Source organism: Micromonospora sp. SL4-19 (assembly GCF_047921475.1).
In the GTDB taxonomy this organism is placed as follows: Bacteria; Actinomycetota; Actinomycetes; order Mycobacteriales; family Micromonosporaceae; genus Micromonospora.
In genome coordinates, this window is sequence record NZ_JBLROB010000004.1 from 114,580 (window position 1) to 168,904 (window position 54,325).

57 protein-coding genes (2 of these 57 running past the window's edge) are annotated in these 54,325 nt (G+C 72.4%); 30 read left to right on the top strand and 27 right to left on the bottom strand.

What is annotated here, in order from left to right; translation table 11 throughout:
* Window positions 1–192, bottom strand: partial view of a VOC family protein gene (locus ACNAVT_RS08265; RefSeq protein ID WP_416294360.1) — the 5' portion only. The gene continues 195 nt to the left of window position 1, outside the view; the window shows 192 of its 387 coding nt (coding positions 1–192); its start codon is at window positions 190–192; its stop codon lies beyond the left edge, outside the window.
* Between the two features lie 284 nt (window positions 193–476).
* Between ACNAVT_RS08265 and ACNAVT_RS08270 the strand changes: the two genes are divergently transcribed.
* Window positions 477–797 (top strand): hypothetical protein, encoded by a 321-nt coding sequence (locus tag ACNAVT_RS08270; protein WP_416294362.1) that lies wholly within the window; start codon window positions 477–479, stop codon window positions 795–797.
* Window positions 798–1,553: 756 nt separating this feature from the next.
* Window positions 1,554–2,213 carry a hypothetical protein gene (locus ACNAVT_RS08275; protein ID WP_416294364.1) on the top strand — a complete coding sequence of 220 codons (660 nt, stop codon included), beginning with the start codon at window positions 1,554–1,556 and terminating at the stop codon, window positions 2,211–2,213.
* A gap of 50 nt (window positions 2,214–2,263) precedes the next feature.
* On the opposite strand, the gene ACNAVT_RS08280 is transcribed toward ACNAVT_RS08275, so the two are convergent.
* Genes ACNAVT_RS08280 through ACNAVT_RS08290 form a run of 3 tightly spaced genes read right to left on the bottom strand, consistent with a single transcriptional unit; the run spans window position 2,264 to window position 3,779 of the window.
* Window positions 2,264–2,680 (bottom strand): arsenate reductase ArsC, encoded by a 417-nt coding sequence (locus ACNAVT_RS08280; protein ID WP_416294365.1) that lies wholly within the window; start codon window positions 2,678–2,680, stop codon window positions 2,264–2,266.
* Entirely contained in the window at window positions 2,677–3,408 is a 732-nt protein-coding gene (locus ACNAVT_RS08285) for an aquaporin (RefSeq protein WP_416294367.1), read from the bottom strand. Before ACNAVT_RS08285 ends, ACNAVT_RS08280 begins: the two co-directional genes overlap by 4 nt.
* Window positions 3,405–3,779: an ArsR/SmtB family transcription factor gene (locus tag ACNAVT_RS08290; RefSeq protein WP_416294369.1), complete on the bottom strand. Its 375-nt coding sequence runs from the start codon at window positions 3,777–3,779 to the stop codon at window positions 3,405–3,407. The genes ACNAVT_RS08285 and ACNAVT_RS08290 overlap by 4 nt, the downstream gene beginning before the upstream one ends.
* A gap of 79 nt (window positions 3,780–3,858) precedes the next feature.
* Between ACNAVT_RS08290 and ACNAVT_RS08295 the strand changes: the two genes are divergently transcribed.
* The gene (locus tag ACNAVT_RS08295) at window positions 3,859–4,326 is read left to right on the top strand and encodes an ArsI/CadI family heavy metal resistance metalloenzyme (protein ID WP_416294371.1); all 468 of its coding nucleotides are present in this window, start codon (window positions 3,859–3,861) and stop codon (window positions 4,324–4,326) included.
* A 107-nt stretch (window positions 4,327–4,433) separates the two neighbouring features.
* Here ACNAVT_RS08295 and ACNAVT_RS08300 read toward each other — a convergent pair whose 3' ends face one another.
* The 3 genes from ACNAVT_RS08300 to ACNAVT_RS08310 form a co-directional block, all read right to left on the bottom strand.
* Entirely contained in the window at window positions 4,434–5,393 is a 960-nt protein-coding gene (locus ACNAVT_RS08300) for an acetyltransferase (protein WP_416294372.1), read from the bottom strand.
* A 198-nt stretch (window positions 5,394–5,591) separates the two neighbouring features.
* Complete coding sequence (locus tag ACNAVT_RS08305) at window positions 5,592–6,017, bottom strand: hypothetical protein (RefSeq protein ID WP_416294374.1); 426 nt, start codon at window positions 6,015–6,017, stop codon at window positions 5,592–5,594.
* Window positions 6,018–6,193: 176 nt separating this feature from the next.
* Window positions 6,194–6,604 carry a GntR family transcriptional regulator gene (locus tag ACNAVT_RS08310; RefSeq protein ID WP_416294376.1) on the bottom strand — a complete coding sequence of 137 codons (411 nt, stop codon included), beginning with the start codon at window positions 6,602–6,604 and terminating at the stop codon, window positions 6,194–6,196.
* Between the two features lie 236 nt (window positions 6,605–6,840).
* On the opposite strand from ACNAVT_RS08310, the gene ACNAVT_RS08315 reads away from it, so the two are divergent.
* The gene (locus ACNAVT_RS08315; protein ID WP_416294378.1) at window positions 6,841–7,152 is read left to right on the top strand and encodes a DivIVA domain-containing protein; all 312 of its coding nucleotides are present in this window, start codon (window positions 6,841–6,843) and stop codon (window positions 7,150–7,152) included.
* Entirely contained in the window at window positions 7,152–7,409 is a 258-nt protein-coding gene (locus ACNAVT_RS08320) for a hypothetical protein (RefSeq protein ID WP_416294380.1), read from the top strand. The genes ACNAVT_RS08315 and ACNAVT_RS08320 overlap by 1 nt, the downstream gene beginning before the upstream one ends.
* Window positions 7,410–7,415: 6 nt before the next feature.
* On the opposite strand, the gene ACNAVT_RS08325 is transcribed toward ACNAVT_RS08320, so the two are convergent.
* Entirely contained in the window at window positions 7,416–8,114 is a 699-nt protein-coding gene (locus ACNAVT_RS08325; protein ID WP_416294381.1) for a SanA/YdcF family protein, read from the bottom strand.
* Between the two features lie 117 nt (window positions 8,115–8,231).
* On the opposite strand from ACNAVT_RS08325, the gene ACNAVT_RS08330 reads away from it, so the two are divergent.
* Both ACNAVT_RS08330 and ACNAVT_RS08335 read left to right on the top strand, forming a co-directional pair.
* Window positions 8,232–8,687 (top strand): hypothetical protein, encoded by a 456-nt coding sequence (locus ACNAVT_RS08330; RefSeq protein ID WP_416294383.1) that lies wholly within the window; start codon window positions 8,232–8,234, stop codon window positions 8,685–8,687.
* A gap of 89 nt (window positions 8,688–8,776) precedes the next feature.
* On the top strand, window positions 8,777–9,232 hold the full coding sequence (locus ACNAVT_RS08335; protein ID WP_416294384.1) for a hypothetical protein: 456 nt from the start codon (window positions 8,777–8,779) through the stop codon (window positions 9,230–9,232).
* 2 nt (window positions 9,233–9,234) lie between these two features.
* Here ACNAVT_RS08335 and ACNAVT_RS08340 read toward each other — a convergent pair whose 3' ends face one another.
* From ACNAVT_RS08340 to ACNAVT_RS08355, 4 genes are read right to left on the bottom strand one after another with little or no spacing between them, the layout of a single operon-like run.
* Window positions 9,235–9,966 (bottom strand): class I SAM-dependent methyltransferase, encoded by a 732-nt coding sequence (locus ACNAVT_RS08340; RefSeq protein WP_416294385.1) that lies wholly within the window; start codon window positions 9,964–9,966, stop codon window positions 9,235–9,237.
* Window positions 9,963–10,340, bottom strand: coding sequence for a DUF1801 domain-containing protein (locus ACNAVT_RS08345; protein WP_416294386.1), 378 nt, complete (start codon window positions 10,338–10,340; stop codon window positions 9,963–9,965). The genes ACNAVT_RS08340 and ACNAVT_RS08345 overlap by 4 nt, the downstream gene beginning before the upstream one ends.
* Window positions 10,341–10,358: 18 nt before the next feature.
* Window positions 10,359–10,721 (bottom strand): PH domain-containing protein, encoded by a 363-nt coding sequence (locus ACNAVT_RS08350; protein ID WP_416294388.1) that lies wholly within the window; start codon window positions 10,719–10,721, stop codon window positions 10,359–10,361.
* Window positions 10,722–10,762: 41 nt separating this feature from the next.
* A complete protein-coding gene (locus ACNAVT_RS08355; protein WP_416294390.1) occupies window positions 10,763–11,071 on the bottom strand; it encodes a 4a-hydroxytetrahydrobiopterin dehydratase in 309 nt (102 codons plus the stop codon).
* A 184-nt stretch (window positions 11,072–11,255) separates the two neighbouring features.
* Between ACNAVT_RS08355 and ACNAVT_RS08360 the strand changes: the two genes are divergently transcribed.
* On the top strand, window positions 11,256–11,696 hold the full coding sequence (locus ACNAVT_RS08360; protein WP_416294392.1) for a (deoxy)nucleoside triphosphate pyrophosphohydrolase: 441 nt from the start codon (window positions 11,256–11,258) through the stop codon (window positions 11,694–11,696).
* Window positions 11,697–11,778: 82 nt separating this feature from the next.
* Here ACNAVT_RS08360 and ACNAVT_RS08365 read toward each other — a convergent pair whose 3' ends face one another.
* The 5 genes from ACNAVT_RS08365 to ACNAVT_RS08385 form a co-directional block, all read right to left on the bottom strand.
* Window positions 11,779–12,840 carry a succinate dehydrogenase/fumarate reductase iron-sulfur subunit gene (locus ACNAVT_RS08365; protein ID WP_416294394.1) on the bottom strand — a complete coding sequence of 354 codons (1,062 nt, stop codon included), beginning with the start codon at window positions 12,838–12,840 and terminating at the stop codon, window positions 11,779–11,781.
* Window positions 12,840–14,753 carry a fumarate reductase/succinate dehydrogenase flavoprotein subunit gene (locus ACNAVT_RS08370; protein ID WP_416294396.1) on the bottom strand — a complete coding sequence of 638 codons (1,914 nt, stop codon included), beginning with the start codon at window positions 14,751–14,753 and terminating at the stop codon, window positions 12,840–12,842. The genes ACNAVT_RS08365 and ACNAVT_RS08370 overlap by 1 nt, the downstream gene beginning before the upstream one ends.
* Window positions 14,754–14,764: 11 nt before the next feature.
* Complete coding sequence (locus ACNAVT_RS08375; RefSeq protein ID WP_416294398.1) at window positions 14,765–15,571, bottom strand: hypothetical protein; 807 nt, start codon at window positions 15,569–15,571, stop codon at window positions 14,765–14,767.
* Window positions 15,572–15,963: 392 nt separating this feature from the next.
* Window positions 15,964–17,415 carry a TldD/PmbA family protein gene (locus tag ACNAVT_RS08380; RefSeq protein WP_416294400.1) on the bottom strand — a complete coding sequence of 484 codons (1,452 nt, stop codon included), beginning with the start codon at window positions 17,413–17,415 and terminating at the stop codon, window positions 15,964–15,966.
* On the bottom strand, window positions 17,412–18,842 hold the full coding sequence (locus ACNAVT_RS08385) for a TldD/PmbA family protein (RefSeq protein WP_416294401.1): 1,431 nt from the start codon (window positions 18,840–18,842) through the stop codon (window positions 17,412–17,414). Before ACNAVT_RS08385 ends, ACNAVT_RS08380 begins: the two co-directional genes overlap by 4 nt.
* A 232-nt stretch (window positions 18,843–19,074) precedes the next feature.
* Between ACNAVT_RS08385 and ACNAVT_RS08390 the strand changes: the two genes are divergently transcribed.
* The 5 genes from ACNAVT_RS08390 (at window position 19,075) to ACNAVT_RS08410 (ending at window position 25,089) form a co-directional block, all read left to right on the top strand.
* Window positions 19,075–20,178 carry an ABC transporter ATP-binding protein gene (locus ACNAVT_RS08390; protein ID WP_416294403.1) on the top strand — a complete coding sequence of 368 codons (1,104 nt, stop codon included), beginning with the start codon at window positions 19,075–19,077 and terminating at the stop codon, window positions 20,176–20,178.
* Window positions 20,175–21,236: an ABC transporter ATP-binding protein gene (locus tag ACNAVT_RS08395; RefSeq protein ID WP_416294404.1), complete on the top strand. Its 1,062-nt coding sequence runs from the start codon at window positions 20,175–20,177 to the stop codon at window positions 21,234–21,236. The genes ACNAVT_RS08390 and ACNAVT_RS08395 overlap by 4 nt, the downstream gene beginning before the upstream one ends.
* Window positions 21,233–22,237, top strand: a complete 1,005-nt coding sequence (locus ACNAVT_RS08400) for an ABC transporter permease (RefSeq protein ID WP_416294406.1) — start codon at window positions 21,233–21,235, stop codon at window positions 22,235–22,237. The genes ACNAVT_RS08395 and ACNAVT_RS08400 overlap by 4 nt, the downstream gene beginning before the upstream one ends.
* Before the next feature lie 12 nt (window positions 22,238–22,249).
* A complete protein-coding gene (locus ACNAVT_RS08405; protein WP_416294407.1) occupies window positions 22,250–23,236 on the top strand; it encodes an ABC transporter permease in 987 nt (328 codons plus the stop codon).
* Window positions 23,237–23,343: 107 nt separating this feature from the next.
* A complete protein-coding gene (locus tag ACNAVT_RS08410; protein WP_416294408.1) occupies window positions 23,344–25,089 on the top strand; it encodes an ABC transporter substrate-binding protein in 1,746 nt (581 codons plus the stop codon).
* A 53-nt stretch (window positions 25,090–25,142) separates the two neighbouring features.
* Here ACNAVT_RS08410 and ACNAVT_RS08415 read toward each other — a convergent pair whose 3' ends face one another.
* Complete coding sequence (locus tag ACNAVT_RS08415) at window positions 25,143–27,287, bottom strand: prolyl oligopeptidase family serine peptidase (RefSeq protein ID WP_416294410.1); 2,145 nt, start codon at window positions 27,285–27,287, stop codon at window positions 25,143–25,145.
* Window positions 27,288–27,373: 86 nt separating this feature from the next.
* On the opposite strand from ACNAVT_RS08415, the gene mshB reads away from it, so the two are divergent.
* The 3 genes from mshB (at window position 27,374) to ACNAVT_RS08430 (ending at window position 29,338) form a co-directional block, all read left to right on the top strand.
* A complete protein-coding gene (mshB, locus tag ACNAVT_RS08420) occupies window positions 27,374–28,297 on the top strand; it encodes an N-acetyl-1-D-myo-inositol-2-amino-2-deoxy-alpha-D-glucopyranoside deacetylase (RefSeq protein ID WP_416294411.1) in 924 nt (307 codons plus the stop codon).
* Window positions 28,298–28,314: 17 nt separating this feature from the next.
* Window positions 28,315–28,785, top strand: coding sequence for a hypothetical protein (locus tag ACNAVT_RS08425; protein ID WP_416294413.1), 471 nt, complete (start codon window positions 28,315–28,317; stop codon window positions 28,783–28,785).
* Between the two features lie 88 nt (window positions 28,786–28,873).
* On the top strand, window positions 28,874–29,338 hold the full coding sequence (locus ACNAVT_RS08430) for a hypothetical protein (protein WP_416294415.1): 465 nt from the start codon (window positions 28,874–28,876) through the stop codon (window positions 29,336–29,338).
* A gap of 8 nt (window positions 29,339–29,346) precedes the next feature.
* Here the strand turns inward: ACNAVT_RS08430 and ACNAVT_RS08435 are convergent, their stop codons facing one another.
* The gene (locus ACNAVT_RS08435) at window positions 29,347–30,306 is read right to left on the bottom strand and encodes a GNAT family N-acetyltransferase (RefSeq protein ID WP_416294417.1); all 960 of its coding nucleotides are present in this window, start codon (window positions 30,304–30,306) and stop codon (window positions 29,347–29,349) included.
* 79 nt (window positions 30,307–30,385) lie between these two features.
* Here ACNAVT_RS08435 and fdxA point away from each other — a divergent pair, with 79 nt between their 5' ends.
* Window positions 30,386–30,712, top strand: coding sequence for a ferredoxin (gene fdxA, locus ACNAVT_RS08440; RefSeq protein ID WP_007464872.1), 327 nt, complete (start codon window positions 30,386–30,388; stop codon window positions 30,710–30,712).
* Window positions 30,709–31,818: a succinyldiaminopimelate transaminase gene (dapC, locus tag ACNAVT_RS08445; protein WP_416294697.1), complete on the top strand. Its 1,110-nt coding sequence runs from the start codon at window positions 30,709–30,711 to the stop codon at window positions 31,816–31,818. Before fdxA ends, dapC begins: the two co-directional genes overlap by 4 nt.
* 97 nt (window positions 31,819–31,915) lie before the next feature.
* Here dapC and ACNAVT_RS08450 read toward each other — a convergent pair whose 3' ends face one another.
* The gene (locus ACNAVT_RS08450) at window positions 31,916–33,757 is read right to left on the bottom strand and encodes a M48 family metalloprotease (protein WP_416294419.1); all 1,842 of its coding nucleotides are present in this window, start codon (window positions 33,755–33,757) and stop codon (window positions 31,916–31,918) included.
* A 194-nt stretch (window positions 33,758–33,951) separates the two neighbouring features.
* Here ACNAVT_RS08450 and ACNAVT_RS08455 point away from each other — a divergent pair, with 194 nt between their 5' ends.
* From ACNAVT_RS08455 to ACNAVT_RS08465, 3 genes are read left to right on the top strand one after another with little or no spacing between them, the layout of a single operon-like run.
* Complete coding sequence (locus tag ACNAVT_RS08455) at window positions 33,952–34,977, top strand: prephenate dehydrogenase (protein WP_416294421.1); 1,026 nt, start codon at window positions 33,952–33,954, stop codon at window positions 34,975–34,977.
* 5 nt (window positions 34,978–34,982) lie between these two features.
* On the top strand, window positions 34,983–35,123 hold the full coding sequence (locus ACNAVT_RS08460) for a hypothetical protein (protein WP_416294423.1): 141 nt from the start codon (window positions 34,983–34,985) through the stop codon (window positions 35,121–35,123).
* Window positions 35,123–35,770, top strand: coding sequence for a nucleoside/nucleotide kinase family protein (locus ACNAVT_RS08465; RefSeq protein ID WP_416294424.1), 648 nt, complete (start codon window positions 35,123–35,125; stop codon window positions 35,768–35,770). The genes ACNAVT_RS08460 and ACNAVT_RS08465 overlap by 1 nt, the downstream gene beginning before the upstream one ends.
* Before the next feature lie 48 nt (window positions 35,771–35,818).
* Here ACNAVT_RS08465 and ACNAVT_RS08470 read toward each other — a convergent pair whose 3' ends face one another.
* Together ACNAVT_RS08470 and dapD are read right to left on the bottom strand one after the other, a co-directional pair.
* Window positions 35,819–36,385 (bottom strand): sugar O-acetyltransferase, encoded by a 567-nt coding sequence (locus ACNAVT_RS08470; RefSeq protein WP_416294425.1) that lies wholly within the window; start codon window positions 36,383–36,385, stop codon window positions 35,819–35,821.
* Between the two features lie 62 nt (window positions 36,386–36,447).
* On the bottom strand, window positions 36,448–37,404 hold the full coding sequence (gene dapD / locus ACNAVT_RS08475; RefSeq protein WP_416294427.1) for a 2,3,4,5-tetrahydropyridine-2,6-dicarboxylate N-succinyltransferase: 957 nt from the start codon (window positions 37,402–37,404) through the stop codon (window positions 36,448–36,450).
* Between the two features lie 102 nt (window positions 37,405–37,506).
* Here dapD and dapE point away from each other — a divergent pair, with 102 nt between their 5' ends.
* Window positions 37,507–38,580, top strand: a complete 1,074-nt coding sequence (gene dapE / locus ACNAVT_RS08480; protein ID WP_416294429.1) for a succinyl-diaminopimelate desuccinylase — start codon at window positions 37,507–37,509, stop codon at window positions 38,578–38,580.
* Window positions 38,581–38,647: 67 nt separating this feature from the next.
* Here the strand turns inward: dapE and ACNAVT_RS08485 are convergent, their stop codons facing one another.
* Window positions 38,648–38,809 carry a hypothetical protein gene (locus ACNAVT_RS08485; RefSeq protein ID WP_416294430.1) on the bottom strand — a complete coding sequence of 54 codons (162 nt, stop codon included), beginning with the start codon at window positions 38,807–38,809 and terminating at the stop codon, window positions 38,648–38,650.
* 155 nt (window positions 38,810–38,964) lie between these two features.
* Here ACNAVT_RS08485 and ACNAVT_RS08490 point away from each other — a divergent pair, with 155 nt between their 5' ends.
* The 7 genes from ACNAVT_RS08490 to ACNAVT_RS08520 all read left to right on the top strand — a co-directional run bounded on the left by ACNAVT_RS08490 (window position 38,965) and on the right by ACNAVT_RS08520 (window position 49,952).
* A complete protein-coding gene (locus tag ACNAVT_RS08490; protein WP_416294431.1) occupies window positions 38,965–39,855 on the top strand; it encodes a TIGR00730 family Rossman fold protein in 891 nt (296 codons plus the stop codon).
* Window position 39,856: 1 nt separating this feature from the next.
* Window positions 39,857–40,402 (top strand): TIGR00730 family Rossman fold protein, encoded by a 546-nt coding sequence (locus ACNAVT_RS08495; RefSeq protein ID WP_416294432.1) that lies wholly within the window; start codon window positions 39,857–39,859, stop codon window positions 40,400–40,402.
* A gap of 326 nt (window positions 40,403–40,728) precedes the next feature.
* A complete protein-coding gene (locus tag ACNAVT_RS08500; protein WP_416294699.1) occupies window positions 40,729–44,118 on the top strand; it encodes an ATP-dependent helicase in 3,390 nt (1,129 codons plus the stop codon).
* A complete protein-coding gene (locus tag ACNAVT_RS08505; protein WP_416294434.1) occupies window positions 44,115–47,618 on the top strand; it encodes an ATP-dependent helicase in 3,504 nt (1,167 codons plus the stop codon). Before ACNAVT_RS08500 ends, ACNAVT_RS08505 begins: the two co-directional genes overlap by 4 nt.
* 207 nt (window positions 47,619–47,825) lie before the next feature.
* On the top strand, window positions 47,826–48,029 hold the full coding sequence (locus ACNAVT_RS08510; protein WP_007464836.1) for a cold-shock protein: 204 nt from the start codon (window positions 47,826–47,828) through the stop codon (window positions 48,027–48,029).
* A 209-nt stretch (window positions 48,030–48,238) separates the two neighbouring features.
* Entirely contained in the window at window positions 48,239–49,573 is a 1,335-nt protein-coding gene (locus tag ACNAVT_RS08515; protein WP_416294437.1) for a DEAD/DEAH box helicase, read from the top strand.
* Between the two features lie 187 nt (window positions 49,574–49,760).
* On the top strand, window positions 49,761–49,952 hold the full coding sequence (locus ACNAVT_RS08520) for a hypothetical protein (protein WP_416294438.1): 192 nt from the start codon (window positions 49,761–49,763) through the stop codon (window positions 49,950–49,952).
* A 69-nt stretch (window positions 49,953–50,021) separates the two neighbouring features.
* Here ACNAVT_RS08520 and ACNAVT_RS08525 read toward each other — a convergent pair whose 3' ends face one another.
* From ACNAVT_RS08525 to ACNAVT_RS08540, 4 genes are read right to left on the bottom strand one after another with little or no spacing between them, the layout of a single operon-like run.
* On the bottom strand, window positions 50,022–50,462 hold the full coding sequence (locus tag ACNAVT_RS08525) for an RrF2 family transcriptional regulator (protein ID WP_416294440.1): 441 nt from the start codon (window positions 50,460–50,462) through the stop codon (window positions 50,022–50,024).
* Between the two features lie 4 nt (window positions 50,463–50,466).
* Window positions 50,467–51,351, bottom strand: coding sequence for an ABC transporter permease (locus ACNAVT_RS08530; protein WP_416294442.1), 885 nt, complete (start codon window positions 51,349–51,351; stop codon window positions 50,467–50,469).
* A complete protein-coding gene (locus tag ACNAVT_RS08535) occupies window positions 51,341–52,120 on the bottom strand; it encodes an ABC transporter ATP-binding protein (protein ID WP_416294444.1) in 780 nt (259 codons plus the stop codon). The genes ACNAVT_RS08530 and ACNAVT_RS08535 overlap by 11 nt, the downstream gene beginning before the upstream one ends.
* Window positions 52,117–53,178, bottom strand: a complete 1,062-nt coding sequence (locus ACNAVT_RS08540) for an ABC transporter substrate-binding protein (RefSeq protein WP_416294445.1) — start codon at window positions 53,176–53,178, stop codon at window positions 52,117–52,119. Before ACNAVT_RS08540 ends, ACNAVT_RS08535 begins: the two co-directional genes overlap by 4 nt.
* Before the next feature lie 229 nt (window positions 53,179–53,407).
* Here ACNAVT_RS08540 and ACNAVT_RS08545 point away from each other — a divergent pair, with 229 nt between their 5' ends.
* Window positions 53,408–54,325, top strand: the 5' portion of a protein-coding gene (locus ACNAVT_RS08545; RefSeq protein ID WP_416294447.1) for a M16 family metallopeptidase. Its footprint extends 393 nt past the window's final position; only the first 918 of its 1,311 coding nucleotides appear in the window; its start codon is at window positions 53,408–53,410; its stop codon lies beyond the right edge, outside the window.

The window sequence follows — 54,325 nt, forward strand, 5'->3', positions numbered from 1 at the left end:
CGGATCGCCAAAGTGCTCAGAGTCCGTCGGCATGGCCGCCAGGACGGTTGGTCCAGGCTTCTGCCACCAGGAGGACACGTCGTAGGACTGTGGTGCGAGATCAACCCCAAGGTGGGTGGCGTACCAGTCGTTAACTCGGTCAGGGTCGTGGGCGCGGAAGAAGACCCCGCCGATGCCCGTCACACGTTCCACGGTCTCTCCTCGGCTCCGGGTGCCGTCTATTTCCTCTCTGATCATGCCGTGAAACGTCGCAACCAGCGAACAACCTCGCTGGTGGTGGGGGTGGCGTCTCTTGGTCGCGCTTCAATGTCCGACACCCGAGCTAGGTGACCAACTGGGTGACGACCGAGGCGACCGCCGCCGGACGCCCACGGACGATGGTGGACCGTTCGCGCACGTAAGCCCAGCTGCTCGCCCAGCCCATCGACGGCTGATCGTTCGTTCACACCGAAGCGGTCGTCAGGGAGAATCCCGGAGTGAGCTGGGAAGAGTTCTTGTGGCACATGGATCACCGACTGGGCATGTACGTCGGGAGGCCAAGGTACGACCGTGCGTGGTCCGCGCTGACGGGATTCGCCCTGGCGCGCGGTCAGGGCGAGCTGACGGCGTTCCAAGAGTGGATGTCCGCCCGCCATCGCGGCAGCAGCCTTGCCTTCTCATCCCTAGTGCTAGCGGAGACCTTCGGTGATGGTGCTACCGAGGACCGCCTAGCAAGCGATGCCGACCAGGTGCTGGCCGTCTCGAAGCTCTGCCAACTCTTCCGGGAGTTCCTCAAACAGCACGCTCGAACGCCCTAGCACTAGCAGCAGGAAGGATGCCCGTCCCGAGCGGGTGACTAACTGAGTGACGACCACGACGGACGCCGGTGGACAAGCATGCACGGCTGAGGATCGTCGCAGCAGCTTAGCCCGGGAACGGCAGCAGGTCAGAGAGCCGTGTTGGTTGCCTGGGGGTCAAGGAGTCGGCAGCTCTGGCAGCTCTAGTTGGTTGGGCCGGACCCGGAATTGAGTGGTTCCGTCCTCAGCTTCTACGTGATCCGGCGCAGTGCTAACGACTAGGACCTGATCGTCCTGCTGACCGACGACACAGCACCTCACGAACGCTGGCTGGGGGAGAGAAGCGCCAGGAGGGACGTCGTCATCGAAGAAGATCGGGACCTTGTCGACAAAGAACCACGTTCGTCCGTCGGCGTCGACCAGGCGCACACGGACCCACCCCGGCCAGTCTTCGTCGACCCATGCGATCGCCTCGCAGCGCAGCAGCCTGGCGGAACTCATCACCGGGCTGATCCTGCCAGGTCGATTACCGTTGGTCGGCGCGCGGCTGTCTGGGGGCACACAGGGGGCACGAGACACTGTCAAACGTTGTCGACCAGTGAGCAGCCCTGACAACCTGCGACGCTGTATGAGCAGGTGTCGAGCACTGTTCCCGCTGGTGAGCCAATCACGGCTCGCAGTTCCGCTTCAACGTCTGAGTCCGGCAGCATGTGAAGATTTCGCGCAGGTGAGGGGTGCCTGCTTTCGCTCAGGCGGCGAACCGGCCACGCTTCACAGGTGATCGCCATCGTCGTCCTTGGTTGGCTGCCTGCCGTGGCGTGGTGGCTTGTTGCTCGGACCCGGCGGATTGGCTGGATCGTCGGCCTGGCGCTGCTTGGCTGGGCTGCCGTCGCGACCGTGGCCGTTACCGCGTTTCCACGCGCGCAGGCGGAGGTGAGTGTGGGGTACCTCCCCGTGGCCGTGACGATCGTCGGTGTAGGTCGGGCGGTCGAAAACCGACGGCTTGGCCGAGCCGAACGGCCGCGAGGCTCGTGGCTCTACCGGATCGCGGTTGTGCTGGCAGCGCTTGTCGCCGGCATATGTGCGCCTTTCTCCTTTTACGTGTTCAACAGCGAGCCGTTCATTCCTTCAGCCGACGAGCTGTTGCCGGTGCCAGCGGGCCTCAGCACCACGGTCGAGGAGCCAGCTGGTCACCCATGCGGGTCGGGTGTGTGCGGTCGCTTCATCACCGTGACCGGCCGATCAGGCCAGCCGACGAGCGACGTCTATGACCAGGTCCGACAACATCTGATCGGTCGTGGGTGGGACCTCGGGAACGGTGGACAGTCCTGCCGACCAACTGGCTGGCTACTTGATCGGCGTTCGATGTGCGTCAGCGTCTTCGCCCGCGACAGCGCGGTACACGTGTCTTTCGAGGGACCCCGGGCGTGGCCGTAGCGGCGGGCGACCGCTGACATGTTCGGCTGAACGGCCGCATCCCAGCAGGGCTACGCTGCTTCGCCCTTGGCCCCGAGGTCGGCGAGCAGCGCTGTGACCCTGAGCCGGATGTCGTCGCGGACCTGGCGTACGACGTCGAGGGGCTGCCCGGCGGGGTCGGTGAGCTGCCAGTCCTCGTAGCGCTTGCCGGGGAAGACCGGGCAGGCGTCGCCGCAGCCCATGGTGACGATCACGTCGCTGGCCTCGGCGGCGTCCCAGCTCAGGCGGTTCGGGGTCTGGTCGGTGATGTCGATGCTGACCTCGCGCATGGCCTCGACGGCGACCGGGTTGATCCGGTCGGCGGGTTCGCTGCCGGCGGAGCGGACCGCGACGGTGTCGCCGGCGAGGTGGCGGAGCCAGCCGGCGGCCATCTGGGACCGGCCGGCGTTGTGTACGCAGACGAACAGGACGCTCGGCTTGTCGCTCATCGGAGCGCGGTCTCCTCGGTGGGGTGGGGTACCACGACGGCGTCGGCGGATCGTCCGACCTGCGGATACCAGACGGCGAGCGCGGCGACGGCGACCAGGCCACCGACGACCTGGGCGGCGACGAAGCCGGGCACGGACGCCGGGGCGATCCCGGCGAAGGTGTCGGTGAAGGCCCGCCCGACGGTGACCGCCGGATTGGCGAACGATGTCGACGACGTGAACCAGTAGGCGGCCCCGATGTAGGCCCCGACGGCCGCGGGGGCCGCGGTGGCCCGGCCGCTGCGGGCGAGAGCGAAGATCAGGACGACCAGGCCGGCGGTGGCGACGACCTCGGCCAGCCAGAGGTTGCCTCCGGTACGGTCCGTGCCGGACCACGCCACGGCCGGCAGCCCGAACATGAGGTCGGCCAGGGCCGCCCCGGCGATCGCGCCGGTCACCTGGGCTGCCGCGTAGCCGGCGAGGTCCCGCACGGTCAGGCCGGTCCCGGCGCGGCGGCCCAGCCACCAGTCGACGGCCGAGACGACCGGGTTGAAGTGGGCGCCGGACACCGGCCCGAACGCGAGGATCAGCGCGCCCAGCGCGAGGGCGGTGGCGATCGCGTTCTCCAGCAGTTGCAGCCCGACGTCGGTGGGGGAGAGGCGGGTGGCGGCGATTCCGGAGCCGACCACGGCGGCGACCAGCAGCGCGGTCCCGGCGAACTCGGCGGACGCGCGACGGGCGAGGCTCACGCGCCGGCTCCGGCGGCGGGGACGGTTGACACGTCCAGCAGCGCGCCGAGCTGGCGGAACGCCTCCGGCCGGACCCGGTACCAGACCCAGGTGCCGCGCCGTTCCGAGTCGACCAGCCCGGCCTCGCGCAGCACCTTGAGATGGTGCGAGATGGTCGGCCCGGACAGCTCGAACGCCGAGGTCAGGTCGCAGACGCAGATCTCGGGCACCGACGCGATCATCGACATCAGCCGCAGCCGGACCGGGTCGCCGAGGGCCTTGAACATCGGCGCGACCAGGGTCGCCTGGTCGGCGTCCATGGCGCGCGCGGCGATCGGGGGGCAGCACGCGACCGCTCCCAGGTCCACCACCGGCAGGGCTTGTTTCGGCATCGCTCTACCTTGACAGATTTCAAAACAGGCTGCAACAGTGAGGTTGCTGCTTAGATAAGCGTCTAGACAAGGAGGGATCATGTCCCGCGTCCAGCTCGCCCTGCGCGTCTCCGACCTCGAAGGCTCCGTCGCCTTCTACGCCAAGCTGTTCGGCACCGAGCCGGCCAAGCGCCGCTCCGGCTACGCCAACTTCGCCATCGAGAACCCGCCCCTGAAGCTGGTCCTGCTCGAAGGCGAGCCGGACCAGCCGACCGTCATGGACCACCTGGGCGTCGAGGTGCTCAGCACCGACGACGTCAACGCCGCCACCAAGCGCCTCACCGATGCCGGCCTGATCACCCTCGAGGAGAACGACACCGAGTGCTGCTACGCCCTCCAGGACAAGGTCTGGGTGCGCGGTCCCGGCAACGAGCCCTGGGAGGTCTACACCGTCAAGGGCGACGCCGACACCCTCATCAAGGGGAGCGACGGCGAGTGCCGCTGCGGCGAACCAGGCGACGCCGAGAAGGAGTCCGCCACCGGCGGAGTCGCCTCGAAATGCTGCTGACCGGGTGAATTGGCGGCAGCCCGCTGGGGCGCACCGGGGCCACCACTGAGGCGGCAGCAGGTGCGCCCTGGCAGGACCAGGGCGCACCTGACCGGGGTTGTCCGGCGCTAACCGGCTCGACCGGCCACGAAACCGGCAGCGAACGCCGAGCTGGGCGGCAGAGCCGGATCGGACGGCGGGCTGGCGGCGGGTTCGAAGACGACTCGGGACCGCAGCTGCCGGAAGCCGGTTCGTTCCAGTTCCGCCACGACTGCCACCCGGCGGGCGTCCACATCGGCGACCACCTCCCGAGCGCCGCCGTCGGCGAGCACCCCGACCGCATCGGCCAGCAACTCGCCCCGGACGGCCTCGTCCAGCAGGCCGAGGTAGGCGAGGAGCGGATAGCAGGCTTCGCCTGCCGTTCCCGCCAGGCCGATCGGCTCGCCATCGTGCAGCGCAATGCGCCAGTCACCGGCCGGGCCGGTCAGCCAGGCCAGGGGGTCGGTGGCCAGGTCCACTCCGCCAACCGCCCGCGCCACCTCCATGCCGGTCAGCACCTCCGGCTCGGCGACCCGGGCAACGAAGGCGTTGATCTCCGCCGCGTCGGTGGCCGGGCGGAAGGTGTACCGACCGGAGGCCGTCGGTAGCGGCGTGCCCGTCCACGAACATCTCACCCGCTCACCGCGCTCGACCAGGCCGGCGAGCCGGGCCGCCGCCATCGGCGCCTCCATGACGGCCAGCACCTCCGGGCGGCGCCGCCAGTGCGCCGGCATGGCGGCGTAGTAGACCTTGGGACCGCCGAGTGCCTCGTGGGCGGCGCGCAGCAGCGCGGCACCCACCTCCGGCTCGGCGTCCAGGTCGAACAGTTCCAGCCAGGGGGCGCCGACGGCGCCCGGCGGGAGTACCCAGGCCGCCCGGCCGACTACGCGGCCGGCTCGCAGGGCGACCCAGGTGTTCTCGGGCCGGTATCCACCGCTGGCCAGCCCATCGGCGTAACCGATCTTGCGCAGCTGGGGCAACGGGTCGGGCATCGACTCGAACAGATTTTCCTCGCCCGCGACGAGCGGACGGATGACCAGTGTGGTCATAGGTTGATCCTCCGGGACTGGAACGCCCCGGATCAGATCCGCGTGGACGCCGGAACGCGGACGGGGCGCAGAACATCGGACATTGTTCTGACCTCCTTCCAGCTCGACGGCGTACCCGGAACCTACTCGACGCAACTCACGAGTCGCAAGGCGAACGATCCAACTCGGGGCGGCGCACTGCTCGCGGCCGGGTGGGCCTCAGCCGCCCGGGCACCGGTTGTCGCCCCCACTGAGTTCCTGGCAGTGACCTGGGGCCGGCGGCGATGGCGGCGACGGGTTGAGGTCGCGGTAGGCGGCCGCGGCGACCGCCAGACCGGGGATCCCGATCGCGACGGCCAGGACCAGGAAGACGACAGCCGTGCGGACCAGCCGAAGCCCGTACGCCGTCAGCGCGATCACGGCCGGCCCGCCCGCCGCCACCGCGATCGACACCAGCAGCCAGCGATCCATCCGCTGGCCGGTTTCCGTCGTCCGGGCACCGCCGTTCGAGTACTGGTCGGCCCACCCCTCCATGCCGATGACGAACCCCCACCAGGCCAGCGCCAGCAGGCCCAGCACCCAGAGCAGGACGAGGAACGCGACGACGGGTCCGCCCTGCCGGGCCGTCGTGGTCGGAGATGTCATGCGCCCACGCTGCCCTGGAGCGGCTGGCCCACACATGAGCCGGCGTACTCAGATGTCGCTGCCGCTCGGGCTGAGTCCGGAGCAGCTCGTGCAGGGCGTCCCGGCAGCCTCGCGCTGGCGGTCGATCCAGCCTCCAGCTCGGCGGCTCTGAGAAGACCGGCTGGCCTCGTACGGGGTCACGCCGGACGGGTCAGCTCGACCTCGTCGGCCGGCAGCACCTTGACGCCGCCCGCCGGGTCGCGGACCTCCAGCACCGGTACGCCCTCGTCGAGCTGCATCGACTGGCGCTCTTTCCCGCTGGGCATTCGCGCCACCACCGAACCGCCGGGCATCAACTCGACCTGTCGGCGCTCAGTCACCTCGCGGACGTAGCTGCCGTGCCCGCGCACGGTGTTGACCAGACCCTCTGAGCGCAGCAGGGAGATAGCGCCTCGTACCGCCTCCCGGCCGATCCCGTGCTCTTGAGTCAGTCGGGCTTCACTGGGCAGGGCGGAGCCAGGCGCCAGCTCTCCCGACCCGATCTGCTCGCGCAGCAGGTCGGCAAGCTGCACATAGACGGGAGTGTGCGAGCGCGGATCGATGGTCATGGCAGAGAGCCTTATTCCCCCGGGGGCAGATCTGGTTGTGCCCCTGTGCCCCTGCCCGTATAGTCGCAGTCACAGCCCGTACTCGAATGGAAACCCTCGAAGGTGCGGCTGTAGTGGACCAGCCCTGCTGACGTACTGCTGATTGGAGCTGCGGTGGTGGGGCGGGGTGGTCGGCCCGCGCGCGGCGGGCGGGCCGCCCACCCTTCCATCCCTGACCACAGAGAGATGGGGCGACCATGCGTGCCTTCTTCCGTGGACTGCGCCGAAACGAGCGGCCAAGACCGGCGTCGACCAGTTACCGATCCTCGGCATACGTCCCGCTGGCGCCCTGGCAGGTGCGGCAGCGACGGTTCCGGCCGACTCGGCTCGGCCGGCGCGGGCTCGACCCGGGCGAGGTGCGGGAGTTCCTAGACCAGGTGGCCGACGACCTCGCCGCCGCTTACCGGGCGCTGGGCGACAGCCGGCAGGAGACGGCCCGGATCAAGGATGCGTTGCGGCGCTGGCAGTCCGAGCAGGCGCAGCGGGCCAACGCGGGGCAGAATCGCTGATGGCCGAGCCGGAACGCTTCGTCGTCCACCTGCCGGTGGAAGCTCGGGACCTGCCCGGCGCGGTCCGCTTGGCCCGGGTGGTCGCCCGTTGGGCGGGCCTGCTCTCCGCAGCCGACCCGGGGGAGACCACCGTCTCGGCCGAGGACGACCAGGGCGTACGCCATCGGGTCTTCTGCGACCTGCGGCTGCCTGGCGGTCGGCGATGCCTCCTGCGGGCCGGCCACGACGGACCGTGCGCCCGTCGGCTGACCCGCTGAACGGCGTCAGTCGGTGCGGAGGGCGTCGTCGATGCCGGTCTCGCGGCGGCCGAGGTGGGCGGGGTCGCGGCCGGAGAGCACGTCCACCGACGCCTTCACACAGGCGCCGTACTCGCGGGTCGAACCGATCCACCATTTCCGGTAGCGCCGGACGGTGTCGTCGCCCACGCCGTTGGCCTCGATGCCGAAGTGCCGGCACAGCGCCACGGCGCGGGGCAGGTGGAACGACTGGGTCACGATTGTCATCTGGCCCACCCCGAAGATCCGCTTGGCCCGCGCGCACGAGTCGTACGTGTCGAAGCCGGCGTAGTCCAGCACCACCTTGCCCGTCGGCACGCCCCGGTCGACCAGCCAGCGCCGCATCGCCTCGGGCTCGTTGTAGTCGGCGTGCATGTTGTCGCCGGACACCAGGATCGCGCGCACCTTGTCGGCCTCGAACAGCCGCCGCGCGACCTCCAACCGGGCGGCGAGGAACGGCGAGGGCGTGCCGTCCGCCTCCACCTTGGTGCCCAGCACCATGGCGACCGGCGCCTCCGGCACGTCGGCCTCGCTGAAGATGTGTCCGTCCGCGCCACCGCGGATCCACGCCACGCTGGCCACGCTGGCGCTGATCGCCAGCACCGCGCCGACGGCGACCACGAGCAGCGCGCGCCGCATCCGTCGGGTGGTGCACCAGCTCTTGATGACCTCGAATCGCCCCCGCACGCGGATGAGTATCCCAGGCGTAGCCAACTCTGGCCGACCTGTCACCGCGCTGGCCGGCCTGCACGGCCCACCGGCCGCGGTTAGCGTAAATCCCTCAACAGCAGAAGGAGGACGGCGATGGGGAAGCGGCATCCCGCGCTCGCGCGGCTCGACGTGCTGGTCGGGCGGTGGACCGTGCGGCCGAAGGTCGAGGGCCTCGGTGCCGCGTGGACGGAGGTCTCCTGGGTGGAGGGCGGCCAGCACCTGCGGCTGTTCACCGACGCCGAGCCGGCGCCGGACACGGCACCGCAGGCGTGGCGGGAGAATGCGCCGTTCCCCACCACGCAACTGGTCGGCCTCGACGACGCTGGCGAGGAGTTCTCCGTGCTGTACGCCGACGCGCGCGGCGTGCACCGGGTCTACCGGATGACGTTCGCCGACGGCGTCTGGCGCATGTGGCGGGACGCGCCCGGCTTCCACCAGCGGTTCACCGGGGTGCTCAGCGACGACGGCGACACCATCGACGGGCGCTGGGAGGGGTCGACGGACGGCGTCGAGTGGGCGCTCGATTTCGAGCTGACCTACCGCCGCTGACGCCATCAGCGCTGTCGAGGCTCCCGGGACGGCGCGAATGTGTCCGTGCGGGCAGACTGCCCGGAGTGGAGAAGCCTTCGGTAAGGGGCATGAACGTCGTCCAGCTGCTCTGTATCGGCGCCGTGGCGACCCTGGTGGTGCGGCCGGTGACCTGGGTGCTGACCTTCGGGTTCCTCGGTCCGGCCTTCGGCTGGTTCGACTACCTGGCGTGGACGGCCAGCGACGGCGCCGGGCAGCGGGCGGTGATCGTGACCGAGTGGGCGCTGCCCGCCGTCGCCGTGGTGGCCGCACTCAAGCTGGCTCAGCAGATCTCCCGAGGATCCGAGCGGGCCGCCCGTCGCGTCCCCGCGCTGGGCTTCGTCTTCCTGGCCGCCACGGTGCTGTACCTGGTCAGCATCGCGGTGGTGGGCCTGCTCCACGGCCACCTGGTCGATTCGGCCACCCTCGCGGCGACCGCGCTCGTGGTCGTGCCCGTGGTGGCGGTGCATCTCTACCTGCTACGCCTGTCCTGGCGGATCTGGCGCTGGCGTCCCGACGGCACGTGAGGTCAGGTCGCCCGGGCGACGACGATCAGCTCGCCGTCGTCGCTCGCGCCCACCGGCTCACCGGCCCAGCCGCCGTGCACCCGCTCCACGGCGAAGCCGGCGTCCGCGAGGGATGCCCGTAGCTCCGCCTCGGCCCGGAACCGCAGCGTCCCCGGGCTGCGCAAATCGTCACCGCTGGGGAACACGTAGTGGTGCAGGAAGCTGACCAGGCCGTCGCGTACCTCGGTCAGCTCGGTCCAGGCGTCCACCACCGTGCCGTCGAGCAGCGTCAGCCGGCGGCGCGATGCGGCGGGGGTCCAGCGCTCCCAGCGGCGGGCCGCCGGGTCGCGCGAGTCGAACACCAGCCGGCCGCCATCGACCAGCGCCCTGCGCAGGTCGGCGAGGGTACGCGCCCATTCCTCGTCGTCCCGGATCTCCTGCGCCACATGGCTGGTCAGCAGGGCCACGTCGTACGCCGCGTCGGGCAGGTCGGCGGAGGTGCCCTCGATCCAGGTGATCCGGTTCGCGCCGGGCTTGGCGCGGGCGGCGTCGAGCGACGACCGCTGCGGCTCGACTCCGGTGACGATGTGGCCGGCGGCGGCCAGGGCGAGGGCGAGCCGTCCGGTTCCGCAGCCCAGGTCGAGTACGCGGGCCGCCGGGGTCTCGCCGGCGACGCCGAGGAAGAAGTCGTCGTCGCGCCCCCAGGCGTTCTCCGCGTCGTAGAGCGCCGCAAGCCGCCGGTCTGCGGATGTCACGTGGCGTCGTTGCGCCGGATGATCTCCTTGACCACCCGTTCCAGCTCGTCCCGCTTGGCCTCGACGTCCGCCAGGTCGGCGAAGTACGCCATCCGGCGGTCCGGCCAGGCGCCCTCCAGCAGCGGGCTGTCGATCGTGGCCAGGTGCGGGTTGTGGAAGACCAGGTGCACCCGGCGGTGACCCCGCAGGTTGAAGGTGGCGATGTAGTCGCCCCGGCTGAACGAGGGCGCCTTCCACTTGATCTGCTCGGTGATCCGGCCGTCGACCCCGGTGATGATGGTTCGGAGCGCGACCACCTCGGCCTTGAACGGGTGGTCCAGCTCGGCCAGGAACCGATCGACGTCGGCCGGCCGGTGTGCGTGGAGATCCGCCATGGTTGATCAGGATAGGGGTCAGGAGATGTGGTGGAGGATCACGTTGTGCACGTGGTGGCTCTTCTGCGCGCCGCGGAACTCGACCTCGTAGGTGTGTGCGCCGACGTGGATCGCGATCGCTCCGGTGGAGAAGAACGAGCCGCCCCACGACTTGTTGCTCACCACGCTGACGCTGGTGATCTTCGAGTACGGGATGCTGGTGATGGCGTACCGCTTCCCGATGAAGGAGCGGTCCTGGATGATCACCCGTCGGTCGGTCAGGCCGATGAACCCGGTGCCCGTGCCGATCGCGTCGTAGACGGCGATGATCTGCTCACCGGCCAGGAGCCCGCTCTGGATCTGCTGGAACTGTTCCTTGCGGTCGTACGTGGGGGTGGACATGGATCACACCGTAGCCGGGCGCGCCAACGGTCCGGGACGGCTCAGGGCTGGGTGACGGCGCGGACCGCGTCCTCGATCCGGGCGGCGAGCAGGACCTCGCCCTCGGTCAGCGGCTCGCCGTCGCCATGGCCCACCCTGATCTGCGTACGGTCGGCGCGACGGCTGATCTCGGGGCGCAGGCGGAGCGCATCCGCGACCACCTTGACCCGCTCGGTCAACGCGGCGTGCTGGGTGTCGTCCAGCACCAGCGTCCGGCGGATCTGCTCACCTTCACGGGTCCATCCGGACAGCAGAGCGAGGGCGTCGCTGAGGTAGTCGCGCTTCGCCCGGCCGTTGAACAGCACGCGCATCACCGCACCTCCCAGGCGTCGTTGCCGGCTTGTGGCCAAATCGTCGCCGTCCCGTGTCCTTGTCGACGCCCTCTAGTTTGTCGTCGCATGGATGGTGTGTCCACGCCCACACTTCCGTCTTCTGCTGCCCTGACGGTGGGCTCAGGTACCCAAACCGCCGATTGATCTGGCACGCTGGACGCCCGTGCGGACCGAACGGGTAAGCGGGAACGGGCAGGCCGACCGGCGTGAGCCGAAGGTGGTCGTCGGGGCGGCCATCATCGTGGACGGCAGGGTGTTGGCCTGCGCGCGCTCCGCGCCCCCCGAGGTGGCCGGCCGCTGGGAGTTCCCCGGCGGCAAGGTCGAGCCGGGAGAGACCGAGACCGCCGCACTGGTCCGCGAGTGCGCCGAGGAGCTCGGCGTACGCGTGGAGATCGGCGGGCGGGTCGGCCGCGACGTGCGGATGGCCCACGGCCGTTCCGTCCTCCGGGTGTACGTGGCCCGCCTCCTCCATGGTGACCAGCCGAAGGCCCTGGAGCACTCCGAGCTGCGCTGGCTCTCCGCCGCCGAACTCGACACCGTGCACTGGCTCCCCGCGGACGTGCCGATCGTCGCCGCCCTGCGGCCCCTGCTCGCCACCCCCTGACCCGGGAAGCGGGAACGGGGGCGGAAACGGGACGGGGGCCAGCGGCATTCGCCGCGGCCCCCGTCGTCGTGCGTCGTCCTACTCAGTGCTTCGGCTTGTCCTGCTGCGGGTGAGCGAAGTTGAGGTGCCCGGGCGGCAGCGGGAACGTGACGTCGTCGCCGAACGGCGACGGCGCCGCGGCCCGGTCGAAGGTCAGTTCGGTCAGCGGCAGCTTCCCGTTGGCGTCGACGGCGGGTGCCGTCGGGTGCGGCACCTCGCGGTGCCAGTTGACGCCCTGCTGCGCCTGAGCCTCGGACTGCGCGTCGTGTGAACCGCCGGCGTGCGAGTGCACCCCGCTCTGGGCGGGCAGGACGCCGCTGTGATGTCCGCTGGTCACGCTGGTCTGAGGCACCTGACCCCTCCGGAAGATCTTGCTACCAAGCCACACGAGGGGATCGTACCTGCGATCCACGACCCGTTCCTTCATGGGGATGATCCCGTTGTCGGTGATCTTGATGTGCTCGGGGCAGACCTCGGTGCAGCACTTGGTGATGTTGCAGAAGCCGAGTCCCATTTCGGCCTGCGCGTACTCCTTGCGGTCGGGCTTCGCGTCGAGCGGGTGCATGTCCAGCTCGGCGGCCCGGATGAAGTACCGGGGACCGGAGAACGCCTGCTTGTTCTCCTCGTGGTCGCGGATCACGTGGCAGACGTTCTGGCACAGGAAGCACTCGATGCACTTGCGGAACTCCTGCGAGCGCTCGACGTCCACCTGCTGCATCCGGTAGTCGCCGGGGGCCACGCCGGCCGGCGGCGCGAACGCCGGGGTCTCCCGCGCCTTCTCGTAGTTGAACGAGACGTCGGTGACCAGGTCCCGGATGACCGGGAACGTCCGCAGCGGCGTGACCGTGACCGTCTCGTTCTCCTCGAAGGTCGACATCCGGGTCATGCAGCTCAGCCGCGGCTTGCCGTTGATCTCCATGGAACAGGAGCCGCACTTGCCGGCCTTGCAGTTCCACCGGCACGCCAGGTCGGGCGCGTCGGTGGACTGGAGGCGGTGGATCACGTCGAGGACGACCTCGCCCTCGTTGACCTCGACGGTGTAGTCCTGGAGGTCGCCGCCGGTCTCATCGCCCCGCCAGATGCGGAACTGTCGCTTGGTTCCCATTACTTGCCCGCCTCCTCAGCGAGGGCGTCGAACTCGGCGAGTTCCTCGTCGGTCAGGTACTTGGACAGCTCCGCCCGGTCGAACAGGGAGATCAGCTCCGGACGCATCTTCGGCAGCGGCTTCCGGGTCAGCCGGACCGCGTCGCCGTCCAGCGCGCAGACCAGGTTCACCTGGCGCCACTTCGGGTCCATCTTCGGGAAGTCCTCCCGGGTGTGCCCGCCGCGCGACTCCTGCCGCTCCAGCGCCGCCTTGGCGGTGCACTCCGAGACCACCAGCATGTTGCGCAGGTCCAGCGCCAGGTGCCAGCCCGGGTTGTAGCGCCGGCCGCCGGCCGCGCTCACCTTGGCGACCCGCTCCCGCAGCTCCGCCAGCCGGCCCAACGCGTCCGCGAGCTCGCCGTGCCGCCGGATGATTCCGACCAGATCTCCCATCACCGCCTGCAGGTCCTGCTGGAGCTTGTACGGGCTCTCGCCGGTGTCCCGCTGGAGCGGGGCCAGCGCCGTCTCCACGGCGCCCTCCACCGCCGCCACCGACACCGTCGGGCGGGCGGTGAGCTGATCGGCGTACGAGGCGGCGTGGCCGCCCGCCCGCTTGCCGAAGACCAGCAGGTCGGAGAGCGAGTTGCCGCCGAGCCGGTTGGAGCCGTGCATGCCGCCGGAGACCTCGCCAGCGGCGAAGAGCCCGCGTACGGTGCCGAATGCGGCCCCGGAGTCCGGGTCCACCTCGACGCCGCCCATCACGTAGTGGCAGGTCGGGCCGACCTCCATCGGCTCCTTGGTGATGTCGACGTCGGCCAGCTCCTTGAACTGGTGGTACATCGACGGGAGGCGGCGGCGGATCTCCTCGGCCGGCAGCCGCGAGGCGATGTCCAGAAAGACACCGCCGGCGGGCGTACCCCGGCCGGCCTTGACCTCGCTGTTGATCGCGCGGGCGACCTCGTCCCGTGGGAGCAGCTCGGGCGGACGCCGGTTGTTGTCCGGGTCCTTGTACCAGCGGTCCGCCTCCGCCTCGTTGTCCGCGTACTGCTTGCGGAACACGTCCGGTACGTAGTCGAACATGAACCGCTTGCCCTCGGAGTTCTTCAGCACCCCGCCGTCGCCGCGGACCGACTCGGTGACCAGGATGCCCTTCACCGAGGGCGGCCAGACCATGCCGGTCGGGTGGAACTGGAGGAACTCCATGTTGATCAGTGTCGCTCCGGCGCGCAGCGCCAGCGCGTGACCGTCCCCGGTGTACTCCCAGGAGTTCGAGGTGACCTTGTAGGAGCGGCCCACGCCGCCGGTGGCCAGCACCACGGCCGGCGCCTCGAAGAGGACGAACTCGCCGGACTCCCGGTAGTAGCCGAACGCGCCGGCGACCCGGTCGCCGTCGAGCAGCAGCTCGGTGATGGTGGTCTCGGCGAAGACCTTGATCCGGGCCTCGTAGTTGCCGAACTCCTGCTTGTCCTCCTGCTGGAGGGAGACGATCTTCTGCTGGAGGGTCCGGATCAGCTCCAGCCCGGTCCGGTCGCCGACGTGCGCCAGCCGGGGGTACTCGTGACCGCCGAAGTTGCGCTGGGAGATCTTCCCGTCCTTCGTCCGGTCGAACAGCGCGCCGTACGTCTCCAGCTCCCAGATCCGCTGCGGCGACTCCTTCGCGTGCAGCTCGGCCATCCGGAAGTTGTTGAGGAACTTGCCGCCGCGCATGGTGTCGCGGTAGTGCACCTGCCAGTTGTCCCGGGAGTTCACGTTCCCCATCGCGGCCGCGGCGCCACCCTCGGCCATCACGGTGTGCGCCTTGCCGAACAGCGACTTCGAGATGATCGCGGTCTTCTTGCCGGCCAGCCGGGCCTCGATCGCCGCGCGCAGGCCGGCGCCGCCGGCCCCGATCACGACGACGTCGTAGTGGTGTCGTTCGATTCGCGTCTCAGTCATGTCCAGGGCCTCTAGTTGATGAACCGCAGGTCGGGGAACCAGCCGGCCGCGAGCGCCATGACGTAGAAGTCGGTCAGCGCCAGGGTGCCGAGGGTGATCCAGGCGAGCTGCATGTGCCGGACGTTCAGCCAGGAGATGAAGGTCCAGGCCTTGTAGCGCACCGGGTGCTTGGAGAAGTGCTTGAGCCGGCCGCCGATGATGTGCCGGCAGGAGTGGCAGGAGATGGTGTACGCCCAGAGCATCACCACGTTGCCGATCAGGATCAGGTTGCCCAGCCCGAAGCCGAAGCCCTTGGGGGAGTGGAAGGCGTAGACCGCGTCGTACGTGTTGATGATCGAGATGATCGCGGCGGCGTAGAAGAAGTAGCGGTGCAGGTTCTGCCCGAGCAGCGGGAACCGGGTCTCCCCGCCGTACGACTGGTGCCCGTCCGGGACCGCGCAGGCCGGCGGCGAGAGCCAGAACGACCGGTAGTAGGCCTTGCGGTAGTAGTAGCAGGTCAGCCGGAACAGCAGCAGGAACGGCAGGGTGAACGCCGCGTCCGGGATGATCCACCAGCTGGGCAGGTAGGTGCCCACGTGCGCGGAGCCCTCGACACACCGGTCGGTCACGCATGGGGAGTAGAACGGCGTCAGGTAGTGGAAGTCGCCGACCCAGTACCACTTGTGCATGAAGACCCGGACCGTCGCGTAGCTGACCCACGCGCCGAGGCCGATGACGGTGATCAGTGGCTGGAACCACCAGCGGTCGGTCCGCAACGTCTTCGCCGCGATCGCGGCGCGTGCCCGCGCCCCCCGCGGCCTCGTTGCCGTTGATGTCATTTCGAGTCGTCTCCCTGACGGCGCCCTCGCGGGCGGCGGATCACCTTCCGTTGCCACGTCTTGCGCACGCATGCGACCGCGCCGACGATCCGGCGCAGCCAAATAACACACGTTACGCCGATCTTCGCGGCCCGGCCGCGCAACGCAGTGTCCCGTGTGTCCCGCAGCTTGGAAAGACCCGGAGCAAGATCAATATTCGTACGCGTGCCGCGGACCGGGCCAGCGGCTCGTCCGGTCGACCGTCACCGGGCTCCTCAGCCGCTACGAACTTGATGACGAGAATGGATCAGGGAGACGGTGAGTCGTCCACGTCATCAAGTTCGTAGCGGGTAACGCGTGTGCCCGTCGCGGGAGCCACGCCCCCGGTGTCGGGCGCTCGTCCGCGGGCCTGGTCAGCCGGACGCGCCGCCGGTGAAGTTCCACGACGCCAGCCGCAGCGGCGGCGCCTCCCACCAGGAGCCGTCGACCCGGTCCGGCTGGCGGACCGGCTGCCGGCCCAGCGCGAGCACCCGGCCCGGGCCCAGGGCCTGGGGGTACGACTCGGTGAAGCGGAAGTCGCGGACCGCCCGGGTGGGGATTCCGTCCTCGACCAGCCAGACCCCGTTGCGGGTCAGCCCGGTGATGACCAGGCGTTTCGGGTCGAGCACCCGGGTGTACCAGAAGTCGCTGACCAGCAGCCCGCGCTCCACCCCGGCGACCAGCGCGCCGGTGTCCGGGTCGGCCACCGCTCCGCCCGCCGAGGCCTCACCGCCCGGCCCGCTCGGGGCCGACCCCGGGCGGGCGCCGTCGGTCTCGCCGAGCGGTGCCGGGCTGTCGCCGGCGACGGTACGGGCGGCGGCGGGAAGCAGGCGGAGGTTGTGCGGGATCGGGCCGAAGGTCGACGCGCCGGGCATCCCGTGCCCGGTGGACCCGGTGCCCGCCTCCGCGGCGCTGCGCCGGTCGTGGGCCACCGCCATGGTGGTGCCGGCGTCGACCAGGGTCAGCGCGTGTCGGGGAGTGCCCTCCAGGTCGTACGGCAGGACCGAGCCGTGCGGCGGGTCGTCGACCAGGGTCACCGACGGGTCGAACTGGGCGGCGCCGAGCTCGGCGAAGGACTGTCGCTCGGCGTGCCGCTTGCCGTTGAAGCCGAACCAGGAGAGGTTCTGCAGCAGGTCGCCGACGGCCGCCGGTTCGAGCACCACCTCGTAGCGGCCCGGGGGCAGCTCGACCGGATCCGCCGCGGCCCGCGCCTTCGCCGCCGCCCGGGCGCCGAGCACGGCGCCGTCCAGTTCGCCGAGGCGATCGGCACAGCGCCGGGCCACCCCGTCTGCCCCGCCGGCACGCGCGATGCCGTCCATCGCCGCCTCGGCCGTACGCCCCACCGTCGAGTGCCCGGCCGAGTTGGCGAACGCCCCCGCCCGGTAGGCCGTCCGGCAGTAGCCGGCCGCCTCGAGCCCGCCGACCGCGTCCACGAAGGCGCGTACCCGGGCGGCCCGCTCGTCGGGTGAGGCGTTCGCGGTGGCCTCGTCGAAGACCGCGCCCGGTGGGACCGGGGACGGCGGGGTCAGTCCCGGCCAGGCCGGATCGGGCGGGCAGAGCCGGGCCGCCGCCAGGGTCCGCTCGACCAGCGCGGTCAGCCCGTCGGGGTCGATCAGGCTGCCGCCGCCGGCGGCCGTCCGCCCGTCGACGTGCAGCCGCAGCCGCACCGCCGTGCCCGACTCGGCGACGTTCTGGTGGATGAACGAGTTCGCGAACCGGGTCAGCGCCAGCTCGGCGCGGGTCACGACGACCTCGGCCTGCGCGTCCGGCCCGGCGATCCGGCGGACCAGTTCGACGACCCGTCCGGCGACGTCCAGCTCGCTCATGCCCGCACCCCCACCCGGACGTTGCGGAAGCGGGCCGGGGCGGCCGGATGACCGGTGTGCCCGACCTGGCCCGGCTGCCCCTTGCCACAGTTCGGGGTGCCCCACGGGACGATCTCCGAGGAGAGCATGTCCATCGAGCGCCAGAAGGCCGGCCCGATCCCCGTGTAGGTGGGATTGCGCAGCATCCGCCCCCGCCGGCCCTTCCTCACCTCCCAGCCGACCTCGCAACCGAACTGGAAGTTGAGTCGCTTGTCGTCGATCGACCAGGAGCGGTTGATGTCCATCAGCACCCCGTCGTCGGTGGCCTCGATGATCTCGTCGAGGGTGTGCGGGCCCGGTTCGAGGCCCACGTTGGTCATCCGCACCATGGGCAGCCGGGCCCAGCCGTCCGCCCGTACGCTGCCGCCGTAGCCGAGGCCGGCGACTGCGGCGGAGTCCCGGCCGGCGAGCACACCCACCCAGCGCCCCCTGCGGACCGCGTCCCGCTTGACCGCCGGGGAGCCCTCGTCGTCGAAGCCGAAGCTGCCCAGCGCGCCCGGGATGGTCGGGTCGACGGTGATGTTCATCAGGTCGGAGCCGTAGCGCAGCGTGCCGAGCCGGGCCAGGTCCAGCCAGGACGTCCCGGCGAAGGCGGCCTCCCAGCCGAGGATCCGGTCCAGCTCGATGGCGTGCCCGACCGACTCGTGGATCTGCAGGGCGAGCTGCTCGCCGCCGAGGATCAGGTCGGTCTCGCCGGCCGGGCACTCAGGGGCGGTGAGCAGCTCCCGGGACTCCTCGGCGATCCGGGCGGCGTGCGCGGCCAGGTCGAGCGAGGTGACCAGCTCCCAGCCGGTGGTGCCGTACTGCCCGCGGTAGCTCGGGTAGGACCTGCGCTGGGTCTCGCCGTCGCCGATCGAGGTGGCCGAGATGCCGCCGCCGCACTCGCGGATGCGCTGGTCGATCCGGTGCCCCTCGCTGGAGACGAACCACTTTGCGGTGTCCCAGATCTGGTAGAGCCCCTCGGCCAGGTCGGCGCCGTGCGCCCGCATCGTCTCGGTGGCGCCGACCAGCAGGTCGCCCTTGTCGGAGAGGGGGACGCCGAGCGGGTCCACCTCGCACCCGGAGGCCCAGCTCGCGACGGTCGCCTCGACGGGGACCAGGTCGATCGGCGGGCCCGGGACCCGCGCGCTCGCGGCGGCGGTCGCCGCGGCACGCCGCCCGGCGTCGCCGGCGTCCGACAGGTCGGGCACGGCGTGGAAGCCCCAGCTCGACCCGACGAGCGCTCGGACGCCCAGCCCGATGCTCTCGTCCTGGGTCAGCTCCTCGATGTCGCCGTTGCGGGCCGACATCGACTCGTAGCGGCGGTGCATCACCCGGGCGTCCGCATACCGGGCTCCCGCGTCGAGGGCAGCCTGGACGGCGGCGGTCGCCGCGTCGAATTCGCTCATGACGGCACTCCCCGCTGACGGTCCCTCATGCGCCCGACCCTAGGCGAGCGGACCGACACCTGTCAGGAGATGCGGAAGACATCGAGTTGCGGACGTGAATCTCCTGTTGAGGGCTGGTCAAGCCCGAAACACAGTCGTTACGCTCAGGCCGCTGACATCCCACGTTTTGTAGCTTATTTTCGCCTCCAGAACTTTGCTGTAAGTTCTCTTCATCACTGAGGGGGAGGCGGTCGTGGGCAGGTCGGAGTCGGCGCCGTCCGGGGAACCGGACCGCCACGGAGTCCCGGAGCAACGCTCCGGCGAGGGCCCCTATCTGCGGGTGAGGGACCTGCGGGTGCGTTTCGACACCGAGGACGGTGTGGTCCGGGCGGTGGACGGGGTGTCCTTCGCTGTGGAGCGGGGTCGGACGCTGGGGATCGTGGGGGAGTCTGGCTCGGGTAAGAGCGTCACCTCGCTGGCCATCCTCGGCCTGCACAACGCCAAGCGGACCACGATCACCGGCGAGATCTCTGTCGGTGGCCGTCAGGTGGTCGGCCTGCCGGAGGAGGAGGTGCGGCGGCTGCGGGGCCGGGACATGGCGATGATCTTCCAGGATCCGTTGTCGGCGCTGCATCCGTACTACACGGTCGGGAAGCAGATCGCTGAGGCGTTTCGGGTGCATCATCCGCGGGCGGGCAAGCGGGAGGCCCGCACCCGGGCCGTGGACATGCTCGGCCGGGTCGGGATTCCGCAGCCGGGGAAGCGGTTCGATCAGTATCCGCATGAGTTTTCGGGTGGGATGCGGCAGCGGGCGATGATCGCGATGGCGTTGGTGAACGATCCGGATCTGTTGATCGCCGATGAGCCGACCACGGCGTTGGATGTGACGGTGCAGGCGCAGATTCTGGACCTGCTGGAGGACCTGCAGCAGGAGTTCCGGTCGGCGATCATTTTGATCACGCATGACCTGGGTGTGGTGTCTCAGGTGGCTGATGACGTGTTGGTGATGTACGGGGGCCGGGCGGTCGAGTGCGGGGGTGTGGAGCAGGTGTTGCGGCGGCCGCAGCATCCGTACACGTGGGGGTTGTTGTCGAGTGTGCCGTCGTTGCACGGTGAGGCGGACGCGGATCTGGTGCCCATCGCGGGCAACCCGCCCAGTCTGATCAATCTGCCGTCGGGGTGCGCGTTCCATCCGCGTTGCCGCTACGCGGGCCGCAACGGCGACCGCTCCCGCACCGTGGTCCCCGAGTTGCGTCAGGCCGGGGAGGCGGGCCACCTGGTCGCCTGCCACCTGCCGGCCGAGGAACGTACCCGGCTCTACCGGCAGGACATCGCCCAGGTGGGAGTCGCCCGATGAGTACCGACACCGAACCGTTGCTGCGGGTGCGTGGGCTGACCAAGCACTTCCCGGTCCGTGACGGGTTCCGTTCCGGTGGGGCGGTGCGGGCCGTGGACGGCCTCGACTTCGACGTGCGTCCGGGGGAGACGTTGGGTCTGGTCGGGGAGTCCGGCTGCGGGAAGACCACCACCGGTCGGATGCTGGTACGGCTGCTGGAACCCACCTCCGGCAGCATCGAGTTCGCCGGACGCGACATCACCCACGCCCGCCGCCGCGACCTGCGGCCACTGCGCCAGGACCTGCAGATCATCTTCCAGGACCCCTACGCCTCGCTGAACCCCCGCCACACCGTCGGGCGGATCGTGGCCATGCCGTTGCAGGTCAACGGCATCAACCCACCCGGCGGCACCAAGAAACGCGTCCAGGAACTCCTCGAACTGGTCGGCCTGAACCCCGAGCACTACAACCGCTACCCCCACGAGTTCTCCGGCGGCCAACGCCAACGCATCGGCATCGCCCGCGCCCTCGCGCTGCGCCCGAAACTCATCGTCGCCGACGAACCCGTCTCCGCCCTCGACGTCTCCATCCAGGCCCAGGTCATCAACCTGCTGCGCGACCTGCAACGCGACCTCGACCTGGCCTTCGTGTTCATCGCCCACGACCTCGCCGTCGTGCGCCACTTCTGCCACCGCGTCGCCGTCATGTACCTCGGCAAAATCGTCGAGATCGGCGACCGCGACGACATTTACACCCGCCCCCAGCACCCCTACACCCGCGCCCTGCTCTCCGCCATCCCCGACGTCACCACCCTCGGCCCCGCCGGCCGCATCCGCCTGGCCGGCGACGTCCCCACCCCCCTCAACCCACCCTCAGGCTGCCGCTTCCGCACCCGCTGCTGGAAAGCCCAGGACCACTGCGCCACCGAAGAACCCCCACTCACCACCCGCGACCACGGCAACCAACTCACCGCCTGCCACTACCCCGAACACGGCACGCTCGGTGCCGGCCCGGCGGAAACCACCGGCGCCGGTACGGACGCCCCGGCCGACCCGACCGCCGAGGAGGTGTCGAAATGAGCCTGTCCCCGGTCGAGGGCGTGGCACTCGCCGAGATCGAGTCCACCGGCGACGGTGATCCGTCCGGGAAGGGGTTCACCGGCCGGTCACCCGGCCAACTCGTCTGGAGCCGGCTCCGCCGGGACCGGGTCGCGATGGTGAGCGGCGCCGTCCTGGTGCTCTTCGTGGTGCTGGCGCTGGCGGCGCCGCTGATCGAACGGCTCTACGGCGTGAGCCCGAACGAGCAGGCGGGGGACCTGCTGGACGCCACCGGTATGCCGCTCGGCTACGCCGGCGGGGTCAGCTTCGACCACTGGTTCGGGCTTGAACCGGGACTGGGCCGGGACATCTTCATCCGCATGATCTACGGCGTGCGCACCTCGCTTCTGATCGCGCTGGGTGCTGCCCTGGTCACCACGACGATCGGCGTGGTGCTCGGGATCGTCGCCGGCTACCTGGGTGGGGTGGTCGACTCGGTGATCGGCTGGTTCACCGACGTCGCGCTGGCCATGCCGTTCCTCGTCTTCGCGCTGGCCGTGGTGCCGACGTTCTCGCTGCGCTTCTACGGCCCCCGGGACGCGGTGCCGACCTGGTTCGCCGTCATCACGTTGATCGTGATCTTCGCCGCCTTCGGCTGGACCAGCACCGCCAGGCTGGTACGCGGCCAGGTGGTCTCGCTGCGCGAGCGGGAGTTCGTGGAGGCGGCCCGAGCCAGCGGCGCCGGGCTGAAGCACATGCTCTTCCGGGAGTTGCTACCCAACATCTGGGCACCGATCCTGGTGGCGTTCTCGCTCGCCGTGCCGTCGTACGTGACCGGCGAGGCGGCGTTGTCCTTCCTCGGTGTCGGGCTGCCCGAATCGGTGCCCAGCTTCGGCCGCATGATCTACCGGAGCATCGACTACCTGCAGACCGATGCGGCGTACGTGTTCTTCCCCGGCATCACCATCTTCGCGCTCGTGCTCGCGTTCAACCTCTTCGGCGACGCGCTGCGCGACGCGCTCGACCCGAAGTCGTCACGGTAAGGGGTTCGGCACATGGTGCGGTTCCTGCTGAAGCGGCTGCTGCTGGCGGTTTCGGTGCTGCTCGCGGTGAGCGTCGTCAGCTTCCTGATGTTCTTCGCGCTGCCCCGCGACCCGGTGACCGGCATGTGCCCGAAGAACTGCAACGCGGAGCGCCTGGAGCGGGTGCGTACCGAGCTGGGGCTGAACGACCCGAAGCCGCAGCAGTACGCCAACTACATGAAGGGCATCTTCGTCGGCCGCGATCTGGGCAGCGCGCAGGGCGGCAAGTGCGAGGCGCCCTGTCTCGGCTACTCCTACGTCAACAGCGAGGCGGTCAGCGACACCTTCGCCCGGGTGCTGCCGGTGACGTTGAACATCGTGCTCCCGGCGGCGGTGCTGTGGCTCGCCATCGGGGTGGGACTCGGGATGATCTCGGCACTGCGGAGAGGGTCACTGCTCGACCGCATCTCGATCGGGCTCACGCTGACCTTCGCCTCGTTGCAGCTCTACTTCGTCGGCGCCCTACTTCTGCTGATCTTCGTGTACTCGCTGAGGATCCTGCCGACGCCCCGGTACACGCCGATCTACGAGAATCCGGTGGAGTGGGCGCGGGGTCTGGTGCTCGCCTGGTTGACCCTGGCCCTGCTCTTCTCCGCGATCTACGCGCGGCTGTCCCGGGCCCAGATGCTCGAGACGTTGTCCGAGGACTTCGTGCGGACGGCTCGGGCCAAGGGCGTGGCGAAGCGGAAGGTCTACGGCCGGCACGCGCTGCGGGCGGCGATCACGCCGATCGTGACGATCGCCGGCCTGGACGTGGGCTCGGCGCTCGGCGGCACGGTCATCACGGAGACGACGTTCGGCATCCAGGGGCTGGGGCGTACGGCCGTGGAGGCGGTCCGCCAGGGCGACCTGCCGACCATCATGGCCACCGTGTTGATCTCGGCGCTCTTCGTGGTCGTCGCCAACATCGTGGTCGACCTGCTCTACGCGTTCATCGACCCGCGGGTACGCCTCGGTTGACCTGCCGGCTCCCCGGTGCCGATCGTTGTGGCCCCGTTACCTGCTCGAAATTTACCGCGCGTGAAAGCTAGGCGAAGCTTTCCTTCATCGGATCCGGAGGAGCGAGTATGCGAGCAAGACTCACCACCGCCATGGGCGGTGCGATGGCACTGGTGGTTGCCCTCAGTGCATGCAGCAAGAACACCGGCGACAACGCCGACAAGGTGGACACCAACAAGCCGCGCACCGGCGCCATCGCGACCGACCCCAAGGACTCGCTCGGCCCGGCGCCGGAAGTGCCCGGCGCGGCCAAGGGCGGGACCTTCTACATCCTGCGGGAGAACAAGATCTCCCACCTGGACCCGCAGCGGGTCTACTCGTTCGCCGGCCTGATGGGGAGCCAGCTCTACGCCCGCTTCCTCACCACCTTCAAGGACGACGGCAAGGGCAACGTGACCCTGGTCGGCGACCTGGCCGAGACTCCCGGCAAGAACGTGAACAACGACTGCAAGGTCTGGGAATTCAAGATCAAGCAGGGGGTGAAGTTCGAGGACGGTCGGCCGATCACCTCGAAGGAGGTCGCGTACGGCATCGCCCGCTCGTTCGACCCGGACCTCACCGGCGGCCCGACCTACCTGCAGGAGTGGCTGGTCGACGACCCGCAGTACGACACCAAGTGGAACTTCAAGGCCAACAAGACATCGCTGCCGCCGGGCCTGAGCACGCCGGACGACCACACGCTGCGCTTCGAGTTCAACAAGCCGCGCTGTGACCTGCCGTTCGCCGTGTCGCTGCCGGCCACCGCGCCGCTGCCGGCGGACAAGGACACCGGCGTCAACCTCGACCTGCAGCCGTTCTCGTCCGGCCCGTACAAGATCACCAAGAACCAGCCCGGCGTGGAGATGGTCCTCGAGCGCAACGAGAACTGGGACCCGGCCACCGACGCGGTGCGGCACGCCTACCCGGACAAGTTCATCTGGTCGTTCGGTGCGGACAACGCCACCCAGACCAACCGGGTGCTCGCCGGCACCGGCAACGACGCGGCGGCGGTGGCCACCGGCGGTGTCCCCTCGGAGCTGATCGCCAAGGTCACCGGTGACGCCGCGCTCAAGCAGCGGATGATCGTGGCCGCGACGCCGAACGGGTACCGGCTGAGCATCAACACCACCCGGGTCACCGACCTGTCCGTGCGACAGGCGATCAACTACGCGATCGACCGCAGCAGCATCACCAAGAACCTCGGCGGTCCGTACGGCGCGGTGCCGGTGACCACGCTGCTGCCGCCCACCACGCTCGGCTACAAGAAGTTCGACGCGTACCCGGCCGGCGAGAGCGGCAACCCGGACAAGGCCAAGGAGGTGCTCGCCGGCAAGACCGCGAACCTGGTGCTCGGCACCTCCGACGACACCCCGTCGCAGGAGACCGCAACCCAGATCAAGAACGCCCTGGAGAAGGCCGGCTTCACGGTGACCGTCAAGCCGATCCCCCAGGACGGCTACCTCGACTTCGTGAAGAAGAAGGACAACCCCTGGGACATCTGGGTCGACTCGTGGGCGGCTGACTGGCCCAGCGGCGCCTCGATCCTGCCGGTGCTGTTCGACGGCCGCAGCATCAAGGCCGAGGGCAACAGCAACACCTCGCAGCTCAACAACGACGCCATCAACGCGGAGTTCGACCGGGTGCTCGCGGAGGACCCGGCGAAGCAGGCCGAGGAGTGGAGCAAGCTGGACGAGCGACTCATGAAGGAGTCGGCGCCGGCGGTGCCGCTGTACAACGAGGTGGTCTCCGTCGCCCACGGCGAGAAGGCCGGCGGCGTCTTCATCGGCAGCATCTTCGGCTGGACCAGCTTCGTCAACGCGTACGTGAAGCAGTAGCCCCGACCCCGACGGGCCCCGGTCGACAATGGCGTCGGCCGGGGCTCTCGGCTTCACAGGTGGGTGCGGAGGAAGTCGAGCTCCAGGCGGAGCAGGCGTTCGGCGACGCCCCCGGCGGCCATGTGGGTGGCCCCGGTCAGCGGCAGCACCGCGTGCGGGCGGCCGGCCGCCAGCAGCGCCGCCGAGAGCCGCAACGTGTGCGCGGCCAGCACGTTGTCGTCGACCAGGCCGTGCACCAGCAGCATCGGCCGGGCCTGGGTCGGGTCGCCGACCGGCTCGGCGGCCAGCTCGACCAGCGAGTGGTGGGCGTAGACGTCCATCCCGTCGTCCGGCATGCCCAGGTAGCGCTCGGTGTATGCGGTGTCGTACAGCGTCCAGTCGGTGACCGGGGCGCCGACGATCGCGCAGCGGAACAGCTCCGGGTGGCGCAGCATCGCCAGCCCGGCCAGCCAGCCGCCGAACGACCAGCCCCGCACCGCCACCCGCGCCAGGTCCAGGTCCGGGTGCTTGTCGGCGAGCGCGGTCAGCGCGTCCACCTGGTCGGTCAGGATCACGTCGGCCATCCGGCGGTGGATCGCCTTCTCGAACGACGGGGCGATGCCCGGGGTGCCCCGGTTGTCGATGGTCACCACCGCGAAGCCCTGGTCGGCCCACCACTGCCGCTCCAGCCAGGCGGCCCGCGTGGCCACCACCTCCTGGTGCCCCGGCCCGCCGTAGATGTCCAGCAGCACCGGCAGCTTCGTGCCCTTGACGTGGTCGGTCGGATAGAGCACCGCGCTCGGCAGCCGCCGGTCGGTCACCCGCACCATCGTCGGCCGCGGCGCGTACGGCGGGGGCGCGGCCAGCGAGCGCAGCTCGCCCACCTCCCGGTCGCCGTGCCACACCGACCAGCGGGTGCCCGGGTGCTCCAGCGACGCGGCGCCGACCACCAGCGTGGCGCCACCGATCGCGGCGGTGTGCCAGCCCGGGTCGCTGCCCATCCGGCGGGCGTCCACCCCGCCGCCGATCGCCGTCCGGACCCGGTAGAGGTGCCGCTGGCTCGGCTCACCCTCGCTCGCCTCGACCAACAGGTCCGTCGGGGCGCCTCCGGCGCCGGGCAGCCGCCCCACCACCCGGCGTACGTACAGCGAGGGTGGGGTGAGCAGGGTGCCGTCGGCGAACAGGCAGCGGGCGTCGTACCCGTCGTGGGCCAGTTCGCCGCCGACCAGCACCCGGCCGTCCGGCAGGTGGGCCGGGGTGCCGGGGATCGGCTCCACCCAGCGCGGGTCGGCCAGCTCGGCGTGCACCTGCGTCTCCCCGGTGCGCGGGTCCACCGCGAGCACCAGGCCGTGCTGCTGCGACCGGCGCAGCACGGTGATCAGCGGCCCGCCGTCGGCCCAGTCGACCGAGGTCAGGTACGGGTAGGTCTCCCGGTCCCAGTGCACGTCGACCCAGCCGCCGTCGAGGTCGAGCAGGTGCAGGCTGACCTCTGCGTTCGGCCCGCCCGCCCGGGGGTACGCGATGGTCGTCGGTGGGCTCGCCGGGTCGGCCGGGTCGTGCAGGTGCCAGTGCGGCAGCCGGGTCTCGTCCACCCGGGCGGCCAGCACCGAGCGCCCGTCCGGGGCCCACCAGTAGCCGCGGAACCGGTCGAACTCCTCCGCCGCGATGTGCTCGGCGAGCCCCCAGGTCACGCCGCTGTCCTCACCGGCGAGGAGGTTGTCCGTGCCGTCCGGCTCGACCACCCGCAGCTGGCCCCGGCGGACCCCCTCGGCGGCGTCGGTGACGTAGGCCAGCCGCTCGCCGGTCGGGTCGGGGCGTGGGTCGATCACCGGGCCGATCGCGGCCACCTCGATCACGTCGCCGTGCACCAGGTCGGCCCGGAAAAGCCGGCCGGCCAGCGCGAACGCGGCCACCCGGCCGGCCGCGTCCAGGGCGTACGAGCCGATGCCGGCGGTGGCGAGCCGCAGCCGCTCGCGCAGTGCTCGTTCGCCCGGCGCCAGCGTGGCCTGGTCGCCGTCGGATCCGAGCAGTATCGCCGGGTCGGCGACCAGCCGCTCCGCCCCGGAGGCGACGTCCAGCAGCCAGAGCGCGTCCGCCGGGTCCTCCGGTCCCGACGAGCGCAGGAAGATCACCCGGGAGCCGTCCTCCGCGACGGAGACGGCGCGCGGCGCCCCGTGGCTGAACCGACGGGTACGGGCGGCCAGCTCGGGAAAGTCCACAGCTCGGATCGTAGAGGCGTGCCGCGCGTGATGTGGCCGACCTGCGCGGACGCGTAAGCATCGGCGGGACAGGACCGCCGGATAGAGTGACGGTCGTGACGACGCTGCCCGACCGACGCCTCCTGCTGGTCCACGCGCACCCCGACGACGAGTCCATCGGCACCGGCTCGACGATGGCGCACTACGCCGCCGCCGGCGCCCACGTCACTCTGGTGACCTGCACGCTCGGGGAGGAGGGCGAGATCCACGTGCCGGAGCTGGCCCAGCTCGCGGCGGCCGAGGCCGACCAGCTCGGCGGGTACCGGATCGGCGAGCTTGTCGCTGCCTGCGCCGCGCTCGGCGTCACCGACCACCGCTTCCTCGGCGGCGCGGGCCGCTACCGGGACTCCGGCATGATGGGCCTCGCCACCAACGAGCACCCCCGGGCCTTCTGGCGGGCCGACCTCGACGAGGCCGCCGGGCACCTGCTGGAGATCATGCGCGAGATCCGCCCCCAGGTCATGATCACGTACGACCCGAACGGCTTCTACGGCCACCCGGACCACATCCAGGCGCACCGCGTCGCGATGCGCGCGCATCAGCTGGCCACGGCCGAGGGCTTCGCCCCGGCGAAGGTCTACTGGACGGCGATGCCGCGCAGCGTGCTGGAGGCGGGCCTGGACGCCTTCACCGAGGCCTCGGACAACCCTTTCGCCGGCATCGAGAGCATCGACGAGGTGCCGTTCGGCACGCCGGACCCGGAGATCGCCGCGCGGATCGACGCGACCGACCAGCATGCCGCCAAGGAGGCGGCGATGCGGGCGCACGCCACCCAGATCCCGGCGACCTCCTGGCTCTACTCGATCGCGGGCAACTTCGGCGCCGAGTTCATGGGCGTGGAGTACTTCACCCTCGCGGCCGGCGAGAAGGGGCCGGGCGGCGGCCCGTACGGCTGGGAGGACGACCTCTTCGCCGGGCTGCCGTCGGACGGGCCGGACCGGTCCCCGGTCGCGGCGGCCGGCCTCCGGTGACGCTGCCGGCCGCACCGATGTCGGTCGCTCCCGAACCGCCGCCCGCCGCGCCGCCCGCGCCGTCGGGGCGGGCCGACGTCGCCCTGCGGGTCGCCGGCGGGGTCGTGGCGTTCTGGGCGGGTGCGCTCGCCGCGCTGCTGGACCTGATCTTCGCCACCTGGGCCTGGGAGGTGGTCAAGGGCCTGCACGGCGGCCCGGCCAAGGCGGTGGTCGGCATTGTGCTGGGGGTCGGCGGCATCGCCGCGGTGGTGGTGCTGACGGTCCTGCTGAGCTGGTTCGCCCGCACTGCGGTCGGTACCCGTTGGGCGGGCGCGCTGGCCGCCCTGCCCTGGGTCGTGGTGGCTTTTGCGGGCGGGGTCCGGACCACCGAGGGGGATCTGGCGCTCAGCGGCGACAACGTCATCGGCCTGGGCATGATCATGGCCGGCGCGATCACCTTCGCGGTGATGGGGTTCCGGCAGATCGTCGTGCCGCCGGCCGTCCCCTGACGGTGCAGACACCGCCCGGGTCGCGGTGGTAGATATTCCTGCCAAGGAGTCCGCCGTCGGGGGCGGACGGTACGGCGGGAGGCGTGCGATGAGAGAGCGGTGGCGTGCGGTCGGCATGCTGGCGGCGGCGCTGTTCGTGGTCAACGTGGTGGCCCGGCTGGTCATCAAGTTCGGCTTCCCGGACGACGACACCGCCAAGGACCGGGTCTCCCTGGCGATGTTCGTGGTGATCGGGCTGGTCCTCGCCGTGCTGGCCTTCCGCTGGGGCGGCGACCGCCCAGTGGGCCGGTGGGTCGGCGACCTGGCCGCCGCGGTCGGGGTGGCGCTGGCGCTCACGGTGTTCGTCGGCCCGCTGCTGGTCGGGGAGAACCCGTTCGGCGGGGGTGCCGGCCTCTTCTTCGCCCAGATCTGGCTATACCTGGGGGCCACCGTGGCCGGCGCGCTGGTGGGCTTCCTGACCCTCACCGCGCTCGGCCGGGACTTCCGCTCCCAGCAGCTCAAGCGGTACGCCGAGCTGAGGGCCGCCAAGCCGCGCAAGGTGGTCCGCCGCTGACCCAGGGGTCAGGCCGGGGCGACCCGGGTCAGGTAGGTGTGATGGGTGGCGAAGCCGAGGCCCCGGTAGAGGGCCACGGCCGGGGCGTTGCGCTGCTCGACCTGGAGGAGGGCGTGGGTGGCCCCCTCCGCCACCCCCCAGTCGACCAGGGACCGGATCACCCGGCCGGCCAACCCCTGCCGGCGCGCCTCGGGCAGCACCTCGATCGAGGTCAGGCCCAGCCAGCGGCCACCCCCGGTCACCGTGCCCCGGCCGGCGGCGAGCAGCCGGCCGTCGGCGTACACGTGGGCGAAGCGGATCTTCTCCACGGCGGTGAGCACGTGCCGCGCGGCGTCCGGTAGGCCGCCCTTGCGTGCGTCGGCGGTGGCCAGCCAGGCGTCCGACGGGGTGCTGGCCAGCTCGACCGGGGGGAGGGCGGCCCGCCCGGCCGGGGCGGGTGGCAGCGCGGCGAGCGCCACGGTCTGCACCAGCACCGGTGGCCGGGCGGTCCAGCCCCGGGCGTCCAGCTCGGCACCGACCGGCGCGGCGAGCGGCAGCGGGGTGTTCACCAGGGCCGGCTGGCCGTGGTCGGCGTACCAGCGCTCCACGGCGTCCAGCGCGGCGGGCAGCGGGCGGTCCGGGTCGCCGACCGGCAGCGCCGAGTTGGCGCGGCCGGTCCAGCCCTCGGCGGCGCGCAGCAGCCAGTCGCCGAGCCGGCCGCGGACCGGGGCGGGCCAGGCCTCGTCGGCGGCCAGTTCCAGGGCGGCCACCGCGGTGGCGGTCGGCCGGCGGGCCGCCGGGACCCGCTTCGCCCGGTGCACCTCGCCGACCGGGACCCGCAGCCGGCCCTGGTCGGTGGCGAGCGTGATGTGCGTCTCGCTGAGCTCTACCAGCTCGCCGAGCGCGTCGGAGAAGAGCGGCCGGCCTTGGCGAACACCCACGATCCGGCGGACCACGATCCGGTGTCCCACGTCCTGCTGTCGGAGCACGATCGACCCCCTCCCCGGCGAGATACTAGGCTCTTACCGTCGCGGGTGATCGCGATGAGTCTTGCGGAGGAGAAGACCGGTGACCTACATCATCGCCGAGCCGTGCGTGGACGTGCTCGACAAGGCATGCATCGAGGAGTGCCCGGTCGACTGCATCTACGAGGGCAACCGGATGCTCTACATCCACCCCGACGAGTGCGTCGACTGCGGTGCCTGTGAGCCGGTCTGCCCGGTCGAAGCGATCTTCTACGAAGACGACGTGCCGGAGCAGTGGAAGGACTACACCGGGGCGAACTACGAGTTCTTCGAGGACCTGGGCTCGCCCGGCGGCGCCTCCAAGATCGGCAAGGTGGAGAAGGACGCGACGTTCGTCGCCGCCCAGCCGCCGCGCGGAGAGGGCCACTGAACCGGCCCGCGCCGGTCTCGTCGCGGCTGCCCGACTTCACCTGGGACACCCTCGAGGCCGCGGCGGCGACGGCCGCGGCGCACCCGGACGGTCTCATCAACCTCTCGATGGGCACGCCGGTCGACCCGGTGCCCCCGGTGATCCGGCAGGCCCTCGCGGACGCGTCGGACGCCCCCGGCTACCCGTTGACCGCGGGCACCCCCGCGCTGCGGGACGCCATCGCGGCCTGGGTCGCCCGGGCGTGCGGCGCGGGCGTCGACGGGCTCGGCGTGCTGCCGACGATCGGTTCCAAGGAACTGGTCGCCTGGCTGCCCACGCTGCTCGGCGTCGGCCCCGGCGACGTGGTCGTGGTGCCGTCCGTCGCCTACCCCACCTACGAGGACGGGGCCCGGCTGGCCGGCGCCACCACCGTACGCACCGACTCGCTGACCGCGGTCGGTCCCACCCCCCGGGTGCGGCTGGTCTGGGTCAACTCGCCGGGCAATCCGACCGGGCGGGTGCTGCCCGCCACCCACCTGCGCAAGGTGGTCGACTGGGCGCGCGAGCGCGGTGCGGTGGTCGCCAGCGACGAGTGCTACCTGCCGCTGGGCTGGGACGTCGAGCCGGTCTCGATCCTGTCGCCCGAGGTCTGCGGTGGGTCGTACGAGGGCGTGCTGGCGGTCCACTCGCTCTCGAAGCGCTCCAACCTGGCCGGCTACCGGGCCGGCTTCGTGGCCGGTGACCCGGCGCTGGTGGCCGAGCTGCTGAAGATCCGCAAGCACGCCGGCATGATCGTGCCCGCTCCGGTGCAGGCGGCGATGGTGGCCGCGCTGGGCGACCAGGCGCACGCCGACGCGCAGCGGGAGCGTTACCAGCGCCGGCGCGAGCAGCTGCACGCCGCCTTCACCGGGGCCGGCTTCACCGTCGAGCACTCCGAGGCCGGGCTCTATCTCTGGATGACCCGGGGCGAGGACTGCTGGGAGACCGTCGACTGGCTGGCCCGGCGGGGCATCCTGGTCGCCGCCGGGATCTTCTACGGCCCGGCCGGCGCCCGGCACGTCCGGGCGGCGCTGACCGAGTCCGACGAGCACGTCGCGGCGGTTGCCGACCGGCTCGCCCAGCCCTGAGCGGCCCGCCGGCCCACCCGACCCGGAGTCGTACACCGGCTCCGCCTGCCCGATCCGACGCGGCGGCCGACCCCTCGGGGCCGGCCGCCGCGTCGGGTCAGTCGTTGATCTGCTCGAACACCCGCAGCAGGGTGTCCCGGCTGTGCTTCTCCAGCAGCTCGCTGGCCATCAGCTCCTGCACCTGCACGACCCGGCCGTCGTGCAGGGTCAGCGTCGCCTTCAACGGCACCTGCCTGGTCACCTCCACGGAGGCGATCTCCTCGTACGGCAGGTACGGGTGCCGGGTGGCCAGCTCGCTGACCGGCCCCGACCCGAGCAGCGCCTTGAGCCGATTCTCGCCCTCGCTGGACTTGCCCGGGTCGGGGATCAGGATCAGCCCGTTGTCCAGCACGAGCACGTCGTGCTCCCGGCCGTCGATCTTGATGTTGGCCAGCGCGGCGATCAGGTCGGCGTCGCGCGCGGACGCCCTGGCCTGCACCACCGTCGCCTGCGTCACGTCGACGCCCCGCTCGGCGAGGCGGGCCAGCGCCTCGTCCACGGTCTCCGGGGAGACCGCCAGCTTGGCGATCTCGGCCAGGTCCCACGGCTCGCCGCTCGGACCGACCAGCCGGGCCGGGCCGGACCAGGAGAGCTGCCAGTGCGCCGTCCCCGAGCGGACCGCCGCGTTGTCGAGCAGCGTCTCCATCGGCCCGGCGAAGGCGACGGCCGCCTCCTTCCGGGTGGCATCGGCGAAGAACTGCTCGGCGAACTCGCCGAGCCGGCCGGAGCGGACCAGGTCCAGCACGGTCGGCAGGCCTGGCGCCGCCGTGCCGGTGAACCGGCCGGCCGCCCGGTAGATGCGGTCCGCACGGTGCTGCACCGAGGCGGCCACCGCCTCGGCGATGAACTCGGCCCAGGGCAGCCGCCGACGGGATCCGTGTGCGACCACGAGGTCCTGGAGCTGGAGCCCGGCGCTCGCCACGTCGGCGAGCATGATCCAGGCCGGCCGGTCGTCCGGCGTCACGCCCGACGCGGGCGTCTCGGCCATCGCGGCGACCCGTACGCCGATCGGCGGGTGGGTGTCCCAGCGGGACCCCTCCCGCTCCGGCGCGTTCTCCCGCAGTTCGTCGATCTCGCCCCGGCGGGCCTCGATCAGCTGGGCGAAGCCACCGAAGAGGTCGTCCGGCGCGAGCCCGGCCGACCAGCCCGGGTCGACGTACCGGGTCTCGTAGAAGTGCCAGGCCGCGGAGAGCGCGGGGAGCGTCCGCAGCGCGGAGGTCGCCGCCTCGGGGCCGGCCAGCCGCACCGACGCCCGGTCCGCCTCCAGCTCCTGGCGCCGGGACGCCGCGTTGTCGACCATCAGGTAGAGCTTCGCGTAGCCCTTGAACACCCACCCGATCGGGTTGCGCGGGCTGATCCGCTCGACGGTCCCCTCGATGGCCAGCCGGCCCCGGTAGGCGACCCCACCGAGGCGGGTGTGCCGGCCCGAGTAGTGGCCCAGCTCGTGCGCGAGCACCGAGCGGAACTGGTCGACCCGCATCGCCTGCAGCAGCGGCAGCCCGACGTAGAGGGTGCGCCGTCCGCCGAGCAGGCCGAGCAGCCGGCTCTGCTCGCCGACCGCCGCGTTCACCTCCGGCACCAGCCGGATCTCGTCGGGCGCCCGGGTGCCGACCGCCGTGGCCAGCTCCCGCACGGTGGCCCAGAGCTGCGGCGCCTCCCGCTCGCCCAGGATCAGGCCGGGCGCCGGCTCGTTCTTCGTACGGATCGCCTTCCAGAGCCCGACGGCGACCGCGCCGAGCGCGACCACCAGCGGCAGCAGCAGCTTGCCGGTCACCGCGCCGTTGGTGTGGCCGTACAGCCAGACGCCGAGCGCGGCGACGGCGGCGAGCTGGAGCAGCGCGACGACGTAAAAGCCGATCAACATGACCACCGAGGCGAGCGCCCGGTACGTCGCGGACATGTGCATCCTTTCCCCGTGAGAAGAGCCCGCCTTCGATGCCTGACGGGCTGCCGGGGGACCGTACGACGCGGGCGCGGCGCAGGCAAGCCCCTTCCGTCCCGACCGGCCCCTGACTGAGCGCCGGACGGTATCCTCGGCGGGACTTCCAGCGGGGCCGACCCGGCCCCGGAACGACGGGACGCCGAGGTGGGCCGATGGTGGGCGGGTCCGGCGGGCAGGCGCGGGCGGCGGTGGTCGGCACCGGCCTGATCGGTGGCTCGGTGCTGCTCCGGCTGCGCGACGCCGGGCTCGACGTCGCCGGCTGGGATCCGGACCCGGCGACCCGCCGGTACGCCGACGAGCGTGGCGTCGCCGCCCCGGACACCCTGGAGGAGGCGGTCGCCGGCCGGGACTTCGTCTTCCTCTGCGGCCCCCTGCCGACCCTGGCCGGGACGCTGACCCGGGTGGCCGGCGCCACCGACGACCGGTGCGTGCTCACCGATGTGGGCAGCACCAAGGCGGACGTGGCCACCGCCGCCACCGCGCAGGGGCTCGGGCACCGGTTCGTGCCCGGCCATCCGATGGCCGGCGCCGACCGGGCCGGCCTCGCCGCCGCCACCCCGGCCCTGCTCGACGGGGCCGCCTGGGTGCTCTGCCCGGCGCCGACCGGGATGGCCGCGTTCCGCCGGCTCGCCGCGCTGCTGGTGGACGTCTTCCACGCCCGGGTGGTGCCGATGTCGGCGCCGGAGCACGACACCGCCGCGGCGCTCGCCTCGCACCTGCCGCACCTGCTCGCCGGCGCGCTGGCCGGTACGGTGCAGCGGGCGGCATTGCGGGACGCGGTGCTCGAGCTCGCCGCCGGCAGCTTCTCCGACGGCACCCGGGTGGCCGGTGGCCCACCGGAGCGGACGGCGAACATGCTGCTCGGCAACCGGGACCGGGTGCTGGCCGAGCTGGATGCGGTGCGGGCCTTCCTCGACGAGCTCGCCGACGCGCTGGGGAACGGCGACGCCGGGGCGCTCACCGGCCGGCTCGACGAGGCCCGGGCCGCCCGGGCGGCGTTGGTCCACCGCTCGTACACCACCCACCGACGCGAGTTCCCGGCGGAGATCGACCACGCGGGGGAGCTGGCGTACCTCCGGGAGCTGGGGGCGGCCGGTGGCCACCTCACCGGCTGCCGGGTCGAGGCCGGGGCGGTCACCTACACGGCGCACCTGCCGGTCGCCGCGCCACTAGGGTGAGGGGCATGGCGGACGCACCGGCCGTGGCGGTACGCGGCGAGGCGTACCGGAAGGCCGCCCCCGAGCTGAAGCTGGACCCGCGCTCGCAGCCCGTGCAGGCGGCGGTCGAGGCCCGGTTCACCATCAGCGAACCGGTGCTCGGCTGATGCCCGCGGCACAGGTGCTTCCCCTCGGCGAGCTGGTGGCCCGGGCGCGAGCCCTGGCCGCCGCCGGCCCACGGCAACTGCTCGGCATCGCCGGGGCTCCGGGGGCGGGCAAGTCCACCCTGGCGGAGCGGATCGTCGCCGAGGTCGGCCCGAGCGCCCGGCTGGTGCCGATGGACGGCTTTCACCTGGCCCAGTCCGAGCTGGCCCGGCTGGGTCGGGAGGGGCGTAAGGGGGCCCCGGACACCTTCGACGTCAACGGCTTCGTCTCCACCCTGCGCCGGCTGCGTCGGCTGGAGCCGACCTCGGTCTGGGCGCCGGCGTTCCGCCGCGACCTGGAGGAGCCGGTCGCCGGGGCGATCGAGGTGCCGCCCGAGGTCCGGCTGGTGGTGACCGAGGGCAACTATCTGCTGCTGCGCGACGACCCGTGGGAGGAGGTCCGCACGCTGCTGCACGAGGTATGGTTCCTCGACCTGGACGCCGAGCTGCGGCAGCGCCGGCTGACCGCCCGCCACGAGGCGTACGGGAAGACCCCGGAGCAGGCGCGCGCCTGGGCGCTGGGCAGCGACGAGGCGAATGCCGCCCTGGTCGCCGGCACCGCCGACCACGCGGACCTGGTGGTCCGGCTGGCCGACCCCCTGCCGGAGTGACATGACGGTCCGGCGGAGCAGCGGTGCTGAAACCGCCGTTCTGGCAGTTCAGGCGGTCTGATCCAGGCTGCGCACCGGTCGCGCGGGATTGCCCACGGCCACCACGTCGGGGGGCAGGTCCCTCGTCACCACGGCCCCCGCGCCGACCACCGTGTTCTCCCCGATGGTGACGCCGGCCAGCACGATGACCCCGCCGCCGAGCCAGACGTTGTCGCCGATGGTGATCGGTTTGGCCGCCTCCCATTTGGCCCGGCGGGCCGCCGGCTCGATGGGATGGGTGGCCGTGAGGAGTTGCACGTTCGGCCCGATCTGGACGTCGGCGCCGATGGTGATCCGGGCGACGTCGAGGAAGACCGCGTTGAAGTTGACGAAGCAGCGCGGCCCGATGTGGGTCTGCCAGCCGTAGTCGCAGTGGAAGGGTGGCCGGACCCAGGTGTCCTCGCCGAGCGAGCCGAGCAGTTCGCGCAGCGCGGCGAGCCGTCCGTCCGGATCGTCGGCGGAGCTGCCGTTGAAGCGTTCGGTGAGCCGGGCCGCGCGGTCCAGGTCGGCGGCGATCTCGGGGTCGTCGGCGATGTAGAGCTCGCCGGCCAGCATGCGTTCCCTCATGGTGGTCACGTGAGATCCCGCCCTTCTGGACGGCGGACGGGCCGGGGCGACGCGCCCCGGCCCGGACCGCCTCAGTCGTTGGCGTGCAGGGCCGCGTTCAGCTCGATGCCCCGGCCGGTCCGCGGCTTCGCCTCCAGCGCGCCGGTGACCGAGTTGCGCCAGAACAGCAGGCCGTCGACCCCGGAGAGGTCGCGGGCCTTGACCACCCGGCCGTCCGGCAGGCTGATCTTCGAGGCCGCGGTGATGTAGCAGCCGGCCTCCACCACGCAGTCGTCGCCGAGCGAGATCCCCACGCCCGCGTTCGCGCCGATCAGGCTCCGCTCGCCGACGCGGACCTTCTCGGTGCCGCCGCCGGAGAGGGTGCCCATGATCGAGGCGCCGCCGCCGATGTCGGAGCCGTCGCCGACCACCACGCCCTGCACGATCCGCCCCTCGACCATCGAGGTGCCCAGCGTGCCGGCGTTGAAGTTGACGAAGCCCTCGTGCATCACCGTGGTGCCGGCGGCCAAGTGTGCGCCGAGCCGGACCCGGTCCGCGTCGGCGATCCGCACGCCGGCCGGGACCACGTAGTCGGTCATCCGGGGGAACTTGTCCACCCCGTACACCACGAGGTGGCGGCCGGCGGCGCGCTCGATGACACGCAGCTCGTCCACCCGCTCGGGCGGGCACGGCCCGGCCGAGGTCCAGGCCACGTTGGCCAGTTTGCCGAAGATGCCGTCGAGGTTGAGCTCGTTGGGCCGCACCATGCGGTGGGAGAGCAGGTGCAACCGGAGGTACGCGTCGGCGGCGTCCTTGATCGGGTCGTCCAGCGAGCCGAGCACGGTGACCACCTCGACCGTACGCAGGCCGGGCATCGCCCGTTCGCCGACCGCGCCGGGCGGCAGGTCGAGCACGTCGGCCTGGTCCTCCCCGGGGACCAACGGCAGCTCGCCGAGTCCGAGCTTGCCGGTCGGGTACCAGGTGTCGAGCACCTGGTCGTCAGCGGTGATCGTGGCCAGGCCGATGCCCCAGGCCGAATCGGACGTCACAGCTTCACCTTTCGTTCGCGGCTGCGCTGGCTGCTGGTCGCGGCTGCGGGGCTCGCAAGCTCACTCCTCGCGCTCACCATGGCTGACGGTACCGTGCGAAGCATGCAGAACCCGCTGACCCCCGAGGTCCTGGCTGATCCGGTGGCGCTGACCCGCGCCCTGGTCGACATAGAGTCCGTCTCCCTCAATGAGAAGGCGATCGCCGACTGTGTCGAGGAGGTGCTGCGGGAGGTACCGCACCTGAGCACGTACCGGCACGGCAACACGGTGATGGCGCGTACCGACCTGGGCCGGGCGCAGCGGGTGGTGCTCGCCGGCCACCTGGACACCGTCCCGCTCAACGACAACTTCCCGTCGACCATGCGCGGCGACCTGATGTACGGCTGCGGCACCTCGGACATGAAGTCCGGGGTGGCCTTCGCGCTGCATCTCGCGGTCACCCTGCCCGACCCGCGCTACGACGTCACGTACTTCTTCTACGAGGCCGAGGAGATCGAGTCGAAGTACAACGGCCTCACGCTCGTCTCCCAGGCCCATCCGGAGTGGCTCCAGGCCGACTTCGCCGTGCTGCTGGAACCGACGTACGGAATCGTCGAGGCCGGCTGCCAGGGCACCATGCGGGCGATCGTGTCGACCACCGGTGTCCGGGCCCACTCGGCCCGCTCCTGGCACGGGGTCAACGCCATCCACGCGGCCGGGGAGGTGCTGCGGCGGCTGACGGCGTACGGGGCGCGGCGGGTCACCATCGACGGCTGTGACTACCGGGAGGGCCTGAACGCGGTCCGCATCCACGGCGGGGTCGCCGGCAACGTCGTGCCGGACCGATGCGAGGTCGAGGTCAACTACCGCTTCGCCCCGGACCGGACGCCGGAGCAGGCCGAGGCGCACCTGCGCGAGGTCTTCGCCGGCTTCGAGCTGGCCGTGACCGACCAGGCGGCCGGCGCGCCACCCGGCCTGACGGCCGCGCCCGCGCGGGAGTTCCTGGAAGCGGTGGGCGCGGCCCCGATCGGCAAGCTGGGCTGGACCGACGTGGCCCGGTTCGCGGCCCTGGGCATCCCGGCACTGAACTTCGGCCCGGGCGACCCGAACCTGGCCCACCACCCCGACGAACACGTCGAGCTGACGAAGATCCGCGATGGGGCGGCCACCCTGCACCGGTGGCTCGCCTCCGTCTGAGCCCGGAGATGCGATCGGGGGGCCCGCGTCGGTGACGCGGGCCCCCCGAGGTCGTGCCGGCGGACCGTCAGATGGTCGTCGTCAGCGAGGCGTCCGTCTCGGCGGAATCGCCGGTGAGGTCCGGGTGGTGGGCCTCCATCATGCGGGCACGGCGGCGCTCGGCCACCACGTCGCGGATCCGCCGCTGCATCTGCCGGCGGATCCGGGTCCTCTCGGTGCTGTTGATCAACGCTGGCTCCTCCCCCGAAAGCACGCGCCGGGGCATACCCCGTATGTGAATAGTAAGACGTACGGGCGACAGATTTAGTTGCCCAAGATCGCCAAGAATTTTTCCCGCTCGCCGGCCGGCGCACCCGGCAGCCGTGGCTCCACTACGGTGGCTCCATGAACCAGAGCGACGGGCGGCAGTCCGACCGCGGCCCGAGCGCGGTGCGGCACCGAGGCGCCGTCACGCTGCGCAATCGAGCCATCCCGACCAGTACCGCCGACCAGCGGCTGCTGGACTCCCGGGGCCGCGGCGACTGGAAGACCAAGGACGCCTGGCGGGCGCTGCGCATCCTGTCGGAGTTCGTCGAGGGCTTCGACACCCTGGCCGACCTGCCGCCCGCGGTCAGCGTCTTCGGCTCGGCCCGCAGCAGCCCGGAGAGCCGCGAGTGCCGGATGGCCGAGGAGTTGGGCGGCGCGCTGGCCCGGGCCGGGTTCGCGGTGATCACCGGCGGCGGCCCGGGCGTGATGGAGGCGGCCAACCGGGGAGCCAGCGAGGCGGGCGGGCTCTCCGTCGGGCTCGGCATCGAGCTGCCGTTCGAGCAGGGCCTCAACGACTGGGTCGACCTGGCCATCGACTTCCGCTACTTCTTCGCCCGCAAGACCATGTTCGTCAAGTACGCCCAGGCGTTCGTCGTGCTGCCCGGCGGTTTCGGCACCATGGACGAGCTCTTCGAGGCGCTCACCCTGGTGCAGACCGGCAAGGTCACCCGCTTCCCGGTGGTGCTGATGGGCGTCGACTACTGGCGGGGTCTGCTCGACTGGTTGCGGGACACCATGGCCGCCGAGGGCAAGATCGGCCCGAACGACCTGGATCTGATCTGCCTCACCGACGACGTCGACGAGGCGGTCCGGCACATCGTGAATGCCGAGGCGGTCCTGTCCGCCGAGCAGGAGGCGATTCGCGAGGAGGCGGTCGCTCGGCGCGTCGCCGACCAGCAGGCCGCCGAGGCCGCGTCCGAAGGGCCGGCGTCCGAGCGGCCCGGGTCGCGCCCGGCGGGGCAGGGCTGACGTGGCCGCGATCTGCGTCTTCTGCGCCTCCTCCCGTACTCTCGACGCCCGCTGGCTCGAGCTGGCGGCCGAGACCGGCGCGGAGCTCGCCCGGCGGGGGCACGTGCTGGTCAGCGGCGGTGGCTGCGTGGGGATGATGGGCGCGGTGGCGGACGGGGCGCGGGCGGCCGGCGGTCGCACGCTGGGGGTGATCCCGCAGGCTCTGGTCGACCTGGAGGTCGCCGATCTGGCCGCCGACGAGCTGCTGATCACCGACGGGATGGCCAGCCGCAAGACGCTGATGATCGCGCGGTCGGACGCGTTCGTCGCCCTGCCCGGGGGGCTCGGCACGCTCGACGAGTTGTTCGAGGTGTGGACCACCGCCACCCTGGCCATGCACACCAAGCCGATGGTGCTGGTCGACGCGGACGGCTTCTACCGCCCCCTGCTCGACTGGCTGCGTACCCTCGCCGACCGCCACTTCCTCAAGCCGGCGGGCCTGGACCTTCTCCTGATCGCCAAGACCGTCCCCGAGGCCCTCGACCTCCTCGACGCCCGCCTTCCCTGACCCCGGCCGCTTGGTCATGATGTCGCCCTCCGCGTCGGCGTGCCGCGACGACAACTTCGTGATCGACGTGAGCTGGGCGGCAGGGGGGCGGTGCGGGTGTCGTACCGGGATGGTGGGATGAGGTGGTGCAGGCGTACCGGTTGGTGCGTCGGCCTGCCGGGGCGGCGACGGGGGTCTCCCGCACCGGCGGGGCGGGGCAGGGGGGCGGTCGTGACGCGGCCGGGACGGAGCCGCGATCCGGGGGGTCGGCGGGCGATGCCGCACACCCGCCGCCGCATCGGCCCGACCCGGTGCAGGCCGAGGTCGTCGCGCACACCGACGGGCCGATGCTGGTCGTCGGCGGGCCGGGCACCGGCAAGACCAGCACGCTGATCGAGGCGGTCGCCGCGCGGGTGGCCGAGGGCGTCGACCCCGAGCGCATCCTGGTGCTCACCTTCGGCCGGCGCGGCGCCACCGACCTGCGCCACCGGATCGAGGCGCGGATCGCCGGCGCGGGCAGCCTCCACCAGAGCGGGCGGGCAGCCAGCAGCCCGCCGGCGGCGAGCAGCACCGCGACCCGGCCCGCCCGGGTGGTCCGCGAGCCGCTGGTACGCACCTTCCCGGCGTACGCCTTCGGCCTGCTCCGCCGGGCCGCCGCCGAGCGGGGCGAGCCGTCGCCCCGGCTGCTCACCGGCCCCGAGCAGGACCTGATCATCCGCGAGCTGCTCGACGTGGTCGGCGAGGAGCCGGGGGACGACCCGGTCGGCTGGCCGGAGGACCTGCGGCCGGCGTTGCGCACCCGGGCGTTCGCCGCCCAGCTCCGCGACCTGCTGATGCGCGCCGCCGAGCGGGGCGTCGGCCCGGTCGAGCTGGCCCGGCTGGGGGAGAAGCTGGGCCGCGACGACTGGCCCGCCGCCGCCCGTTTCCTCCGCGAGTACGTCGCCGTCCTCGCGCTGCGCGACGTGAGCAACCGCGGCTCGATCGCGTACGACCCGGCCGAGCTGGTCCGGGCCGCCACCGGCATGCTGCTCGACGATCCGGAGCTGCTGGCGGCCGAGCGCCGCCGGTTGGCCCACGTCTACGTCGACGAGCTGCCCGACACCGACCCCGCCCAGCTCGACCTGCTCGCCGTCATCGCCGGCGGGGGCAGGTCCCTGGTCGCGTTCGCCGACCCCGACTCATCCACGTACGCCTTCCGCGGCGCCGACCCGGCGGGCGTGACCACCTTCCCGCACCGGTTCCGTACCGCCTCCGGGGCGCCCGCCGCGCAGGTCGTGCTGACCACGTCCTACCGGACCGGAGCGGCGCTGCTGGCGGCGACCGCCCGGCTGGCCCGCCGGCTGCGCGGCCCGGCGGCGCACCGGCGGCTGCGCCCGCTGCCCGACACGCCGCCCGGTGCGGTCGAGGTACGCACCTTCCGCTCGGCCACCAGCGAGTCCGCCTGGCTGGCCCACGCCCTGCGCGAGGCGCACCTGCTCGACGGGGTGCCCTGGTCCCGGATGGCGGTGCTGGTCCGCTCCACCGGACGGCAGCTGCCGTCGTTGCAACGCGCCCTGCACACCGCCGGCGTACCGACCGTGGTGCACGGCGAGGACCTGCCGCTGCACCTCCAGCCGGGGGTGGCTCCGCTGCTGCTCCTGCTCCGGTGCGCGCTGGAACCCGACCGGCTGGACGAGGAGGCGGCGGTCTCGCTGCTGCACTCGCCGCTGGGTGGCGCCGACCCGCTCGCCGAGCGGCGGCTGCGGCAGGGGCTTCGCGCCCTCGCGCTGGCCGCCGGTGACCGTCGCCCCTCCGGTGAGCTGATCGTCGAGGCGCTGCGCGATCCGGCCGAACTGGCCGCCATCGAACGGCGCTGGGCGGCCCCCGCCCAGGCGGTGGCGCACCTGCTGGCGACCGCCCGGCAGGCCGCTGCCACCCCCGGGACCACTGCCGAGGAGGTGCTCTGGGCGGTGTGGCGGGAGAGCGGGCTGGCCGAACGCTGGGCCGGGGCGATCGCCCGGGGCCGGGCGGCCACCGGGGAGCACGAGACCGCCCAGCGCTGGCGGGCCGAGGCCGCCGACCGGGACCTCGACGCGGTGCTGGTGCTCTTCGACGCGGCGGCCCGGTTCACCGACCGGCTGCCCGGCGCGCGCACCGAGGTCTTCCTCGACCACGTGCTCGGGCAGGACCTGCCGGCGGACACCCTGGCCGCCAGCGCCGACCGGGGCGAGGCGGTACGCCTGCTCACCGCGCACGCCGCCAAGGGCCTGGAGTGGGACCTGGTCGCGGTGGCCGGGGTGCAGGAGGGCGTCTGGCCGGACCTGCGGCTGCGCGGCAGCCTGCTCGGCTCGGAACGGCTGGTCGACGTGCTCGCCGGCCGGGCCGACGGCACCGGTGTCCGGGCCAGCATGGTCGGGCAGACCTCGGCGCTGCTCGACGAGGAGCGCCGGCTGTTCCACGTCGCGATCAGCCGGGCCCGGCGTCGGCTGCTGGTCACCGCGGTCGCGTCGGCGGCGGTCGGCGGCGACGACCACGAGGAGCAACCCAGCCGGTTCCTGCTCGAGCTGGGTGCCACCGAGCCGCCCGCGACCGGCGGCGGCGCAGCCCCGACCGGCCCGGATCCGAGGCCGCGGCCGACCGAGGCCGCTCCGGCCGGCGTCCCGCCCGCGGCCGGCAACACCAGCCCGCCCGCGCCGTCGGACGGGCCGGTGCCGACCGTCGACGAGGATGCGCAGGACGAGCCGCCCGGAGCGCTCCCGGTCACCCTGCCGCCGCGCGGGCTCACCCTGTCCGCGCTGGTGGCGGAGCTGCGTACCGCGGTGACCGATCCGGCGGCGCCACCCATCCGGCGGCGCGCGGCGGCGGCCGAGCTGGCCCGGCTGGCCGCCGCCGGGGTGCCCGGCGCACACCCCGACGACTGGTGGGGGCTGCGCGGCCTCTCCGACGACCGGCCGCTGGTCGACGAGGGGGAGCCGGTGCGGGTCACCCCGTCGGCGATGGAGAGCGCGCTGCGCTGCAGCCTGCGCTGGCTGCTGGAGCGCCACGGTGGCAGCGCCCCGGCCAGCGCCGCACAGGGCGTCGGCAACCTGGTGCACGCCGCCGCGATGCTGGCCGAGGACGCCAGCGTCGACCGCTCCGCCCTGCTGGAGTACGTGGCCGCCCGGTTCGACGCGATCGAACTGGCCGCCCGCTGGATGGTCGGCCCGGAACACGCCCGGGCCGAGGCGATGGTGGACAAGCTGCTGCGCTGGCTGGCCGGCAATCCGCGCCGGCTGCTGGCCATCGAGCACGAGTTCGCGGTCCGGCTCGACGACCCGCATCGGCCCGTCGAGCTGACCGGCCGGGTGGACCGGCTGGAGGTGGACGCCGAGGGCCGGCTCGTGGTGATCGACCTGAAGACCGGCAAGTCCACCGCGGTCACCGAGCGGGAGCTGGCCGAGCACCCGCAGCTCGGGGCCTACCAGGCAGCCGTGGAGGCGGGGGCGTTCGCCGAGTTCGGCGACGAGACCGGGGGCGCCGCACTGGTCCAGCTCGGCACCGGCACCAAGGACGCCAAGGAGCAGACCCAGGCCGCCGCCGGGGAGGGACCCGAGGCCGGCTGGGCCACCGCCCTGGTGCGCCGTACCGCCGACACGATGGCCGCCGCCACCTTTGCCGCGGTCGCCAACTCGAAGTGCCGGGTCTGTCCGGTCCGGACGAGCTGCCCGGTGTCCGGGCAGGGACGCCAGGTCGTCGAGCCGCCGACGGAGCACCCATGACGACCCAACCGGCCCTGTTCGGCAGCACGACCCCGGCACCCCGGGCCGCCGACTCCGGGCCCCGCTACACCCCGGTCGAGCTGGCCCGGCTGCTCCGGCTGCCGGCACCGACCCGGGAGCAGGCCGCGATCATCGCGGCGCCGGTGGAACCGCTGCTGGTGGTCGCGGGCGCCGGGTCCGGCAAGACCGAGACGATGGCGGCCCGGGTGGTCTGGCTGGTCGCCAACCAGTACGTGCGACCGGAGCAGATCCTCGGCCTCACCTTCACCCGCAAGGCCGCCGGTGAGCTGGCGCACCGGGTGCGTACCCGGCTCGACCAGCTCATCCGACGGCTGGGCCGGCAGGGCCGGGACTCGCACGACGACCCGCTCGCCGGTGAGCCGACCGTGTCCACCTATCACTCGTACGCCGGCCGGATCGTCACCGAGCACGGGCTGCGCGCCGGGTACGAGCCGACCACCCGGCTGCTCACCGAGGCGTCCCGCTGGCAGCTCGTCGACCTGCTGGTCCGCAACTACGACGGCGACATGTCCGACGTGGACCGGATGCCGAGCACCATCACCGACGCGGTGCTGGCCCTCGCCGGCGAGCTGGACGAGCACCTGGTCGACCCGGACGAGCTGGCCGCCTGGACCGGCCGCTTCTTCGCCGACGTGCAGTCCCGACCCGGCCGGGTCTACGCCGACGTGCGCAAGGCGCTCCAGCTCCAGCGGACCCGGCTGAAGCTGCTCCCGCTGGTCCGGGCGTACGCCCGGCGCAAGGACGACTTCGAGGCGATGGACTTCGCCGACCAGCTCGCCCGGGCCGCCCGGGTCGCCCGGGACCACCCCGGCGTCGGGGTGATCGAGCGGGACCGGTTCCGGGTGGTGCTGCTCGACGAGTACCAGGACACCAGCCACGCCCAGGTGGTGCTGCTCAACGCGCTCTTCGGCGGCGGCCACCCGGTCACCGCCGTCGGCGACCCCTGCCAGTCCATCTACGGCTGGCGGGGCGCCAGCGCCGGCACGCTGGACCGGTTCCCCACCGAGTTCGCCCGCGCCGGCGGCGACCCGGCCGGGGTGCTCGGCCTCAGCACGAGCTGGCGCAACCGGCCGGAGATCCTCGGCGTGGCCAACGCGCTGTCGGTGCCGCTGCGCGCGGCCGGTGCCCGGGTGCCCGAGCTGCACGCCGCGCTCAGCGTCCGCGAGCCGATCCCGCACCGCAGCCCCCGCGGGCAGGCCGCCGGCACCGTGCACTGCGCGCTCCTCGAGACGTACGCCGACGAGGCCGAGTGGATCGCGGACAGCGTGCTCGCCGCCTGGCGCGGGGCGGCCGGGATGCCGGACGCGCTGCCCGAGCACATTCCCGTGCCCCGGCGCCCCACCACCGCCGTGCTGGTCCGGCTGCGCAGCCAGATCCCCGCGATCGAGTCGGCGCTGCGCGCCCGTGGTCTGCCGGTCGAGGTGGTCGGGCTGGGCGGCCTGCTGGACACTCCCGAGGTCCGGGACGTGGTCTGCACGCTGCGCGTGCTCGCCGACCCGACCGACGGAGCGGCGCTGCTGCGGCTGCTCACCGGGGCGCGCTGGCGGATCGGGCCGCGCGACCTGGTGGCCCTGCACCGGCGGGCGAAGGGCATCGCGAGGTCCCGCCGGGAGCTGGCCGGCGACGACGGGCCGGAGATCACCGTGGACGCGCTCGACGAGGCCACCCTGGTCGAGGCGCTGGCCGACCCGGGGCCGGCGCAGGCCTACTCGGCGGAGGGATACGCGCGGCTGCGGTCGTACGGGATGGAGTTGGCGCTGCTGCGCTACCGGCTGGACCAGTCGCTGCCGGAGCTGATCGCGGACATCGAGCGGACCATCGGCCTGGACGTGGAGGTGGCGGTCCGGGCCGGCCGGGACGGCACCGGCGATGCCGGCCTGGCCCGTGGCCACCTGGACGCGCTCGGCGACGTCGCGGCCCGGTTCAGCGGTGAGACGCCCGGCGCCACCCTCGCCGGCTTCCTCGCCTACCTGGCCGCCGCCGAGGACGAGGAGCGCGGCCTCACCCCGGGCGAGGTCGAGGTGGTGGAGGGTGCGGTGCAGATCCTCACCGCGCACGCCGCCAAGGGTCTGGAGTGGGACGTGGTGGCGGTCGCCGGCCTCACCCGGGGCGTCTGGCCGGGGCCGGTGCGCAACTCCGACCACTGGCTGGGCGGGCTGGGCGTGCTGCCGTTCCCGCTGCGCGGCGACGCCGACGGGCTGCCCGAGCTGAGCCTGGCCGGGGCGGCGGACCAGCGCGGGACGGCCCGGGTGCTGGAGGAGTTCACCGACGCCTGGCGGGCGCACGACGAGCGGGAGGAGCGCCGGCTCACCTACGTGGCGGTGACCCGGCCCCGCCGGCTGCTGCTCTGTTCCGGCTACTGGTGGGGGGAGGGGACGAAGCGGTTCCGTGGCCCTTCGGTCTTCTTGCGTGAGGTGCACGACGCCTGTCTGGACGGCGCGGCCGGGCACCTGGTCGACGAGTGGGCGCCCGAACCGGCCGGGGACGCGGTGAACCCGACCACGGAGATGGTGCTCCGGGCCGAGTGGCCGGCCGATCCGCTCGGCGCCCGCCGGCCGGCGCTGGCCGAGGCCGCCGCGCTGGTCCGCCGCTACCTCGCCGACCCGGCGGCGGCCCGCCGCGAGGAGGCCCTGCCCGCGGCAGGCCGGTCGCGGACCGCCGGTGACGGCCCGGAGCCGGGCGCTACCGGCGTGGGTCGGGACGGCGCGTCCGAGACGGCCCCGGTCGACGCGGCGGGCGGCGCCGACGGGCTCGCGGACGACCCGGAGGTGGCCCGCTGGCGGCGGGAGGCCGACCTGCTGCTCGCCGAGCGGGCGGAGCTGGCCCGCCGGGCGGAGGCGGTCGAGGTCGAGCTGCCCGGGCACCTGTCGGTGACCCAGCTGGTGGCGCTGCGCCGGGACCCGCAGGCCCTGGCCCGGGCGCTGCGCCGGCCGATGCCCGCCGAGCCCAATCCGTACGCCCGGCGCGGCACCGCCTTCCACACCTGGCTGGAGCAGCGCTTCGGCGCCGACCGGCTGCTGGATGTGGACGAACTGCCCGGCGCGGCGGACGACGACGCCGCCCCGGACGAGGCGCTCACCGAGCTCCAGGAGCGCTTCCTGGCCAGCGAGTGGGCCGACCGGGTGCCGGTGGAGGTCGAGGTGCCGTTCGCCACCGCGCTCGGCGGCGTGGTGCTCCGGGGGCGGATGGACGCCGTCTTCGCCCGCCCCGGTGGCCGGTACGACGTGGTCGACTGGAAGACCGGCCGGCAGCCCACCGGGCGGGAGGCCGAGGCGGCGGCCGTCCAGCTCGCGGTCTACCGGCTGGCCTGGGCCGAGCTGGCCGGCGTGCCGGTCGAGCGGGTGGGTGCCGCGTTCCACTATGTCCGGGACGGGGTCACCGTCCGGCCGGCCGACCTGCTCGACGCCGACGGGCTGGCCACGTTGCTCGCCGGCGTGCCGGAAATCCCGGCGGATCCCACGGTGCCCGGTTATCCGTGATACGTTGGGCAGCGTTGCAGTTTTGGTTTCCAGAGGCTCTGTGTGCGCCTGGCGGATTGTGGCCCCAGGCGCTCTTTGTTGTGTCCGGAGTTCTCCGGGCGGGGCGACCAGCAGCGACAGGCACGCCGTGCAGCCCGCGCGGTGTGCTCTTCTCTTCGGTCCGCAACAGGTGCGGGTCCGAACCGTTCCGTCAAGGAGACGAAACACATGGCTATTGGCACCGTCAAGTGGTTCAACGCTGACAAGGGCTTCGGCTTCATCACCCCGGACGGCGGCGGCGCCGACGTCTTCGCCCACTTCTCGGCGATCCAGTCCTCCGGCTACCGGAGCCTGGACGAGAACCAGCGGGTCGAGTTCGAGGTGACCCAGGGCCAGAAGGGCCCGCAGGCGGAGAACATCCGCCCGCTCTGATCTTCGGATCACCCTGCACCACCCGCCGCGCCCTCGGGGCGCGGCGACGGGACCGGCCGCCGCGCCGCCCCCGCTCCGGCGGGCGGCGCGCTGCGGCGGGCCGGCCCGTACCCCTTCGGTTCGTGCTTGTGACCACCGGCGACGCCGGTGACGCGCCGCTCCCGGCGCCCCTTCCTCGACACGTGCCGCGTCGAGGAAGGCAGTTCCGCATGACCATGACCGTTCCCACCTTCGCGGCCACCGGCCTGGCCCCCGCGCTGGTCACCGAGCTGGCCGCGCAGGGCATCACCGAACCGTTTCCGATCCAGGCGGCCACCCTGCCGGACTCGCTCGCCGGCCGCGACGTGCTCGGCCGCGGACGTACCGGCTCGGGCAAGACACTCGCCTTCGGGCTGCCGCTGCTGCACCGTACGGCCGGCCGCCGGGCCCGCCCCGGCCGCCCGCTCGCGCTGGTGCTGGTGCCCACCCGCGAGCTGGCCCAACAGGTCACCACCGCGCTCGACCCGTACGCCCGCGCGGTCGGGCTGCGCTGCGCCACCGTGGTCGGCGGGCTGTCCCTCCAGCGGCAGGCGGCCGCGCTGCGCGCCGGCGCCGAGGTGCTGGTGGCCACGCCCGGCCGGCTGCAGGACCTGATCGACCGCGACGACGCCCGACTGGATCACGTGGCGGTCACGGTGCTGGACGAGGCCGACCAGATGGCCGACATGGGCTTCCTGCCGCAGGTGACGAGGCTGCTGGAGCGGGTCGCCCCGGACGGGCAGCGGATGCTCTTCTCCGCCACCTTGGACCGAGGCGTGGACAAGCTGGTCCGCCGCTTCCTCACCGACCCGGTCTCGCACTCGGTCGACCCGGGCACCGCCACGGTGGCCGCGATGACCCACCACGTGCTGCACGTCGAGGCGGCCGACAAACCTGCCGCGCTCGCCCATATCGCCGCCCGCGAGGGGCGGACCATCCTGTTCATGGCGACCAAGCACCGTGCCGACCGGGTCGCCCGCCAACTGCTCGCCGGGGGCATCCGCGCCGCGGCCCTGCACGGCGGCAAGAGCCAGCCGCAGCGCACCCGGATCCTGGAGCAGTTCCGTACCGGCCACGTCAGCACACTGGTGGCCACCGACGTGGCGGCCCGAGGCATCCACGTGGACGGGCTCGACCTGGTGGTCAACGCCGACCCGCCCACCGAGGCGAAGGACTACCTGCACCGGGGTGGGCGGACCGCCCGGGCGGGGGAGTCCGGCACCGTGGTCACGCTGGTCCTGCCTGAGCAGCGCCGGGATGTCGCCCGGCTGATGAGCGTCGCCGGCATCACGCCCCGGACCGCCCGGGTCCGTCCCGGGGACGAGGAGCTGAGCCGGGTGACCGGGGCCCGGAAGCCGTCCGGCGTGCCGGTGAGCCTCGCCCCGCCGCAGTCGGCGCCGGCCCGGGCCCGCCGCACGGCCGGCGATGACGGCTCTCCGGCCGGGATCGCGACCGGCGCCACCGGCCCGCGTGCGGCGCACCGCACCTCGAGCCGTCGCCGCCCTCGCCGTCCGCGTACCACCTGACCCCGGCCATTCGGGCTGCCGGAAGTTCCGGGAGCCATCTACTCTCGGGATCTTGAGCGGTCCGCTCCGCCGAGTCGGGGATCAGTGCGGGGCGGGTCGGATGGGCGACAGTTGCCGCACCGTTGTTCGGCAATGCTGGCGTCGGGGGACGCGGTCGGGCTGCCGGCCGGGCACGGGAGGGGCGACCATGGCGAGCGAGGCCGGCTCGGGGGCGGCGCGCGAGTTGCTGCTGGTCCTGGCGGTCGCGGCGCTGGGTCTGGCGCTCGCCATGGTGGCCGCGTTCGGGCCCTGGCATCCGACCGCCGACGATCCCGCGCGCGTCGGGCTCGTCGAGCTGCACAGCCCGCCCGAGCCGACGGTCGAGGCGACCGCGGGCTGAGGCCGCACCCGGACCGGCCCTCGGGCGAACACCAGGCCGAGGTCGCGCCCGGCCGGGCCCCCGGGCAGGTCAGGCCGTCGGCGCGCGGTCGGCCAGCAGGTCGGCGAGGGCGGTCCGGTCGACCACCAGCGCGATCGCACCGTCCACCGCCAGCCAGACGTCCCGCAGCCCGCTGGCCACGCCGTGGTAGTCGGCCCGGTCCACCGGGACACCCCGGACGCTGGTCAGTGCTCCGCCGGCGGCGCGCAGGACGTCACCGACGCTGATCTCCGCCGACGGGCGGGTGAGCGCGTAGCCGCCCTCGGTGCCGCGGTGGCTGTGCAACAGCCCGGCCCGGCGCAGGTCGAGCAGGATGCCCTGGAGAAAGCTCAGCGGAATGTCCTGGCTGTCGGCCAGGCTTGCCGCCTTGACCAGCTCGCCGCCGTACTCCCCGTCGCCGGGGGACCCGGCGGCGTCGGCGACGGCGAGCATGGCCCGGAGCGCGTAGTCGGCGCGGGCGGAGACGTACACGGCGTCAGTTGCCGGTCTGGTCGAGCACGCCCCACCGGCGGCGGATCGCCTTGTCGGCCGCGCCGAACGCCGCGTCCACCCCCAGGCCCACCACGAGGATGACGATCATGATCGCCATCAGCCGGGGCGCGTCGGAGAAGTCCCGGGCGTAGGTGAGCTGGGCCCCGATGGAGGTCCGCTCGGCGATGACCACCAGCAGCTCGCCGGCCATCAGGCTGCGCCAGGCGAACGCCCAGCCCTGCTTGAGCCCGGCCACGATGGCAGGCAGCGCGGCCGGCGCGATGACATACCGGTACAGGTGGAGACCGCGGGCGCCGATGTTGCGGCCGGCCCGGATCAGCAGCGGCGGTACATAGTCGACGCCGTGGATGACGCCGTTGGCCACGGACGGGGCGGCGCCGAGCACCACCACGAAGAAGATCGCCTGCTCGCTGAGCTGGAACAGCAGGATGGCCAGTGGGAACCAGGCGATCGACGGCATGGTCTGCAACGCGGTGATCATCGAGCCGAGCGCGGCCCGGAGCACCCGGATCCGGGCCACGGCCAGGCCGAGCAGCAGCCCGACGGCGACCGCGGCGGCGAAGCCGACCAGGGCCCGCCGGCCGGTGGTGGCCAGTCCCTCCCAGAGCGCGGGGCTGACCAGGTAGTGGCCGAGGTCCTCGAAGACCACCACCGGCCCGGGCAGCGCCCACGGGTCCTTCCAGCCGGTCCAGACCACGGCCTGCCAGACGGCGACGGCCAGCGCGAGGGCGGCCAGCTTCGGCCAGGTGGCGGCCCAGATCCGGACGGCCCGGGACGGTGCCTTCTCCCGGCCCGCGATCTCCAGCGCGTCCAGCCCGGAGATCTCCGCGTCGGTACGCGGTGTCCCGGCGAGCGTGTCACTGGCCATGGCGGCCCACCTCCGTACGCAGCCGGTCGGTGACCTCGGCGGCGATGGTCGCGATCTCCGGGGAGTCGATCCGCCGCGGCCGGGGCACGTCGACCCGGGTGGACCAGATGATCCGGCCGGGGCGGCTGGAGAGCAGGATGATCCGGTCGGCGAGGCGGGCCGCCTCCCGGACGTTGTGGGTCACGAAGAGCACGGTGAGCTTCCGCTCGGACCAGATCCGCTCCAGCTCGTCGTGGAGGATGTCCCGGGTCATCGCGTCGAGCGCGCCGAACGGCTCGTCCATCAGCAGGACCGGGGTGTCCAGGGCGAGCGTGCGGGCGAGCGCGACGCGTTGCCGCATGCCGCCGGAGAGCTGGTGCGGACGCTTGCGGCCGAAGTCGGCCAGATGGACCGTACGCAGCAGCTCGGCGACCCGCGCACGGCGCTCGTCCCGGGGCAACCCGCGCAGCTTGAGCGGCACCTCGACGTTGGCCTCGACGGTGAGCCACGGGAGGAGCGCCGCCTCCTGGAACATCAGGCCGGGGTTGACCCCCTCGTCCAGCTCGATCCGGCCGCCGCTGGTCCGGTCCAGCCCGGCGACCAGGTTGAGCAAAGTGCTCTTGCCGCAGCCGGACGCGCCGACCAGACAGACGAACTCGCCGGGGGCGACGTCCAGCGACACCCCGTCCAGGGCCAGGACCGCGTGCTCGCCCTGGCCGTACACCTTGGTCACGCCGCGTAGCGCGACCGAGCCGGTCGCGCTACGCGGGGTCGTCGTGATCGACGTCATGGCTGGGTGACCTCGGCCTTGCCCTGCGCCTTCAGCACCGCGTTGAGGTACTTCAGGTCGTACAGGCCGGTGAGGTCCACGGGCTGGGTCAGCTCGACGGCGACCGCGTGGTCCAGGCCGGTCTTCAGCGAGGACGCGATCGGGTCGTTGGTGAACTCCAGGGTGGGCCAGGCCTGCTTGATCAGTTTCACGTCCAGTGGCTTGCCGGTGATCTTGCCGATGTGGTCGGAGACGGCCTGCTGCGCCTCGTCCGGCCGGGTGTTGACGAAGTCGTTCGCCGCGACCTGCCCCTCGACCAGCTTCTGCACCACGTCCGGGTGGGCCTTGAGGAACTTGGTGCTGACGATCAGGTTGGTGATCACGAACTTCTTGTCCGGCCAGAGGTCGCGCTCGTCGACCAGGACCTTGCCGCCGGCGTTGACCAGCCGGGAGACGAAGGGTTCCGGCACCCACGCGCCGTCGATGGTGTCGCTGCTGAAGGTCTCGACCGTCTGCGCGTTCTCCTGCGGGATGACCCTGACGTCGCCGCCGCCCTCCTTGGTGGTGGCCAGGCCCTTCTCCTTGAGCCAGTAGCGCAGCGCCACGTCCTGGGTGTTGCCCAGCTGAGGCGTGGCGATCTTCTTGCCGCGTAGCTGCTCGACCGAGGTGATCTCCGGCTTCACCACCAGGGCGACGCCGCCGGAGGCGGCGCCGGAGACGACCCGGACCGCCTCGCCCTTGGACTTGGAGAACGCGTTCACGGTCGGGTTCGGACCGATGTACGTGGCGTCGAGCGCGCCGGAGAAGATCGCCTCGATGGCCGCCGGCCCGGCGTTGAAGGTCTTCGTGTCCAGCTTGACGTCGGCGCCGAGCTTCTCGGCGAAGATGCCCTTCTCGACGCCGACCACGGCCGGCGCGTGGGTGATGTTCGGGAAGTAGCCGAGGCGCAGCGTCACCGGACCGGACCGGCCGGCGCCGTCGGAGTCGTCGCCGCAGGCCGCCGTGGTGCCCAGGGCGGCCACGCCGACCACGGCGAGGGCGGCCAGCGAGACGAGCCGGCGGAAGGGGAGGCGTCTCATCGCGAATCCAATCCACAGTATTCCTACTTAGTTGGTAGGAAGAGTGGGGCATGGGGGGAGCGGCGTCAAGACCCATCCACGATCCGGGACGGCCGGCCGGGAAATTCTCGGCAATTCCCACCTGTTCGGTGGAGATAGCCGCGCCGGTCGGCCCATCGGTGGAACGGCCGTCCGGGGCGCCGGGCCACACCGGGAGTGCGGACGGTGCGGACGCGTTAGGGTCGTTGTCGTGCCGACGCGGAGAGCGAGAATTCCAGCGACGAAGTACCCGGTCGAGCGGTTCACCCTCGACAACGGCCTGCGGGTGGTGCTCACCCCCGACCGCAGTGCCCCGGTGATCGGGGTGGCGGTGATCTATGACGTCGGCATCCGGTCCGAGCCGGAGGGCCGCACCGGCTTCGCCCACCTCTTCGAGCACCTGATGTTCCAGGGCTCGGAAAACCTGGAGAAGCTGGCCCACTTCCGGCACATCCAGGGGGCAGGGGGCACCTTCAACGGCTCCACTCACCTGGACTACACCGACTACTTCGAGACGCTGCCGAGCAACGCCCTGGAACGGGCGCTGTTCCTGGAGGCCGACCGGATGCGTGGCCCCCGGCTGACCGAGGAGAACCTGCGCAACCAGGTCGACGTGGTCAAGGAGGAGATCCGGGTCAACGTGCTCAACCGGCCGTACGGCGGGTTCCCCTGGCTGACCCTGCCGCCGGTCATGTTCGACACCTTCCCCAACGCGCACGACGGCTACGGCTCCTTCGACGACCTGGAGTCGGCCACCGTCGCCGACGCGGCCGACTTCTTCCGGCGCTACTACGCCAGCGGCAATGCCGTCCTCGCGGTCAGCGGGGATGTCGACGTGGCCGAGGCGACCGCGCTGATCGAGCGGCACTTCGGGGACGTGCCGGCGCGGCCCGCCCCGCAGCGGCCAGACTTCGCCGAGCCCGACCTGGCCGCCGAGCGGCGCACGTCCTACACCGACAAGCTGGCCCCGCTGCCGGCGGTAGCCGGGGCCTGGCGGGTGCCCGACCCGGTGACCGACTTCGCCGGCTACCTGCCGTACGTGGTGCTGGCCGAGGTGCTCACCGACGGGGACGCGTCGCGGCTGGTCGAGCGGCTGGTCCAGCGGGACCGCACGGTCACCAGCCTCGGC

Coding starts and splice junctions, on each gene's coding strand:
- ACNAVT_RS08280 (WP_416294365.1), bottom strand. CDS start 2,680: ATGAGCGACAAGCCGAGCGTCCTGTTCGTCTGCGTACACAACGCCGGC.
- ACNAVT_RS08290 (WP_416294369.1), bottom strand. CDS start 3,779: ATGCCGAAACAAGCCCTGCCGGTGGTGGACCTGGGAGCGGTCGCGTGC.
- ACNAVT_RS08295 (WP_416294371.1), top strand. CDS start 3,859: ATGTCCCGCGTCCAGCTCGCCCTGCGCGTCTCCGACCTCGAAGGCTCC.
- ACNAVT_RS08300 (WP_416294372.1), bottom strand. CDS start 5,393: ATGACCACACTGGTCATCCGTCCGCTCGTCGCGGGCGAGGAAAATCTG.
- ACNAVT_RS08305 (WP_416294374.1), bottom strand. CDS start 6,017: ATGACATCTCCGACCACGACGGCCCGGCAGGGCGGACCCGTCGTCGCG.
- ACNAVT_RS08310 (WP_416294376.1), bottom strand. CDS start 6,604: ATGACCATCGATCCGCGCTCGCACACTCCCGTCTATGTGCAGCTTGCC.
- ACNAVT_RS08315 (WP_416294378.1), top strand. CDS start 6,841: ATGCGTGCCTTCTTCCGTGGACTGCGCCGAAACGAGCGGCCAAGACCG.
- ACNAVT_RS08320 (WP_416294380.1), top strand. CDS start 7,152: ATGGCCGAGCCGGAACGCTTCGTCGTCCACCTGCCGGTGGAAGCTCGG.
- ACNAVT_RS08330 (WP_416294383.1), top strand. CDS start 8,232: ATGGGGAAGCGGCATCCCGCGCTCGCGCGGCTCGACGTGCTGGTCGGG.
- ACNAVT_RS08335 (WP_416294384.1), top strand. CDS start 8,777: ATGAACGTCGTCCAGCTGCTCTGTATCGGCGCCGTGGCGACCCTGGTG.
- ACNAVT_RS08345 (WP_416294386.1), bottom strand. CDS start 10,340: ATGGCGGATCTCCACGCACACCGGCCGGCCGACGTCGATCGGTTCCTG.
- ACNAVT_RS08350 (WP_416294388.1), bottom strand. CDS start 10,721: ATGTCCACCCCCACGTACGACCGCAAGGAACAGTTCCAGCAGATCCAG.
- ACNAVT_RS08355 (WP_416294390.1), bottom strand. CDS start 11,071: ATGCGCGTGCTGTTCAACGGCCGGGCGAAGCGCGACTACCTCAGCGAC.
- ACNAVT_RS08365 (WP_416294394.1), bottom strand. CDS start 12,840: ATGGGAACCAAGCGACAGTTCCGCATCTGGCGGGGCGATGAGACCGGC.
- ACNAVT_RS08370 (WP_416294396.1), bottom strand. CDS start 14,753: ATGACTGAGACGCGAATCGAACGACACCACTACGACGTCGTCGTGATC.
- ACNAVT_RS08375 (WP_416294398.1), bottom strand. CDS start 15,571: ATGACATCAACGGCAACGAGGCCGCGGGGGGCGCGGGCACGCGCCGCG.
- ACNAVT_RS08380 (WP_416294400.1), bottom strand. CDS start 17,415: ATGAGCGAGCTGGACGTCGCCGGACGGGTCGTCGAACTGGTCCGCCGG.
- ACNAVT_RS08385 (WP_416294401.1), bottom strand. CDS start 18,842: ATGAGCGAATTCGACGCGGCGACCGCCGCCGTCCAGGCTGCCCTCGAC.
- ACNAVT_RS08395 (WP_416294404.1), top strand. CDS start 20,175: ATGAGTACCGACACCGAACCGTTGCTGCGGGTGCGTGGGCTGACCAAG.
- ACNAVT_RS08400 (WP_416294406.1), top strand. CDS start 21,233: ATGAGCCTGTCCCCGGTCGAGGGCGTGGCACTCGCCGAGATCGAGTCC.
- ACNAVT_RS08405 (WP_416294407.1), top strand. CDS start 22,250: ATGGTGCGGTTCCTGCTGAAGCGGCTGCTGCTGGCGGTTTCGGTGCTG.
- ACNAVT_RS08410 (WP_416294408.1), top strand. CDS start 23,344: ATGCGAGCAAGACTCACCACCGCCATGGGCGGTGCGATGGCACTGGTG.
- ACNAVT_RS08425 (WP_416294413.1), top strand. CDS start 28,315: ATGTCGGTCGCTCCCGAACCGCCGCCCGCCGCGCCGCCCGCGCCGTCG.
- ACNAVT_RS08430 (WP_416294415.1), top strand. CDS start 28,874: ATGAGAGAGCGGTGGCGTGCGGTCGGCATGCTGGCGGCGGCGCTGTTC.
- ACNAVT_RS08450 (WP_416294419.1), bottom strand. CDS start 33,757: ATGTCCGCGACGTACCGGGCGCTCGCCTCGGTGGTCATGTTGATCGGC.
- ACNAVT_RS08455 (WP_416294421.1), top strand. CDS start 33,952: ATGGTGGGCGGGTCCGGCGGGCAGGCGCGGGCGGCGGTGGTCGGCACC.
- ACNAVT_RS08460 (WP_416294423.1), top strand. CDS start 34,983: ATGGCGGACGCACCGGCCGTGGCGGTACGCGGCGAGGCGTACCGGAAG.
- ACNAVT_RS08465 (WP_416294424.1), top strand. CDS start 35,123: ATGCCCGCGGCACAGGTGCTTCCCCTCGGCGAGCTGGTGGCCCGGGCG.
- dapE (WP_416294429.1), top strand. CDS start 37,507: ATGCAGAACCCGCTGACCCCCGAGGTCCTGGCTGATCCGGTGGCGCTG.
- ACNAVT_RS08490 (WP_416294431.1), top strand. CDS start 38,965: ATGAACCAGAGCGACGGGCGGCAGTCCGACCGCGGCCCGAGCGCGGTG.
- ACNAVT_RS08500 (WP_416294699.1), top strand. CDS start 40,729: ATGCTGGTCGTCGGCGGGCCGGGCACCGGCAAGACCAGCACGCTGATC.
- ACNAVT_RS08505 (WP_416294434.1), top strand. CDS start 44,115: ATGACGACCCAACCGGCCCTGTTCGGCAGCACGACCCCGGCACCCCGG.
- ACNAVT_RS08510 (WP_007464836.1), top strand. CDS start 47,826: ATGGCTATTGGCACCGTCAAGTGGTTCAACGCTGACAAGGGCTTCGGC.
- ACNAVT_RS08515 (WP_416294437.1), top strand. CDS start 48,239: ATGACCATGACCGTTCCCACCTTCGCGGCCACCGGCCTGGCCCCCGCG.
- ACNAVT_RS08520 (WP_416294438.1), top strand. CDS start 49,761: ATGGCGAGCGAGGCCGGCTCGGGGGCGGCGCGCGAGTTGCTGCTGGTC.
- ACNAVT_RS08530 (WP_416294442.1), bottom strand. CDS start 51,351: ATGGCCAGTGACACGCTCGCCGGGACACCGCGTACCGACGCGGAGATC.
- ACNAVT_RS08535 (WP_416294444.1), bottom strand. CDS start 52,120: ATGACGTCGATCACGACGACCCCGCGTAGCGCGACCGGCTCGGTCGCG.
- ACNAVT_RS08540 (WP_416294445.1), bottom strand. CDS start 53,178: ATGAGACGCCTCCCCTTCCGCCGGCTCGTCTCGCTGGCCGCCCTCGCC.